Genomic DNA, 56,102 nt, shown 5'->3' on the forward strand with positions numbered 1-56,102 from the left:
GCTACCGGCGAAAACCAGTCGTCTTTACCATAGACCTTGAGTAAATGGGGTGAACACTGCAGCAATTCAACCAGTTGCGCCTGGCATTTTTCCGGCGCTGCCGATAGCTTAGTGCCATGCTCGGTCGCAAACACCACCCGGGCGGCACTGGAAATCAGCAAATGCACTTGCACCTGCTGCGCGAGCAGACACTGCAATAAGCGCCAACCATAAGGCGCCCCGCTGGCACCGGTAAAGGCCAGGGTAATTTGCTGTATGGGTTTATCCGACATGCTCTGCTTCCCTTAACTCGATGGCCTCTCGCAGCCGCTGATTCAAGCCGCCAAAGCCGCCATTGCTCATGATCAGCAGCTGATCGCCGCTGCTCAGCTCCGCCAGTACGGCCTGCTCTAACAAACCTAACTCATCAAACAGCCGGGCTTTTTCGCCCAAAGCAACCGCTACTTGCTGCATGCCATCTGCGGCGCCTTTGGCCTGAAAAATAAACACCTGATCAGCAGACGCCAGCGCTGTTGGCAACGCCTGTTGATGCACCCCACGTTTCATGGTGTTGGAGCGCGCTTCCAGTACGGCCAGAATACGGTTTTGGCCCACTTTAGCCCGCAATGCCTGCAAGGTCGTTTGAATGGCAGTGGGATGATGGGCAAAATCATCGTACAAGCGCACCCCACCTGCTTCGGTCAGCAGCTCCAGCCGGCGTTTGGGTGCCTGAAAACTGCACAGTGCCTCGATAGCAACGCTGACCGGCACACCAACATGGCGGGCAGCGGCCAGCGCCATCATGGCGTTATCGACATTGTGCTGGCCCAATAAGCCCCAATGCACTTCACCTTGCAGCTCACCTTGCAGCAACACTGAAAAAACCGAGCCATCAGCTTTCCGCAACCGGCTTTGCCACTGTGCTTCGGTCGCTGAACCCGCACTGACCTGAGCCGCATAGCTTTGCCGCTCACTCCAGCAGCCCTCGGCCAGCATGTGCTCAATGGCCGGCTCTGCCTGTGGTGTCAGGATCAGGCCACTGGCAGGCACGGTACGGATCAGATGGTGAAACTGGCGCTGAATAGCGGCTAAATCGGGGAAGATATCCGCATGATCGTACTCCAGGTTGTTGATCACCAAAGTACGGGGCCGGTAATGGACAAACTTGGAGCGCTTATCAAAAAACGCCGTGTCGTACTCATCGGCTTCAATCACAAAAAACGGACTCTCCCCAAGCCGGGCCGAGACCCCAAACTCAGGCGGCACCCCGCCAATCAAAAAGCCAGGCTTTAAGCCGGCCTGCTCTAAAATCCAGGCCAGCATGCTGCTGCCAGTGGTCTTGCCATGGGTGCCAGATACAGCCAGCACCCAGCGCTGCTGCAGCACCTGCTCCGACAACCACTGAGCACCGGAAGTATAGGGCAATTGCCGCTCCAGCACCGCTTCGACACAAGGGTTGCCGCGTGACAAGGCATTGCCAATAATCACCAGGTCCGGGGCCGGCTCGAGCTGAGCCGGTTCAAACCCACTGGTCAGTGTTATGTCAAGCGCCTCGAGCTGAGTGCTCATCGGTGGATACACATTGCTATCAGAGCCCGTCACCCGGTGCCCTAAGGCTTTGGCCAGGGCCGCGATGCCGCCCATAAAAGTGCCACAAATTCCCAGAATGTGAATATGCATGCTATCAACTCATAATGCAGGTGACGCCTATTGTAACAAAACTGCGGCTGGCTGCGATTGAAACTGCAATTTTGGCAAAAATTCTTTAAACTAGCGGGTAAAAATACCAGTACCTCACCTACACAGTAAAAAAGGAATTCCCATGCGCCGTATTTCTCCGGTCCTGCAGCAAGATGGTGTCGATAGCGACCTGATTGCCCTGATAAAAACTATTCTGGCAGCCTGCCGCGAAATATCCTTTCGGGTCAGTCAGGGCGAATTGGCTGGCGTACTGGGCTCGACCTTGTCAGAAAACGTGCAGGGTGAAACACAGAAAAAGCTGGATGTGATTGCCAATGAGTTGCTAAAAGAAGTGATTCTGGAAACCGGCGTGGTCAAAGCCATTAGCTCGGAAGAAGAAGACGATATCGTCGCCGGCAACCCCAGGGGCCGCTATCTGGTGACCTTTGATCCGCTGGATGGCTCTTCCAACACCGATATCAACAGCCTGATTGGCACCATTTTCTCCATTTTACCGGCACCAACTGATAAAGAAGCCGACGATGCCAGCATGTTCCTGCAGCCAGGCACCGCTCAGGTTGCGGCCGGTTATGTGCTCTATGGTCCGTCTACCATGCTGGCCCTGACCACCGGCAAGGGCACCCGCATGTATACGCTGGATAAAACCTACGGCGGCTTTTTGCTGACAGAAGATAAGGTCACCCTGCCAAAATACACCTCAGAGTTTGCCATCAATATGTCGAACCAGCGTTTTTGGCAGGCACCGATGCAAAACTACATTCAGGATCTGTTGCTGGGCAAAGAAGGCCCACGCGGCAAGAATTACAACATGCGCTGGATTGCTGCCATGGTGGGTGACGTGCATCGCATTTTGTGCCGCGGCGGCATTTTTGCCTACCCGGCTGATAACAAAGATGCCAACAAGCCTTATAAATTACGACTGATGTACGAAGCCAACCCGATGAGCCTGCTGATAGAACAAGCCGGAGGCCTCAGCATCACTGGTACCGAGCGTATTCTGGAAATCCAGCCGGCTGATATTCATCAGCGGGTGGCAGTCATTTTAGGCTCGCGCCATGAGGTGGAGACTTGTTTGGCCTACCATCAAAAGGCACTTTCGACCAATTGAGGATAGCCATTTCGATGGCTGTCGCTATAATAGCCGACATTTCATTCACTATAGGATACCACCATGAGCTTAAGCGATGTAGCAGCAGGCAAGAACCTGCCAGATGAAATCAATGTCATCATTGAAATTCCGGCCAATGCCGACCCGATCAAGTACGAAGTGGATAAAGACACCGGTACCGTCTGGGTAGACCGCTTCATGTCCACGCCTATGTTTTATCCGTGCAACTACGGCTTCGTAAACCAAACCTTGTCACTGGATGGCGATCCGGTTGATGTGCTGGTACCAACGCCGTACCCACTGGTACCAGGTGCTGTGATCAAATGCCGCCCGGTTGGCGTGCTGAATATGTCGGATGAGTCCGGTGAAGACGCCAAAGTCATCGCAGTCCCGGTGAGCAAGCTGACCAAGCTGTACGATCATATTCAGGACATCAACGATGTGCCTGAGCTGCTCAAGCAGCAAATTCAGCACTTTTTTGAGCGTTACAAAGAGCTGGAGCCTGGCAAGTGGGTAAAAGTAATTGGTTGGGCCAATGCCGCCGCGGCCAAAGCTGAGATCATGACCTCCTTTGAGCGTGCCAATAAGGCGTAATCGCCGGCACAACGAACAGCCAGCCGGAACGGGTGTTATACCGGTTCCGGCTGAAACTCGCTCTGAAAACAAAAAGCCGGTATGTATCTACCGGCTTTTTGTTTGCTTGACAGCAAGCACATTCATTTTTTCTGTTGCTTAATAAAGGTAACCAGCTCATCTTTGGCCATTGGCTTGGCATATAAAAAGCCTTGCACTTCGTCGCATCCCATGGCCAGTATCACCCGCTCTTGCGCGACCGTTTCTACCCCTTCGGCAATGGTATGAAGGCCTAAACGCTTGCCTAAATTGACAATGGTTTCTGCAATAGCAGCCCCATTGACTTTTTCAATATCATTGACAAAGACGCGGTCGATTTTAATCCGATCCAGCGGCAACTGCTGCAGATAACTAAGCGATGAGAAACCGATACCAAAATCATCAATCGCCACTTTAATGCCGAAACTTTGCAACTCCTTCAAAGCGGATATCACTACTTTCGGATCGTCCATCACCACGGACTCGGTAATTTCCAGCTCCAGCAGCTCCGGTTTAACCTGAAACTCTCCGACACAATTAATCACCGACTCGACAAAGTGCGGGCTGCGAAACTGTGGCATAGACACATTGACGGCAATGCGCAGATCTTTAAAGCCCTGTCGTTCCAACTCTTTTAATTGCAAACATGCCTGTTGCAGCACCCAGGCACCAATTTCAACAATCAGCCCGGAATACTCAGCCAGAGGAATAAACACCGCAGGGGAAACAAAACCGCCTCCCTGCTGAGGCCAGCGTAGCAAAGCTTCCATACCGATGACTTTACGGTTTTTCAGGCAAATTTGTGGTTGATACCACAGCTGCAGACGATCCAACGCAAAGTCCTGCCGCAACGTACGCAGCAAGGCCAGTCGCTCAGCAGTTTCATCCTCCATTTGCTGCTGATAATACTCATAGTTCCGGCTTATATTCTTTTTGGCCCGGTTCAGCGCAATGTAAACATGCTTTAAGATGGTCAGCCCTTGCTCGCTGCTGTCGGACAAGCGGCAAAAACCATAGGTGGCATCCACTTGCAAGCTGTGCTCAGAAGCCTGAAAAGGCTCAAGAAAAATAGCGTCCAATGCTTGCGGTGTTAAGACCTTTTCCGAGCCAATCATACCGAACACATCCGCGCCGATACGGCCGATCTGAGCATCATTGCCAAATTCCTGCACCAGGCGCTGGGTAATAGCAATCAACAGCTCGTTGCCGACTTCCTGCCCTAAACCGTCATTCACATCCGAAAAGTGGTTGATATCAATGAGCACGGCTACGCTATCTTTGGCACCCAGTTGTCTGGTATCGGCCAGTAAGCAGGTAAACTCATTGCGATTAGGCGTTTTGGTCAGGGGATCAATGTAGGCAGCATGCCGTAATTGCTGAAACAAGGTCACATTTTCGTAGCCCACGGAGATATTGCTCAAAAACACCTCAATCAACTGGCGATCAAAATCTTCAATGGGCCGGTTGGTCTCCAGATAAACTGCTGCGCAGTGATGTTCAGCTCCCAAGTACAGGGTAGTATCTTTTTCGGTAAAAATATTCTTTTTACTAAGCAAACATGCATTGATTTGATCAATGATGCGCTTGTTGTCTATGCGCTCAAGCCGGCACTTGATAAAAGGCGCATAATGACCTGCTGCCCCCAACACATAGATAGTATCGGTATTGCTGCCATCATCTTCGATTTGCGCACAAAGCACACCTTCGGCATCCAGACCAATCAAAGAAGCGATTTGAGTCACCACACCTTCCGAGAATTCATGCAGTGAGTGCTGCTCAAGCAGGTTGGCACCGGCATTGATAATTTTCTGCAAACCAATACGGTTCTGATTAATGGTGCGAATTTGTTGATAGGAGCGGATGGAGGCAATGATGGTGGTAACGAGTTTACTACGGGTCAGCTCAGTTTTGGTTTTGTAGTCGTTGATATCGTATTCTTTAATGACACTTTCTTCCGGCGCGTAACCTGGCTGACCGGTGCGAAGAATAATACGGGTATCTTCCAGTTTGAGGTCATCCCGGATTTGCTCCACCACTTTCAGACCTGCATCATCGGTTTCCATCACTACATCCAGCAGCACCAGCGCGATGTTGTCATGTTCACGTAAAAACTTTACCGCCTCTTTGCCGGAATAGGCATGGTGAAACACCAGTTTGCGGCCCTCCACCACGACATCGGAAAGCGCCAACTGAGTAACGGTATGAATCTCCTCATCGTCATCAACAATAAGTAATTGCCATTCACCAACCGTGTGGTCTGTTGCTTCCAATGCATCCGCATCGTCTGCCAGGAACAGAAAATCGTCAGGGTTTGCTTCAGGCGCCATGCACAATCCTTAGTTACCACTACAATAAGATAAGGGAGTCTCCACAGTAGGAAACTCCTTAATTAATATTATACAGAGTTCTGTCAATCGCAATGTATTCCCGATTTTATCGGTATAAATATCACCGAATTATCCAGCATACTGCACCCATATGTATCAACGGTATGGAAGAAGCCACCGGATAGGACAGGCTTGCACTTCAGCAGCACAACTGCCAGTATCAAGCAAAGAGCAACCCATGAGCTTTGATGATGAGCAAGCTGAGCATTCAAAAAACCAGTCATCAGCCGGTTGTCGCCACAACTCCGGTGCCATCTGGCAACAAACCCAGCAGCCAAAAAGTCACTGGGTCTGGCAACAAGGTGAAACGATCACAGCGTTTTTTTGCCAAATACCGTCGCCTGGCAGCTTATGCTGGTGTTCAGCTTAGTCAACAAACCGGGTTGGATCAGTTACCTTTACCACAGCGTTTACAACGTCGATTACGAATGCAGCAAGAGCGTCAGCAACTCAATCTGGAGCGGATTATTGCTCTGAGTGCCGACTACGCCCCCGAGCAGGTTGGGGATACAGAGGTCGATCCGGATTGGTTTCATCATTACTGCGAGCTGGCACTCAATATTGCCAACCCGAGTATGCAGCAGTTGTGGGCAAAAATCCTGGCCTGTGAGATTGCAGCGCCTGGCCAGTTCTCATTAAAAACCCTGTATATGCTCAAACAAATGAGCCACAAAGAGGCCCTGGCCTTGCAACAAGCAGCCAGCTTATGTTGCCGCAACAGCAGTGAGGGTTCTGGCCGCATCTATTTTGGCGTGTTTCGGCGGCCATCTTTATTCCAGCTACTGACTGGCCGCGGCAAAGCACTGCTCAACCTGAGCCAGTATAAGCTCAGTTATCCGGATATTCTGAGCCTGATGGATACCGGCTTACTGCATCATGCTGAAATTGAAAGTGGTGAGCTGGCAAAAGGCGACAGCATTGTACTCAGTATTCAACAGCAGCGCTTACAATGCACCGCCAGGCACAATGGACTGGTATTGCAATATTATAAGTTCAGCCCGCTTGGCGATGAACTCTTGCCTTTGCTGAACATACAACCGCAACCACATTATCTGGAAGCATTGCAGCAGCTGCTGAGTAATCACTTTGATGTTAGCCGCTACCGGGCAACGGAGGACGGCACCAGTTCATCAGATTAGCCAATTTATGCGCATCGAGCGGCTTAATCAGCACATCATCCATCCCTGCTTGTTTAAACGAGGCTACCTCATCCGGTAAAGCATGGGCAGTAAATGCCAGAATGGGCACTTGCTGATAGTTTTCTAATTGGCGGAGTTGTCGGGTGACTTCGACCCCGGAAATATCCGGTAACTGTATATCCATCAGAATCAAATCAAAGGCTTGTTGCTGGCACAAACTTAACGCTTGCTGCCCTGTAACTGCAGCTGTCAACTGAACGGGAAAGCTTGTTAGCATCGCCTGAATAAATGCCTGGTTGGTTTCATTGTCATCCACAACCAGTAATTGGATAAGAGCAGGCGAAGCCAGCTTGCGTTGCTTCAGTACCGCGCTTAATTCAGCTGCACTTTGCGGCAGCGGTAGCACCGGAGATGAAGCAAAGGATTGCCAGGCATCAAGGTAGGTGGCTTTGGCTAGCCCCTGGCAACCAGGCCTGGCTAACAGGCGTTGATAGTCACCTGCCTCAGGATGCTCCGGCTCAGGTAGCACCAGAATCAACGGCTCCGAGGCAGGGGGCTGGCTACGGTGCCACTCAGAAAGGTTTTGGTAATGCAACAGCTGATGGCAAGTGAGTTTGAAGCTCTGCAGCTGAGAGGCATGCAATAGCTGCGCTTCTGCCAGTAAATGAACTTTCGCCAACTGATAAGCAGGCGCCACAGCTTCATAGCGACAGGGAATACGCAACTCAACCGAACTACCTAATTCATCAAGGCATGAAACCGTGACAGCAGCAGACAATTGCTGACAACCAAGACGAAACAGATCAATATCACTCACCACAACGGTTGCAGACAGCCCGGTTGTCAATTCCAGTTGCTGACAGACATCGGCTGGCAACGACTCCCCTTTGACCAGCAGCCGGCAGTTCAGAGTTTGTTCTGCAACTGCCAGTTGCCATTGCATGCTCAGTTGACTGTGATGACTGTACCTTGCAGCCAAACGAAGCAAGGCTCGGCAACTGATAGCCAGACGATCAGCAGACAATTGCAGCTGATACTCGGTTGCGTGGCTATCCTCTTCTAGCTGTAATTCCTGCTCAGTCTGGAGCAACTGGCGCCACAGGGTTGCTTGTTGTGCGATCCAGTCCGGCAGATAGATCATCTGATCTGCATTCGATTCCTGCCGGATTAGCAATAGATCCTGCAGCAAAGCCGATTGCCAGGGCGGCGGCGTCTGCACCAGCTGACGTAACAGCTGCGTTGTCCCTTGCTCTGCCTGCGCTTGCTGCTGAGCCAATTGCTGCAAGGCCTGCTTCGCCTGCTGTTGTTCATGCAGCAAAGCAGCTCTCGACTGCTCCATCACTTCGGATTGACTGGTGAGTTCCTGCTGTTGTTGTGCGTAACGTTGTTCATTTTGAGCCATGCGGTGGGTGATTTGATGCAACAGACCTGCCATTGGGTGTTGCTGGGATAACGTCAGATCGGCTTCATCTTCCAGCCAGCAGATCATGGCCTGTTCTAATTCGCGTTGACTTTGCTCCAACTGCAACTTCTGCCGGTTTGAACGCAGCAAAAGCCATAACAGCAACAAACAAGGTAAACACAGCCAGATCAGCAATTGCCAAAGCCATAATCGCCATGGGAAATGAGGACTACCGGCTTCCAGCAACAGATAGCCCCGTACTTGTTGATCCAACAACAAAGGCTGACTGGAAAGAATACGCCCATGATGCAACCAGAGTATTTGATGCTGCTCAGCAAACCAGGCTTGCTCCGGTTGCTGCAGTAAGGTACTGAGCCCGGTAGAACTCAAGACCTCTTGATTGGCATCCAACAAGGTGATGGAAAGCACAGGGAAGCCAGCATGATGCTGAGCCGTGGAGTAGAATGCATTGATGTCCTGCTCTGCATCATCCAGCAGCAACAAAGTGGTCGCTTTTACCAGCAACTGGTTCATCATAGCCAGTTGTTGTTGAAAATCCTGTCGTACCTGATGGTGCACCTGATAAAACGTCAAAAAGGTGGTAAACAACAGCACCGACAGCATTCCAATACCCAGCACTCGACTCATCGCGGCATCTCCACCAGCAGCATCACAATGGCCGCTTCACTCAGAAGCTCAGTTCCAGTCCTACAAATACGCCAGAATAATCCATCCTGGTGGATAACCCTTGCAAATTGTCGAGTTCCAGTTTGCTGTCGCGATAACCAAGCCGAATCGCACCATCCATCATCATGGTATCAATCCACTGAAATGCAAGACCTGCCGATACATCGTGAGCCTGATGGCGGCCCGGGGTGACGCCACTGGCCTGTGCAAAGAATTGCCAGCTGGTTCCAACAAGATTCAGCCGGGTGGCAGCATACAGCATAGGAATATTGCCTTTGACACTTTGCTCACTGCCAAGTGAGGCTTGATTGCTTGCTGCAGCCTTGCCATTAATGCGCTTAACCATGGCCCCTAAATCCAGCTCAATCAAGTTGTTATCCAGCAACTCGTAATAAAGCACCAGATCCAGCTGGGACAGGTCGAGTGTTGAATTGATCTGTGAGCCAACAGCAAAGCTTTGCCCGGCCAGCGCGAAAGTTTGTGCCAGCTCAACCCGGCCCGTATGCTCCAACTGCTGATATCGAACCGCCAGGTTGGGCAACAATGGAATGGGGTGCTCCAGAGCCAGTCCAAGGCTCAATTGGTTTTTACTACGAAACTCCTGAGCCACGCTGGCACCAGTCTGACCAAAAGCACCATCGGCACTGGCTTGCCAGCTATCCAGCTGCACTTTGACCGCCAGAAAATCTGCCTGCGCCGGCGCGCTTAGCAGGAAAGGACATACGAAAAGAGCTGCAAATTTTATTTTCATAATAGGTTCTTTCAACGTCTTGGTGGCATCACTAAGCGTGCATCCAACTGCATGTGACTGCCGTCATCAAATTGCAAGTGCAACGGCACCGACTGATGCTCTTCCAACGCCTGTTGAGGTTCAAACAACATTAAGTGCAAACCACCCGGTTGAAGCGACACTTTGCCAGCCGCAGGAATATCAATGGCATCGACCTGCACCATCCGCATCATGCCATCAACATGGGTATGGGTATGCAGTTCAACCCGGGCAAAAGCGTCTGACTGCACCGCAATCAGTTGGCGCGCTTGCTCGCTGTGATTGTGCAACGTCAGATAGCCGGCGGTGACCGTTCGGCCAGGCATGGGGACACGCACAATGACTTCATCGGCTTCAATAGTCGCAGCTGGGACGGCAGCAGCAGGCTGCAAAAAAAATAACGCACTGCCAAGCAGGAGTAAGCTCAATGCTTTCATAGAACCCTCTTTATGATAAAATACAGAGAGCTACAGCATATCCTTTTTACTGCCGGGGTACTAGTCTTTGCCCTGGAGGAGTGAAGAAAAAGTCAAAAAAGCGAAAATGAAATAGCGGCTTAATGGCGGACAACTAAGTAGGAAAACAATCGGTTAAGCCCGAACTGCATAATTGGGCTTAACCTTCCATATTTGGCAGTAGCCAGGAGCATACTGCGACCAAAGGGATCATGCTCAGTACCGGTGTTAAAAAAAGCAGTAATAGTTGGTCGGCAAAAGGCATTATTCAGCTGCCTCTTGCTTGTTTGCCTCGGTCGGTAGCTCTGTTTTTTCAGCCACTTTTGGTGCCAGCTGCTCCATGATTTGCTGCATGCTTTGCTGTACAGAGTTGCGCAATTGCTCTTGCAATTCCACCGCCTGCTTTTGCAGTAAATCAGTCATTAGCTGGCTGACATTGACCTCATTGGCTTGTACCGGAGTAAAAGCAGTGGCACAAAATACAACAGCAGCAGTAATCATCATTTTGGTGTTCATGGTCGTTCTCCTAAATCGTTTGGTTGTTTGGTCTAAATGACAAACCAAGTATTTCAAGAGCCGTGCCATGTTTTTAAATTATTTTTTGCCCTTAAAAATCAATCACTTGAATATATAGATAACATTCAACATCTGTCAGGAGTAGATGGCAGATTCTTCAGTTAGTAAATTTGACCACAGAATTAGTCAAATTTACTACTGAATGGTGATTTGTTGGATAGTTAGCTTAACGACGTACCTGAGCCAAGGCGGATAACAGCAATTCAGGTCCTGATTCCGGCAAATGCCCGCGCTCCGATAAAGTGCGCCGCCACTGCCGGGCACCGGGTACGCCTTGAAACAGCCCCAGCATATGACGGGCAATTTGCCAGAAGCGTGCGCCCTGCTGCATTTGCTGCTCAATGTAAGGGATCATCTGCTCCACCACCTCATAGGGCGTTTTCGCAAATGGGGCTTCGCCATAGAGCTGTTCATCGACCTGACTGAGCAACCAGGGGTTGGTATAGACCTCACGGCCTACCATGACACCATCCAAATCGGTCAGTTGCTGCTGGCAGGCCTCGATGGTCTTCAGACCGCCGTTTAATGAGAAACTAAGGTGCGGGTAATCTCGTTTCAGCTGATGCACTCTGGGGTAATCGAGCGGTGGGATCTCGCGATTCTCTTTGGGGCTTAAGCCTTTTAACCAGGCTTTGCGGGCATGAATAATAAAATGCTCGCAACCGGCCGCTGCACACTGCTCAATCAACGTGGTCAGAAACTCGTAGCTGTCCTGCTCGTCGATGCCAATGCGGGTTTTTACCGTCACCGGGATATCGGCTTGTTGCCGCATCTCTGCCACACAGGCCGCCACCAGCTCAGGCCGCGCCATCAAACAAGCGCCAAACATGCCGTTTTGCACCCGATCCGATGGGCAGCCAACATTGATATTCACTTCATCGTAGCCACGCCCGGCCGCAATTTTGGCACAGTGCGCCATATCGGCCGGATCCGAGCCACCCAGCTGCAACACCAGCGGATGTTCTTGCTCGTTGTAGGCCAGGTAATCGCCTTTGCCGTGGATAATAGCGCCTGTGGTCACCATCTCGGTGTACAGCACCGCCCGCTGCGACAACAAGCGGTGAAAATAGCGGCAATGCCGGTCGGTCCAATCCAGCATTGGGGCAATGGAAAAGGTGTGGTCAATAGCAGTGGTCACGATGGTATCTCTGGCTACAGCAAATTCAGCTGGCTATTTTAGCATTGAACGACCAGGTGCTAAAGCAACTAAAATTGCCGGATGCAAGTTTAGAGCACTATGTTAAACTGAAGGGAGTGAAATACAGGAGCCTGCAATGTCTGTTGAAGTTCTGGTCGATAAAGCACGTTTAGTCTGCATGCAAAAAGGCAGTCGTTTTACCGCCATCCGCGAAAAGGTTTTCCGCCTGCTGGCAAAAACAGAGAGTGGTGTGGGTGCTTACGAACTGCTGGAAGAGCTAAAGCAAACCGAGCCGGGGGCCAAACCCGCCACCATCTACCGGGCGCTGGACTTCCTGACCGAGCAAGGCTTTATCCATAAAATCGAATCCAGCAATGCGTTTATGTTGTGCCAGCACTTTGATCATTCGCACCCTGCTCAGCTGCTGATTTGCGAGCAATGCGGCCATGTCACTGAACTGCACTCGCACAGCCTGGATCACGCCTTTACCGAACAAGCCGCTAAAGAAGGCTTCAGTATCAGCCGACAAACCATTGAAGCTCATGGCATTTGCAGTCGCTGTAAAGCAAACCATTAAGCGACTTTTGCCGTATCGGAATACTTGTGTATTGGCTAAACTCTATTACGCTTAATACAGTAACTTGTTGTGAATTATCACGATTAACCAGACAGGCCTAATTTCCATGAATGTTGAATTCGTTAATCCTTTTCTGTCGTCCCTGGTCAATGTGCTGGGCACCATGGCCAATACCAAGATTGTACCGGGCCAACCCCGGCTAAAAAAAGATGAAGTAGCGCGGGGCGATGTCTCCGGCCTGATTGGCATGGTCGGCAATGAAACCAAAGGCTCCTTTTCCATTACCTTTGAAGAGTCTCTTGCACTGGAAATTATGTTTCGGATGCTCGGTGAGCGACCGCCCAAAATCAACGAAGAAGTGACGGATATGGTGGGTGAAATTACCAATATGGTCACAGGGGGCGCCAAACGTATTTTAGGCGAAAAAGGCTATGAGTTCTCGATGGCGACCCCGCTGGTGGTGTCTGGTAAAGAGCACACCATTACACATAAATCGGATGGCCCTAAAATTCTGATGCCCTTTACCTCAGACTTTGGCAAGGTGCATATAGAGGTCAGCTTCGATAAGATGGGCGGCTAATCGCCGCCCTCGTAGACAAAATCCACCCGCGGGGTGATGTTGCACAGCAGCTCATAGGGTATAGTTCCAACCAAAGCCGCAATTTCTTCCACCGGCAACCCCTGCCCCCACAGCACGACCTGCTCACCCGGCTTAATGATGGCATCGCCGATATCAACGGTAAGCATATCCATCGAAACCCGGCCAACAATCGGAAAACGCCGGCCTTGCATCAGCACAGGAGTACCGTTCGGTACATTGCGCGGATAGCCATCGCCATAACCTATGGCCACCACAGCCAGCCGGGTGGCTTGCTGCGCCTGCCAGGCCGAGCCATAACCAACGGTTTCACCAGCCGCCACATCCCGCACTGCAATCACCCGGCTGCGCAAGGTCATCACCGGTTGCAAACCATGCTCATCGCCCTGCTTGCCAAGCAGAGGCGACACGCCGTACAGCATCAAACCAGGACGTACCCAGCTACCATGGCTTTGTGGCCAACCCAACACAGCGGCAGAGTTGGCTAAGGAAATTTCACCGCTCAGGCCCTGCGACCAGCGGCTAAAACGCTGCAGCTGCTCAGTGGTATCCGGGCACTCTAAATCGTCGGCGCAGGCAAAATGCGACATCAACCGGATACCGGGCACACAGTTCGGGCTTTGTGATAAAGCCTGATACGCCGCCTGGTAATGCTCTGGCGGCAAACCAAGCCGATGCATACCGGTATCCATTTTTAGCCAAACCCGGATTGGCGCATCCAGCTCGGCTGCCAGGATGGCATCGATTTGCTCTTGCTGATGCACCACTACCTGCAAATTGCTGGCAACGATCTGCGGCAACTCGTCGGCATCAAAAAAGCCTTCCAGCAACACAATAGGCTTCACAATACCACCTGCCCGCAGCGCCAGCGCCTCGTCCAGCCGGGCTACGCCAAAGGCGTCGGCCTGTTGCAGCTGCTCGGCAACTTTGAGCATGCCATGACCATAAGCATTGGCTTTTAGCACTGCCAATACCTTGCAGCCTGCGGCAACCTCCCGCACCCGTGCCAGGTTGTGCTTCAGCGCCAAGACATCAATCCGAGCGACCGGTTTACGCAGCATGCCTAATCCTCGTCGAAACGGTAGCTACCGGCATAGTTGTCAAAACGCGAGTACTGGCCATGGAAAGTCAGCCGCACCCGCCCTATCGGGCCATTCCGCTGCTTACCAATGATGATTTCAGCCGAACCTTTATCCGGGCTATCGTCGTTGTAGACTTCATCGCGGTAGATAAACATGATTAAGTCGGCATCCTGCTCAATGGAGCCAGACTCCCGCAAATCCGAGTTGACCGGCCGTTTATCGGCCCGTTGTTCCAAACTACGGTTCAGCTGCGACAGCGCCACTACCGGTACTTTCAGCTCTTTGGCCAGGGCTTTGAGTGAGCGGGAGATCTCCGCAATCTCTAAGGTACGGTTTTCACTCATACCGGGGACCGTCATCAACTGCAGATAATCGACCATGATCATGCTGAGGCCACCATGCTCGCGCGCCACCCGCCGCGCCCGTGAGCGCACTTCAGTCGGTGTCAGGCCAGACGCATCGTCGATGTACATCTTGCCTTTGGTATTCAGCAGCTCAATGGCCGAGGACAGCCGTGCCCAATCTTCGTCTTCCAGCTGACCGGTTCGAATCCGGGTTTGGTTTATACGGCCTACCGAGGCCAGCATCCGCATCATGATTTGTTCCGATGGCATCTCCAGACTGAAAATCAGTACCGGCTTATCGCTGGTGATGGCAGCATGCTCACACAGGTTCATGGCAAAGGTGGTTTTCCCCATCGATGGACGAGCAGCGACAATAATCAGATCGGAGGGTTGCAGGCCACTGGTCATTTTATCCAGATCGACATAACCGGTAGAGACACCGGTAACGCCATCGGATGGGTTGCTAAAGAGCTCATCGATTTTTTCAATGGTTTTGCTGAGGATGTCATGAATCGGCTCTGGCCCTTCATTGGCATTGGCCCGTTGCTCAGCAATTTTAAACACCCGGGTTTCGGCAAAATCCAGCAGCTCGGCGCTGGTGCGGCCCTGCGGATCATAACCGGCATCGGCAATATCGTGCGCCACGCCTATCATGTCACGGATCACCGCCCGCTCACGCACAATGTCGGCATAAGCCAGGATATTAGCGGCACTGGGGGTGTTTTTAGCGATTTCGCCCAGATAAGCAAAGCCGCCAACATCGTCCAGTTGCTGATTTTGCTCCAGCGCCTGCGATACCGTAATCAAATCCATCGGCTGGTTTTGTTCGGCCAATTTGGTCAGGGCATTAAAAATCAGCCGGTGTGCCCGCAGGTAAAAGTCCTGCTCCACCACTTTTTCCGCCACCCGATCCCAGGCTTCGTTATCCAGCATCAAACCACCCAGCACCGACTGCTCGGCTTCGATGGAATGGGGCGGCATTTTTACCGCAGCAACCTGCTTATCTTTTTGCTTTTGCATAATTCCAAAATACGATGAAGTGACCCTGCCATCCTACCCCGAGGTGCAGCGAATAAAAAGCGAGGCAGGAAAAATTAGCCATAAAAAAAGGCAGCCCCGAAGAGACTGCCCTTTTTTTAAACCAGACGGCTTAAGCTTCAGCAACCACAACCAGTTTCACGGTAGCAGTCACTTCAGCGTGCAGCTGCAGGTCGATGTCGAACTCGCCAGTCTCGCGCAGCGTGCCGTGTGGCAGCTTCACTTCAGACTTAGCAACCGCTACACCAGCTTCGGTGATAGCGTCGGCGATATCACGGGTACCGATAGAGCCGAACAGCTTGCCTTCGTCACCGGCTTTCGAAGCGATGGTCACTTCTTCCAGCGCAGCGATTTGCTCAGCACGCTTTTGCGCAGCAGCCAGACCTTCAGCCAGTTTGGCTTCCAGCTCAGCACGACGCTGTTCGAATTTTTCGATGTTAGCTTTGTTTGCAGGAACAGCTTTACCCTGTGGGAACAGGTAGTTACGAGCGTAACCGGCTTTCACTGCGACCTGGTCACCCAGACTACCCAGGTTAGCGACCTTGTCTAATAGAATAATGTTCATTGGGATACCTCTTCAGTATTCGGTTAAACCAGGCGATCAGCTGTGTGAATCGCTGTAAGGCAGCAAAGACAGGTAGCGAGCGCGCTTAATCGCACGAGCCAGCTGACGTTGATACTTCGCACTGGTACCCGTAATACGGCTGGGTACAATTTTGCCACTTTCAGTGACGTAGTTTTTCAGAGTAGCGATATCTTTGTAATCGATCTCTTTAACGCCTTCTGCAGAAAAACGGCAGAATTTACGGCGACGAAAATAACGTGACATAACACGATCTCCTAACGAATTTGTTCAATGTGTTGGGCGTGCAACACCAGTTTGCTCTGGCCGTTGCGCTGCTGATGCCGGTTTAAAAAGCCCTGCACCCGCACCATGTCTCCCAACAATAAATGCTGAGTTTGTTGTACCAAATCCCCACTGCAGACCACCTGAAGGCGTACATAACACTGACGATTCAATCCGGCTTCCTGTTGTTGGCTGCGGTGCTCTAGCACCAGGCTCAACTGCGGGATACCGGCCGGACTTTCACTGCGCGCAGGCTGACGGCAAATTTGCCCAGCACACACCAGCAAATTGTCCATGACCCCTTACTCTTCTGACGCTGCAGCCTGATGCTCAGAATCACGAGGAGCACGCTCACGGCGCTCTTCACGAACCTTAGCCATTGGTGACGGCTCAACCACGGCACCATTGGTACGCATGATCATGTTACGCAGCACAGCATCGTTGAAACGGAACGTTGTTTCCAGATCGTCGATCACGTTCTGTGGAGCTTCCACATTCATCAGCACGTAATGCGCTTTGTGCAGTTTTTCGATTGGGTAAGCCAGTTGACGGCGGCCCCAGTCTTCCAAACGGTGAACAGTACCACCAGCTTCAGTGATAGAGCCAGTGTAACGCTCGATCATGCCAGGGACTTGCTCGCTTTGATCCGGGTGGACCATAAAAATAATTTCGTAATGACGCATTGCAGCTCCTTACGGTTAATTAGCCTCGGTCAGGCTCGGCCGGACCTGCATGGAGGCAAGGAACATAGGTGTTGGCCGAAGGACGCGAATTATACTTAGGAACCGGGCAAATCACAAGCACTCTGTACACCCCCCACACTGTCATGCTTTTGTCATATTGGCGCGTTAGGCTAGCCGCTTTTCGCGTCAAGGAGAGCTTTTATCGTGATCTGCTTGCAAGGCTTACGGCAAAAAGCACGCTGGGGATTGTTGTGGCTGCTCCTTTGCCTCCCTTCACTGCAGGCAACAGAAACCGAACCGGCCGACCCTTTTCCTACTCAACCGATCCGTATAGTGGTGTACACCAGCCCAGGTGGCCTGATTGATTTAACGGCGCGCCGCTTTGCCGACATTGCCAGACGCTACAGCGAGGTACCGCTGGTAGTTATTAACCGGCCCGGAGGCGGTGGTATCGTTGCTTTTGAAGAAGCGTTGCAGCGCCCGGCTGATGGCTACACCCTGCTGGCAGTCACCCGCTCCAATATTTCCAAGATGGTAGCAACTGGCCGTGAGGATTTGATTGAACAGCTGGACTGGCACTCCTACATTATGCACAACCCTCATGTGCTTATTACCAACAGCACCAGCGGGCTCGATAGCTGGCCAGCCTTGTATCAGGATGCCTTACAAAAAGGTGATCGTCAGCTGTGGCTGGGGGCTGATATTGGCGGCGTAAAGCATGTCTCCGGCGTCAAAATGGCAAAGCAAGCGGGCATTCAGATGCGCTGGATCCCCTACAGCAGTGGCGGTCAAGCCATCGCCGCCTTGCTCGGAAATATGGGCGATGCTTACCTCGGCAATCCTCGTGATGCCCTGGCCTCCGATGATTTAACGCTGGTGGCCGTGGCGGCCACAGAGCGGCTGACTGATTTCCCCGAAGCCCCTACCTTTGCAGAGCTTGGGATCCCTGGCCTTGAACAGGAGCTGATCTGGCGTGGTTTTGCGCTACGCCAGGGTGTACCGGAGCAGCGACGGCAGTGGTTTCGTCAGTTGATTTATCAGGTAAGCCAGGATCCGGACTGGCAAGCAAGTTGGGCCAATGACGGTGTCACCCTGGTATACCAAGACAGTGCAGCTTTTCAAGCCCTGGTTGCCAGAGATACCCGGGAGTTTCAGTACTATCTGACAGAGATTGGCTTGCTACGCGAGCCTGGCAAGCGCAGCAGCTTGCTGGCGGGCATTGGTGAGCAGCAGGCCCGGCAGTTCTTTACGGCCAGCCTGCTGCTGATTAATGCGGTGCTGGCGCTGGTGCTGTTTCGCTCATCCTGGCGTGCCCATGCTGCTGAGTTAATGATCTTATCCGGCATTGCATCGCTGGCATTGTTGTTTTATCTGATGACCGTGAGCCTGCCTCCGCCATCAACTGCAGACATAGTCGGAGCTCAGGGTGTACCGAGATTATGGATTTACTTGCTGCTGCCGCTGGCACTCTATCAGGTGGCGCTGATTCTGCGTCACCCGAAAAAGAACCGGCTGCGAAAGCGGCCCCGACTGCTGTTTCGTTTTCTCAGCGCCATGCTGTGCTATGTGCTGCTGATCCCCATTCTGGGTTACTGGCTGGCTTCCCTGTTGTACCTGCCGGCAGGTCTTTATTTGCTGAAATACCGTCACCCCCGCGCCATGCTGCTACTCACTGCCGGCTGGCTGCTGTTTTCGTATTGGGTGTTTCAGCGCTTGCTCTATGTCGATTTACCCAGTGGACTGCTGCTGTAACGCGCCACTGTCAGCCTGTTTGGAGAAGGAGCGGTTGTGATTGAATATTTACTGACCGGCAGTTTAGCTGTGCTGTCCTGGTGGCCACTGGCTGCCATTTTGGCAGGATTGGTGATTGGCATCGTGGTCGGTGCCATTCCCGGCCTGTCTCCTTCCATGGGCGTTGCCCTGCTGGTGCCTTTTACTTACGGCATGTCGCCGATGCTGGCACTGATTCTGTTGCTGGCAATTTACATCGGCGCCAGCTATGGCGGATCCATTACCGCCATTACCATCAATGCACCGGGCACTGCGTCCGCTGTGGTAACCGCCATCGATGGCCATGCCATGACCCGGCAAGGCCGGCCTGCCCGGGCCCTTGGTATTTCCATTGTTACCTCAGCCGTGGCTGGCATGCTGGGTACCCTGGTGTTGATGCTGTTCTCGCAACCGCTGGCAGCCATCGCCGTTACCTTTCACCCAGCCGAATACTTTGCGTTAGCGTTGTTTGGCCTGGCCACCATTTCCTCACTGGCGGGTGCCAACTGGTTGAAAGCTTTTATTGCCGCCATCATCGGTTTGTTGATCAACACCATAGGCACCGATCCCATCTCCGGCGCCGACCGCTTTACCTTTAATTACACGCCCTTGTCCGATGGCTTTTTGCTGATCCCGGCCCTGATTGGTCTCTTTGCCTTAAGCGAAGTGTTTAGCCGGATAGAGCAGCGCGATTTTCGCAAAGAACGCCTTAATGAAGTGCAGGACCGTTGGCCCGGTTTTGTTACTTACTGGCGGTTAAAATGGGTCACGCTGCGTTCGGCCTTCATTGGTACCCTGATTGGGGTCTTCCCTGGTGCTGGCGCCACTATCGCCTCCTTTATCAGCTACGACATCGCTAAAAAACAAAGTCAGACGCCAGAGCAATTTGGTCAGGGCAGTGATGAAGGGGTTGCGGCAGCCGAAGCAGCCAACTCAGGCTCGGTTGGTGGTGCCATGGTGCCCCTGCTCACTCTGGGGATCCCCGGCAGTGCCACCACAGCCGTGCTGGTGGGTGCCATGATGATCCACAAGCTTAATCCAGGTCCCCAATTGTTTTTAAGTAGCCCGGAACTGATGTATAGCCTGTTTGCCGCTATGTTGCTGGCTAACCTGGCCCTGCTGCTGGTGGGGCTGGCAGGTAGCCGGCTTTGGATCCGGGTGACCGAGGTTCCCAAGCCGGTGCTCTTTGTGCTGATCAGCCTGATGGCGGTGATTGGTGCTTACTCGGTGCGAAACTCCATGTTTGATGTGTTTTGCTGCCTGAGCTTTGGCATTTTAGGCTGGATCTTAAAACGCAAGGACTACCCGCTAGCTCCGGTGATCCTGGGGATGGTACTCGGATCCATTGCCGAAACCAATTTCCGCCGCGCCGTGATGATGGATGGCTACGACGTCTTCCTGACCCGTCCTATCAGTGCTGTTTTGCTTGGACTGGCCCTGCTTTCGTTTGTGCTGCCATTGCTTCGGAACCGAAAGCGCATATCCTAACCCAACACCATGACCACTGACAAACGTCATGAAGTCGTCATATAAGCTTCATAGTCCTGCCATATCGCTGCAATCATCCAAATTCAGAATGCCGGCTTCATTAACAATTAGCCATAGTGCATATAGGAAAAACGATAAAATGAAGCTGAGGCATTCTTTATTGACCCTGGCCGTTACTGCGGCCCTGTTTGGGGGCTCCCCCATGGTACTGGCAAATGACCTGGTACAACCGGACGGTAGCAACCGAAGCCAACAACTTGGCAGTATCAGCGGGCGCGTACTGAATGACAGTACCGGGGCGGTGTTACCCTCCTCAGTAGTGCGCATTAGCGAGCTCAACCGCGACCTTCGTGCCAGCCGGGATGGCAGCTTCTACTTTAACGGGGTTCCGGCCGGTAGTTATACTCTGGTCATTAATTACGATGGTCTTGATGAACAGCGTGTGCCTGTCACCGTAGTTGCTGGTAGTAGTCAGCGTTTGGATATTCGGCTATCCAGTACACTTTTTAGCGGTGAGCGTATGATGGTGTTGGGGCGGGCAGAAGGTTATGCTTCGAGCATTAACTTACAGCGTCATGCCCAAAGCGTGCGCACCGTCGTCTCGGCCGATGCACTGGGTCAAATTCGTGAAGGCAATATCGGCGATGCGCTGGTGCGTTTGCCAGGGATGTCGGTAGAAACCAGGGCAGGCGTTCAGCGCACTGCCACCATCCGCGGCCTGTCGCCACAGTACAACACCGTGACGGTGGATGGTATCCGTATGACCAACGTCGATGGCAACCGCGATATCGCGTTGGACAGTTTCCCAGCCAATATGCTGGCCCGGGTGGATGTAGTCAAATCGGCTACCGCCGATATGTCGGCCGATGCCATTGGCGGCACCGTTGATTTAATTACCCGCTCGGCATTTGATCAGGACGATCGCATTTTAGAAGCCCAGCTTGGTACCACCTTCAACGACAACCGCGACAGCTGGAACAAGCAGCTTGGTTTGACCTATGGCGATACCTTTGGTGACAACAACCAATTTGGCGTACTGGGTTCAGTCTATTACTTTCGGGATGCGCGTGGTTACGATGTGGTCGATGCCGCCTATACCGTCAGTGCCAACGATGAGTATTTTATTAACCGGGCACTGTACTATGATCGTGATGAGAAAAAAGACAAAATTGGTGCCGGCTTGATTTTTGATTACCGGCCAAATGCCAATACCTCAGCTTTTTTTCGGGCCCTGTACCACTACGACTACCGCTGGTTATGGCGCCGTGGTACCGATTACCGGCCGAACCCGGACACCCGCTTTAATCAAACTGCCGATGCAGCCTCTTCATTAGATGGTCGCATCGACAGTATTGTGTTTTATCGCGAACCAAAAAATGTGTTCCAGATGTACAGCACAGGCTTTCAACACCGTGCCGACGATTGGGTTCTGGATGGGCGCGTGGTTTATTCACGGGCCAAAAAAGATTACCCGGTCACTTTGCAGGTGCTGAACTCGATCAACGGCGTGGATTTAAGCTACGAACGCTCAGATCGTACTTTTCCAGTATTCACGGTCGATAATAACATTGACCTGAATGATCCCTCGCAGCTGAGCTTTCGCCAGTACCAAACCAACCAGGTACCCCGGGTGGAAAATGAATGGACCTTCGACACCAATTTGCAGCGTGACTTCTATCATGGCGACCTGTTCTACAACCTCAAAGCCGGGGTTCGGGTCAGTTTAAAAGATGCGTCCCAGGCCCAGCCGGATACTATCCGTTATACCGGATTGACCGGTGTTTCTGCTGAAAGCCTGCTGGAGTCTTACCAGAACTCGCGATTCATGTCCGCTTCCAATGGTCGTGCAGAACTGCTCCCTTACTTCCCGGATTGGCGTCGTTACCTGGCACTGCATGAACAAAACAGAGGCAATCTGACGCAGAATGCTGCCGCCCGTTTTTACACCGACTCCACCATTGCCAATGCCGACTTTTCCATTGAAGAAGATATTTATGCGACTTACCTCATGAGCGAAATGGATTTTGATCGCCTGCATCTGGTTCTGGGCGCCAGATACGAAAGCACCCGCATTGCCAGCGAAGCCAATGAGGTACTGTTTGAAGGCAATGACATTACGGCGATCAATCGTGTCAACGGCAAAAGCAGTTACAACAACTTCTTGCCCAGCATTCATGCCCGTTATTACCTGCTAGACAACCAACTTGTACTGAGAGGATCGGTAGCCAAAGCCATTTCCAGGCCACCGCCAGGCGATTTGATCCCATCGCGGCAGGAAAACTCCCAGCTAAACCTACGGATTATCGGCAACCCGGATCTGCGCCCGGCCGAAGCCATCAATTATGACCTGAGTGCCGAGTACTTTCTGCCACCGCTTGGTGTCCTTTCCGCTGGCGTGTTCTACAAAGACATCGACAACTTTGTCTTCAGTACCAGCCGGATGGCCAGCGATGGCGTCGAGGAGAGGACCCGAGTCAATGGCGAGGGCGGTAAGGTACGTGGTGCGGAGTTTGTCTGGTCTCAGCAGTTTAGCTTTTTGCCAGGTCTTTGGCGGGGCCTGGGTGTAGAGACCAATTACACCCGCTTAAGTACCGAAGGCAGCTACCCGAACCGCAGCGGTGAAAGCCTGGAACTGGCGAGTTCGCCTCGCTACATTTTCAATGGCATTCTCTCCTATGCCTATGGCCCAGCCAGCGTTCGTCTATCCATGAACAAACTGCCGGATCGCTTGCTGGCAGTAGGTGGCCGTGCAGCGCTGGATCGCTACGATCAAGGCAATACTGTCTGGGACTTGGCGATGAAATACCAATTCCTGGGTGATCACTATGTGTTCTTTAATGTGAAAAATCTGACCAACGAACCTAGTGTGCAGTTCCAGGGCTCACGCGATAACCCAACCAGCACTGTCTATTTTGGTACTCAGTACAATCTGGGCGTGCACTTCACCTTCTGATACGCAGTAGAACTCCCTAGGCACGATGGCGCCCTTCACCGGGCGTCATCGGACTGTCATTTTACTGAAACCAAGCCGTCATCTCTGGCTGTTAACATTTACTGGTCCCGGGCAGCCGCGTTGTTTGGAGGTGCGACTGACACGACTATTAATTGCTATCGGTGCTGACAAAGCTTCGTTCTGGCTGGGGTATCACATCACCCAACAACCATAACAGGAGCTTAAAGCATGAAGCGTACTTTCACCCTTAGCCTGATTTACTTCGCTCTTTTCAGCGCGTCTATGGCCACAACTGCAGCCAGCAATCCAGTCACCGAGGTGCACTCCGAGCTGGACTATGAACCCACATCCAGTGTTTTGGGCGATGAGGTACGTACCCGCGTCAATAAGTTCACGGTGGAAACCGCCGATGGCAAACACCGTTTTGGTGTACGCGGCCGCATAATGTTCGATGCTGCCTACCTCGATGACAACTACATGACCACCGATGACGACCGGTTAGATCGGGGCGATCTTGCTAAGTATGGCACCATCATTCGTCGCGCTCGCTTGGGCATGCTGGGCGTGATGTACGATCGCTGGGAATGGCAGGTGGAAATCGATTTTCGTGACCCGGTGACTTACGACATTGAAGAAGGCGATGACATCGAGGGCATTCGCTTTGCCAATACCTACGTGGCCTACCTGTTTGATCACGGACGTCTGGCCGTCGGACACTTTAAAGAACCCTTTAGCATGGAGAGCTCGACCAGCTCGCGCCGGATCTCCTTTATTGAACGCGCTACGCCGGTCGACGCTTACCGTCCAGATCGCGAGCTGGGTATCATGTACGAAACCCTGAATCCACATTACTATGCAGCACTTGGTCTGTTTGGCGGCGATGGTGTCAGCCGCAACCGCACCAACACAGAAGGCTTCTCAGTTGCAGGCCGGGCTTCCTTCTCGCCAATTTATGATGCATCCAATCGCATCTGGTCTCATCTTGGGTTGTCGGTCAACTACCGCAGCAATGGCTACGAATACGAGCGCAGCCGGGGCCGGGGGAAAGAGTACAACGATATCCGCTTGCGCAGTCGACTGGGCACCCGCGCCATCGATGGCCGGGTTATTGGCCGGCGCGACTTCAGCGATGTGAAAGACATGACCCGCTACGCCATTGAAGCCGCGTATGGTGTAGGTTCATTCTCCGTACAAGGCGAGTACGTGGGCGTAAAATTAAACCGGGATGAAAATGCACACGGCTTTAGCAACCCAGATATCGTCAGCATCAGCAATGGTGGTTACTACGTGCAAACCAGCTTCTTTACCACTGGTGAGCAGCGCAACTACCGTCGTTTTAGCGGCGACTTTGGTCGAACTCAGGTGCAAAACCCGGTCGGCTCAGGTGGCTATGGCGCGGTTGAGCTATTGGCCCGCTATGCTTATGCCGATCACACCGACCATCACGATGAACGTGGCGCACAGGAATTGAAGCATTACACCTTGGGCCTGAACTGGTATCCGGTTGATGACATTGTGCTGAAGTTCAACGCCATGTATGTGGATGCCAAAACCTCCAGCCGCAACCTGGCAGCTGGCGAGTTTAAAACCTGGGACAGCATGGTGTATGCCCTGCGCTTCCAGTTCGAGTTTTGATGTTTCCCTGCATGTAAACGAAACAAGGCTGCCATCGCAGCCTTGTTTGTTATGAGTGACAGCCCGTCAAAGTTGCCGCTGCCGCACGGCTTCAAACAAGCAAATGCCAGCTGCCACAGAAACATTGAGGCTGGAAACACTACCATGCATTGGAATTTTCACCAGCGCGTCGCAGGTTTCACGGGTGAGCCGACGCAATCCATCACCTTCAGCACCCAACACAATGGCCAGCGGGCCGGTCAGTTCGGTTTGATACAGGGTTTGCTCGGTTTCACCGGCAGTACCTATCACCCAGACACCGGCTTCCTGCAGTTGGCGCAGCGCTCTGGCCAGATTGGTCACCGCAATAAAGGGCACGGTTTCGGCGGCTCCGCAGGCCACTTTGCGAACCACAGAGGTGAGCTTGACCGAGCGATCTTTGGGTACCACCACGGCATGCACCCCGGCGGCATCAGCACTGCGCAGAATAGCGCCTAAATTATGTGGATCCGTCACACCGTCGAGCACCAGCAACAAAGGCGCTGCTTGTTGCTGCACGATGTTCATCAAATCAGCATCGCTGCCAGCCTGCGCTAACCGCACTTTGGCCACAATACCCTGATGCTGCCCCTGCACCAGGTTATCCAGCGTTTTGCGGTGACAAAACTGCACCGCTATGCCCTGCTGACGCAGCTGCTGCACCAGCGGGTGCATCCGTTTGTCATCACGCTCTTTGCTGACAAAAACTTCCAGCACATCCTGCGGTGAGCGCTCTACGATGGCCTGCACCGCGTGCAACCCAAAAACAAAATCATTGCTCATCGGTGCCATCCTCAACGGTTAATTCCATCCCCAAGTTGCTGACGCCTTGCTCGGCCACCCAAAGCCGGAGCTTTTTCACCTGCTGCCAGTCAAACTGCGGGATTTCAGCCACCAGCTCTATCAGCTCGGCCAGACAGTCCATTTCATATTGCATCAGGGGGTGCTTGCGCACATGCTGTTTTAACTCAGCTTCGCTGGTAATATCCAGTTCGGCTGACTCGTGCTCAATCAAACGGGCGACCGAGGCCTGAGAAATCTTCGCTACATTAATCAGCTCCACAGCATCACGCTGCTCAATGCCATTGATCAGAGCATCCAGGGCTGTCGCCGTATCCACGGCAGGGTACACCCCAAAGCAATCAAAATGATTGATTTCAGGCGTGATCTCGGCCAATTCATCGCCTAGCCTGGCGAAGTTGATTTTGGCTTTTTTAACCGCCAGGAACTCCCAAATCAGATCCAGTGTATGACGCAGCACAGAGGCATCGCCATAGTCCATCACCTCACTGAACAGCTGATAATTGGGTAGCATCCGCTCCATCAGGGTTGCCGCTACTGCCACCTGCTGGTAAAAACCTAACTCACGCAGGCGTTGGAAATTAGTCGCTTTCATCTTTATCCCTACCACAAGCCCAACACAGTTCGAACTCGGGCGCATTGGTTTCGCCGCAAGCACAACGCCACTCAGTGCCTGCCTGCTGTTTTGTATTTTGAATGATTGCCAGGGCCTGAGTAGCCTGGTGTGGTTTCACCCAGATAGCAACCTCAATATCGGTAGGAGGTAACTCGCCAATGGCGCCCAGCAACAACTGGCCCTGATAGCGGGCCTCAATGCACTGATTCTGCAATAGCCCGGTCAATAAAGCCGCCTCAAACTCGGAGGCGGCATGATACACCAGTTGCCACTGCAGCTCACTCATGGCTTACCCTTTTTTTATGCGTGTTGTTGCAGCTGTTTTTGGGCGTACTCGAATTTTAATTTGTATTCAATCAATTGCTCTTCCAGCTCGCTAAGTTTCTCTTGCTGGCTTTGTTGCAGTGCTTGCAACTCTTCACGCAGCTCCTTGATGGTCTCGCGGGAGGCATCGGATTGTTGCAGTTGCCGTTGTTCGTGGGCTTCCAACCGCTTCTGCGCATGCAGTAATTGCTCTTTGTGTTTGTCCAGCCGCTGTTGCAGCTCCTGCTGCTCCTGCGTATGCTGTTGCATTTTTTGCTCCAGCTCGCTGTTTAACTGCTCCGCGGCTTGCCATTTTTCCCGGATGTTTTGGAACTCCGGCTGAATCGCCGATAACTGCTCTTTCAACTGCTTTTTCTCTGCAGCCAGTTGTTCAGCCTCTGTAGATACAGCTTGTTGCTGTTGCTGCAGCTGCTCATGATCAGCTTTCAGATCCTGCAACTCTTGCTGCACTTTTGCCAGTGCCTGCAACTTTTCTCTTTGCGCTTCGGCCTGAGCTTCCTGGCGGGACTGCAGCTCAGCATGCTCCTTCTGCAGCCGTTCAAGCTGCTGCCTGGAATCTTTTAACTCCAACTCGGTGGGTGCTTGCTTCTTTTGCAAACGCTCCAACTCCTGCTGCACCTGAAACAAGGCTTTTGCATGCTGCTGCTCGCTGGACTGTTGAATTTTTTGTTGTTCGGCCAGGCTTTTCTCCGCCTGCTGGCGCAGTTTTTTTTCTTCTGCCAGCTGTTGACGCAAGCTTTTTACATCCTCTTTGCTATGCTGCAATTGAGCCTGCTCAGAAACCTGCTGATGTTTCAGCTCATCTAATTGCCGCTGCAGCTGTTGCAACTGCTGCTTTAACTGCTGCTCCTGATCACTGAGCTGTTGTCCTTGCGTTTGCTGCAGCGCTTCAAGCTGCTCTGTCAGCTTTTGTTTTTCCTGTTGTAATTGCTGATTGGCCACTGTCTGCTGCTGTTGCTCGGCAGCAAATGCTTGCTGCAGCGTCTTGAACTCCTGTTCCAGTTGCTTTTTCTGTTGAATGGCCTGGTCCAATTGCTGCTGGGATTTTTTCAGCGTTTCCAGTTGCGCCGGATCTTCAGGGATCGCCATATCCAGCTGCTGCTTGGCTTGCTGCCAGTCTTTAAACAGCTTCTGATAGGCCTGCTCTTGTTCAATTAACCGCTGCTGCCACTGCTGCTGACTGCTGTGCAGCAATTGTTGCCTGAGCTGCTGCAATTGGGTTTGCTGCTGGGTTTGTAATTGTTGCGAAAACTGGCTAAGCAAATCGCTAAGCTCACTGCTCATGGTGTCGAGCAGAGTATCGAGCTTTGCTTCAGGCTGCACTGCAGGTTGTTGTTGTTTTTGTTTTATGACCATATCAAACCACGACGCCTTTTTATCTCATCACAATACACACTTTAAGCCAGAATGAAGCTAAGAGCTACAGGGTGGACTGCTCATTATAAATTCGACTAAGTGTAATCCTTTCAGGCAGAATATGCGAATCCACTCCCGCAAAGGCACTACGATGACTCTCACTACACCGGCGCTGTTATTCCCAGCCATTTCATTGCTGTTATTGGCCTATACCAACCGCTTTTTGGTGTTGGCACAGTTAATTAGAGAATTGAATGAACGGGAGGGCGTGCAGGTTCGCCAATTAGTGGTGCGCCAGATTGCTAACCTGAAAAAGCGCATCGTACTAATCCGCTCGATGCAGGCCTATGGCGTACTGAGTTTTTTGCTCTGTACCTTGTCGATGTTTTTCTTATTTATGCAGTGGGAGCTGGCCGGTCAGCTAAGCTTTGCGGCCAGTTTAATTGCGTTGTTAGTAAGCCTGGCATTGTCGCTGTATGAAATTCAAATATCCTGCGATGCCATTCATATTGAGCTCGAGTCGATGAAAGACAGAACTGAGCCCTAAACAGCACCAGCTTCTGCAGCCAATTGCAGCAACTGCTGACGCAGAGCACTGCAATCGGCCCCTGCATCCACCTGCTGCAATGACAAGGTCAATTCCGCCACCTTCAGGCCAAACTTATGCAAACTGGTGCGATTGATGATCTGTTGTGGGGTAACCAGATACATCCAGTCTTTCACCCGCACATCCATGGTGTCCTCCTGGTAAGGGATACGCAAGGTATACTCCCAATACAAGCTATTGCCAGCCAGCTGTCCACTGGCTTCCCCGATGACATCGTGCGCGGTACCACTGACCCGGCCATCGGCATGCAGCTGCAGTTGCCAGTGGCGGTAATCCACCCGGCCATCACTGAAATAAAACACCTCGTACAGATCGCCACGGTTTTGTTGCCAAACCCCACAAAGATCTGCGTGAAAACGCAAGGTCTGCCGGCCGCGCCAATCCTGCAACACGCCATAAGCACGACCACTGCCCTGAAAAAAATGTTCCAGCCGAAGCTCCGGCTGCTCGGCCTGATAATCCAACACCGACCGGCTGCAACCAAGCAGTACACCAACCAACATCACGACCCACCAGTTTCGCATCGTATTTCTCCTTATCACTGCTTTCCATTACGTGGTGCAGGGCGCTTTGGCTCAATCAGCAAACTTTTTTATCTTCAAGACAAATTTTCTTTGTTAGACAGCTTATCAGCTGAGCAGTATAAGGACGCTTTCAACCTGAGGAGACTGCCATGCACGCTGTCGACGCCCTGTTGCAACCGCAACCAAGCCTGCCCGAGCAGCCAGCAACCTGGTTGCCCAGCTTTGAGCGCGATGGCCTGGTGGTACTGCCCAACTACCTGGCAACCGACTTATGCCTGACCCTATTGCAGGAAGTGCAGCAGCAGGTTGAATTGACACCAGCAGCCATTGGCCGTGGCCAGCAGCGACAGCATGCCAGCGATATCCGGCGGGATAAAACCTGTTGGCTGGATGGCAGCACCGTAGCGCAACAACGTTACATGCTGGAGCTGAATGCCATTCAAAGCCTGCTGAACCGGCACTTTTTCCTGGGCCTGACCGGTTACGAGTGCCATTTTGCGCACTACCAGCCAGGTGATTTCTATCAAACCCATCTGGATGCGTTTAACCAACAAGCCAGCCGACAAGTCACCAGCGTTTGCTATCTGAATGATGTACAGGATGGCGGTGAGCTGGTGGTTTACAATGAACACCATACCGAGTTAATGCGACTACCGCCCAGAGCCGGTAGCCTTATTTTGTTTGAAAGTAGCCGGTTTCCGCATCAGGTGCTGCCAACCCGGCAGGACCGCTATAGCATTGCCGGTTGGTTTCGCCGCGATGAGGCGCTGCTTTAGCTCTTTGAAGCCGTTTTGTTGCACGCGGCCCTACCGCAGCCACAAATCCAGTGCAATGCCGGCGAAAACCACCAACCCAACATAATGATTGTGCAAAAAGGCCTGAAAACACAGAGCCCTGCTTTGGCGCGCCAACCTGAACTGGTACGAAAATAATGGCAGACAAAGCAACAGTGACAGCAGGTACCACCAGCCGAGCTCAGCAAGCTGCCCCACCCAATACAACAGCACCAGAGTCATAGCCTGCAACAGCACGATAGCGGGCAGTGCATAGCGACCAAACAAGATTGCTGTTGATTTGATGCCTACCTGCTCATCATCCGGCTGATCCACCATCGCATAGTAGGTATCGTAGGCCACTGTCCAGCATAAGTTAGCCAGGTAAAGCCACCAGACCACAGCCGGCAACTGCAATTGAATGGCCATAAATGCCATCGGCATGCCCCAGCTAAAGGCCGCTCCCAGCACCAGCTGCGGCAGATGGGTGTAACGCTTCATAAAAGGATATAAGGATGCCAGCGCTAGCGCGCCCAGGGACAACAGCGCCGTTTGCCAGTTTAAAAACAGCAGCAAACTTGCTGCCAGCAGCAACAAGAGTACAAAGAGCTGCAAAGCTTCAGCCGCCGTTACCTTGCCAGCGGCCAACGGCCGCAGCCGTGTGCGGGCCACAGCGCCATCGAAGTTTCGATCGGCGTAATCATTGATGACACAACCAGCCGAGCGCATCAGCACCACCCCCAGGGTAAATACCAGCCACAGCGACCAGGGCGGTACCCCCTCTGCAGCCAGCCATAAAGCCCACCAGGTTGGCCACAACAGCAAATAAATACCGATGGGCTTATCCAGCCGCATCAGCTGTCGGTAATAGGGCCAGTGCGCCCGGCGCAATTGCCAGCTCATAATTGGTATACCTCTGGCATAAACACCTCCACCACCTGCAAGGGGTGTTTGGCCAACCAAAATACCGAGCGCCGGGCCCACACGGCTTGCTCTGCCAAGGGTGCGGCTAACTTCAGCGCTGTAGCATCAAGCACGGCGACTTCAATAGGCCCGCGCTGCAATTCCGGATGACGAAAAATAAACTCTCCCAGTGGTTGGTCACCCAGCCTGGCCAATGGCTCTATTGCCGCTAAGGTCGATACTGGCAACCAACTCTGCGCATAAATCATCACCTGCGCATCGCAATGCAACATGACTTCGCGTAACAAGGCACTCTCAGCACCGGCTAACTGGGCCTGCAAACGCTCAGGCAGCGGGTAGTACTGCTCAGATAGCATCTGTACACGAAAGTGCCGGCAACGACTTTTCAACCGGGCCGTCAGTGAGTCGGTTTCCAGCAACCAGGAGCTTTGCACTGGCTGCAAACGCAGGTCTGAAGGCGTTTGCCAATGAGCTTGCAGTAAATAGTGGGCAGTGGTGATGGACATGGCACTCATATCATTGCAAAAACCGCCGCATCATAGCAATTTCAGGGATGGATTTCAGTAATTCTGTAGCAGGCCGATAGAACAAATGACAGAAACTGCTATGATCTGACCAGCAGCGCTCTGCACAACGGCCACCAGCACCAGCCAGACACAGGAACCACACCATTTATGAAGTATGCCAGCATTTTACTGACACTCCTGATACTGCTTTGCAGCCTATACACGCCCGGCGCACAGGCTCAGCGAAGTGAGCAAGACATTGTTTATTATGGCTTTGATCCGGACATTGTGACCAATTATGTGACCTCAGGACGCCGCTCGCTGGGCTATATCCGGGTCACCGTCGAGCTGATGGTTGCCGATCGCAGTTATCTTGCCGATATCGAGCATCACGAACCGCTGATCCTGAATACCATTATTCGGATCTTCAATCAGCAGCCTGAAGACAAAATCAAATCCCTGACCGGCCGGGAAGAAATTCGCCAAACCATCCTGCAGGAACTGCAAGCGGTGCTAAAACGCGAAACCGGCAAAGATATGATCCGCGACTTACTCTTTACCAAGTACCTGTATCAATAGCCGATGGCAAGATACCGGCCTGAGTTAATCGGGCCGGCCCGGTTTATGCCGTAGCAACCAGGCCCAGCCACAGCCGGCCAGCAAGCCACCCAGATGCGCCCAGTTGGCCATCGACACCCAGAGGACATCCAGGAAACCGAGCACCATCCAGATCAACATAAAAGCCACTAGCCCTTTATCCAGCTGCAAACCCTGGGCAGGATTCAGTCGCCCAGCCCACCAGAAGTAACCAAACAGTGCGTATACTACCCCAGATAAGCCACCAAAGTAGGGCCCTACCAGCACATACTGCGCCACATTGGCGATCAACGCACTGCTCAAAGCCACTGACAGCAGCTGGCCGCTGCCCAAACGCCGCTCAAACTGGCCAGCCAGCAGCAGCCACCACATCAGATTAAACACCAGATGGGTGAGCGAAAAGTGCAACAGCGCCGGGCTAAACCAGCGCCAGCTTTCTGCCAGATGGATGGCCCCCGGTTGCAGAAAAATGCCCAATGCAGCAGAAGCCTGTTGAGGAGCGATTTGCTGCCAGCCGTATACCAGCAACGCCAACAACAACACCAGCAAGGTCACGGGTCCACTGAAGGCTTTGAACTGCAAGCCAGACCACAATGAAGCCGACCCCGCTGCCAACTCGCTGCGCTGCCAGGCTGCAGCATGGTAGCGCGGGTGAGCCGGGTTTTGTAAAAACGCTTCCAACGCCTGACTCACCTGGTGCAGCTGCTGCTCATCCACATAAAGCGCAGCTCGCTCAGTCACTTCCGCCTCCTCAACCACAGCTTGCACAGACCAGCCTTGAGTCACGCAGTAATCGGCAAACAGCCGGGCCGCATTGACCGAGTTCAGCTCTCCCAATTTAATCATTGGCAGTGGTCACCGGGTGCTGCTGTTGCCACAGGGCCATGCCACCATCCATGCTGTAGACCTCATCAAAACCTTGCTGTGCCAGGTACTGAGCCGCTCCCTGACTGGAGTTGCCGTGATAGCAAACCACCACCACGGGCGTGGCAAAATCATGCTGCTGCATAAAGGCTGGCAAACTGGCTGAGGTCAGGTGCCAGGCTCCTGCAATATGCCCGGCGGCATAGCTTTGTTCATCGCGGATATCGGCGATCACTGCAGTTCGCTGCTGCAGGCGACTGGCGGTGTCAGCCACCGAGATGTGTTTAAATTCAAACATAGAAGGCTCCTGTTTTCACTGCCGGCCATTATAGCATGACAAACACCGTCATCACGCTGTAAACAGACCCGCTAAAACGTAAAATATCGTTTTTTTATCACTTTGTAACAGGTAAGACTGGACAAATGATTAAAGGAAAGTTAACACTATAGCGAGCAAATCATTTGCAGTGCTGCCTACGAGGACATCCATGACAACCTTGATTATCTTTGCCGTTATTCTGATCCTGTTATTTTTCGTGATCAGCATTTTTAATAGTCTGGTGAAACTGAAAAACCGCTATCAAAATGCCTTCGCTCAAATTGAAGTACAATTAAAACGCCGCTACGATTTGATCCCCAACCTGGTGGAAACCGCCAAAGCCTACATGGCGCATGAGCGTGATACGCTGGAGGCCGTGATCAATGCCCGTAACGCCGCCGCTGCCGGTTTGAAGGTTGCAGCCAATAATCCAGGCGATGCTGCGGCTATGGGCCAATTGGCCGGTGCCGAGTCCATGCTGCAAGGGGCGATGAGCCGGCTGAATGTGGTGATGGAAGCCTACCCGGATTTAAAAGCCAATCAAAACATGATACAGCTGTCAGAAGAGCTGACCAGCACCGAAAACCGGGTGGCTTTTGCCCGCCAGGCTTTTAACGATGCCGTCACCGCTTACAACAGCTACAAGCAAAGCTTTCCACAAGTGGTGCTGGCCCCAAGTTTTGGTCATGGTGCCGATGCCAAATTGCTGGAGTTTGAAGACAGCCAAGCCATTCAGGCTGCACCAAAAGTAAGTTTCTAACAGCGCATGGCCAGTAACTTTTTCAGCCAGCAGGATCTGGCCAGACGCAACACCCGCATTTTAGTGGTGTTGTTTGCCCTGGCGGTGTTGTTGTTACTGACACTGACCAATCTGTTGGTCGCAATAGTGTTTGGCTTTGCCGATAGCGAAGCCATTCAATCTGGCCTGCAGCGCGGCATGTTTCAACCGGAGCTGCTGCTGTGGACCAGCCTGATTGTCCTTGGCGCCATTGGCATTGCCATGTTGGTAAAATGGCAGCAATTACGCAAAGGGGGACGGGTGGTTGCTGAGGCGCTGGGAGGCCAGCGTGTGTCACCCGATACCACAGATGCCAGACACCGGCAGCTGCTGAATGTGGTGGAAGAAATGGCATTGGCGGCCAACTTACCGGTACCTGCGGTGTATGTGTTGCCTGAACGTGGCATCAATGCTTTTGCTGCCGGTTACAGCCCGGCCGATGCCGTGATTGGTGTCACCCAGGGCTGCCTGGAACAATTAAGCCGCGATGAACTGCAGGGGGTCATCGCCCATGAGTTCAGCCATATTCTCAATGGCGATATGCGGATGAACATTAAGATGATTGCCGTGCTTAATGGCATTTTGTTTGTTGGTCATGTCGGCTATCTGCTGCTGCGCGGCAGTCGTGGTGCACACATTGCAGCACGCAGCAGCCGCAACAACAAAGGCGGTGGTGGAGCCGCCGCCATCTTGCTGCTGGGCCTGGGTTTCACTGTGCTTGGTTACCTGGGCGCATTTTTTGGGAATCTGATCAAATCGGCAGTCAGTCGCCAGCGCGAATACCTGGCCGATGCCTCTGCGGTGCAATTTACCCGTAATCCTGCTGGCATTGCCGGGGCACTGAAACAAATTGCTGCCAGTTCACGTGGCACCAAAATCAGCAACCAGAATGCCGATGAAAACAGTCATTTGTTCTTTGGTGAAGCCATCAGCCGCTGGGCCAGTATTTTTGCTACCCACCCGCCGCTGACCGATCGGATCAAACGGCTGGAACCACGCTGGAATGGGAAGCTACCTGCTGCGCGCAGTGCAGAAGCCAACCAGGTTGCCGCAGCATCTGCCGCCAGTGACACAGCAGATGCGCCTAAACAAGACACACCAGGTCAACGCTTGCTGGCAGCACTACCCGTCCTTTTGCTGCAGACGGCCCATCAGCCCCTGCAGGCAGAGCCTTTATTGCTTGCTTTGCTGATCAGCAACGATGAAGCCAGCCGGCAAAAACAACTGCAGCTTATCCGCGATCAGGGCTCCATTGCACTGCTGCAGGATGTTGACCGCTTGCTCAGCCAGATTGAACCTCTACCAGAGCGGCAGAAACTGATGCTGGCCCAACTGTGTATTCCAAGCCTGAAATCCCTGACAGCAGTGCGCTTCGAACGTTTTGAACAACTGCTGCGGCAGGTGATTGATGCCGATGGTGAGCTGCATCTGCTGGAGTGGGCGATTGCGCAGCTGGTGGATCATACTGTCGCCAGCCAGTTTCGCAGTAGCGAGATCCTCCGCAGTACCTCGGTTAGTAAATTTGCTGATATTCAGGCCGAAGCCTTGCTGTTACTTAGCCTGATAGCCAATGCGACCAGTGATGATAAGGAAAGCTGCATGCAAAGCTGGCAAGCCGGCCTTACCCGCTGGCAACTGGTGGCAGATACCGCTCAGCCCGTCGCAAGTTATCAGGCAGTGCAACCAATGCTAGCCAAACTGATGGCTGCCAGCCCTAAGGTAAAAGAACAGCTGTGGCAGGGTATGCTGGTGGCTGCACAATCCGATGGTAAACTGTCGGAGCAGCAGGAAGTCCAGTTAAGAGCCCTGTCGTTGCTGCTGGAAATCCCCTACTCCGACGAAGCGATTGCTAATTAGCACTTTAGCTTGGGGGTTTCATTCGGTACAATAGCGTTTTATTTTTGCACAGGGGCTTTGATGTCTGAGCGTCGCTTTTTTCTGATTTACGATCCATCCTTTGACGACATGGATGCTGAGGGCTGCCCGGCCTATGGCTATGTCATGTTTTTTGACGAGCAGGATGCGGCCAGTTATCAGAGTGGCGAAAACCCGGACTCGCCCGCGGTTTCCATGCTGTTTACCGATCACAAAGATGGCCAGATTAGTGCCGATTTACTGGGGTGGTCACAGCTGGATGCGGACATTTTCCAGCAATTACCACTGGGCCATTTTCTTGGCTTGATGGAGCAAGCGGCTCAGGTTGCCATTCATGCTGGTCGCCAGGTTGGCCAGGTGCCCGAGCGGCTGGTCAGCAGCCAGGACAACAGTGATGAGTACCTGCAGTTTGAAGTGCATTTCAGTGGCGATGAGCAGGCCGATCCGGATGCCGAGTGGCAACTGGCGCGCAGCCTGATCAGTGGCCGGCCTTACCTCGACTCTTAAAGTAACCTAGCCATAGGCTGTATTGGCAAAGTCACCGGACTTTGCTTTAATAACAGCCAGCAACCCCTTTTATGTTTGGAGACTTCCGGATGGTTCAGCCATTGGATATGAACGCCATTGATCAGGCGCTGCAAGGCTTTACCATCCCACCTCAGCCGGATGTACTGCTGCACATTCAGCAACTGGTGCAGCAGCCAGAGCCCAATATGCAGCGGCTGGCTACCCTGATCAATATGGATATTGGCCTGGCTGGCTTTACCTTAAAAGTAGTGAACTCGGCTTACTTTGGCCTGCGCAACAAAATCACTTCCATTGAACATGCCTGCAAGTTCCTTGGCGTGAACCGGGTGGTCAAACTGGTACGCAGCGTCTTGCTGCGCTTTACCCTGGAGCAAGGCCAGCAGAAAGATCCTTTCTCCCAAAAGCTCTGGAGCAACGCCCTGCTCGTCGCCAATAGCGCTGCCAGCCTGGCAAGGCACCTGCAATGGCCGCAGGAGCTCTGCGATGATTGCTACACCCTGGGTTTATTTCGTAACGCCGGTATTGCCCTGATCACCGCCCAGGCACCGAATTACGCTGATTTGGTGAAACTAGGCGTATTGGCTGGCCAGGGCTACAGTGAAGCGGAAGAGCATCGCTTTCACACCTGTCACGAAATTCTGGGCTACCTGATTGCTCAATCCTGGGGCTTACCGGCCGAGCTCTGCAATGTCATTGCCTATCACCACAGCCCGGCCTTGATTCTGGAAGCAGACAGTGAGCTGGAACAGCGGCTGTTTGCCATGCTAAAACTGGCCGAACACATGAGCGGTGAAAGCCGGGTGCTGTTTGATATCACACTGGATCCAGAATGGGAGCAATTTGCCCCGCAAATACTGGATGTGTTAGCGCTTGAATTGTTCCAATTGCCTGAGCTGGCTGAAGTACTGCGGCAAAACGAGCTAAGCACCATCTATAGCGGTTAAGCGTCATGGCTCATAAGAAGCTGTTTTTGCCTGAAAAAATCTGCCCGGTCTGTCAGCGTCCATTTCGCTGGCGTAAGAAATGGCAACACTGCTGGGATGCAGTAAAATACTGCTCGGAGCGCTGCCGTCGACAAAGCCCCTCTGCGAAGGAGAAAAACCATGGCTAAAGCTTGTGCCCTGCATATTTTGGTGAAAACCAAAGCGGAAGCCGAAAAGCTGAAACAACAACTGGCCAAAGGCGCTGATTTTGGTGCCCTTGCTAAAAAACACTCACTGTGCCCCTCTGGGAAGAAAGGCGGTGATTTAGGGGAGTTTCGCCCCGGCCAGATGGTTCGGGCTTTCGATGAAGTGGTGTTTAAAAACGCCGTGCTGGAAGTGCACGGCCCGATAAAAACTCAGTTTGGCTTTCATCTGATCAAAACTCTGTACCGAAGCTAGTCGTTGCTTTCAAAGAACCTGCTAGCCGATTGCACACAGGCAGGGTTGCCTTCCTCCAGCAGCGACCTGGCAAAAAACCATTCTTTAAACACCTGCCATTCCTCCGTAATCGGGCTTTGACAGCGGCCATTCGCCTGTTCAGCAAATACATCTTTCGAACAAAGCGGGGTATCGGCTAAGTGCCCACGGTAGGCGTAAGCGTACACCACCTGACACTGCGGGCTGACATAGGTATCAAACACCACCAGCCAGCCCTGCTGATAACGCACCAGACTAAAGCTCGGGATCCGCTGTGCAACAGCAGTGGCAATGATCTCCGGCACTTCCACCTGCTCCAGCAACAACAACGCTTGCTCCTGTCGCTGCCGGACTTGCAACCGCTCCCCGCGGCGCCAGGCAAAACCATCGTACGGCGTCGCTTGCGCTGCATCGGTTAAAGCATTCAGCCCGCGCAGATCGCGGCGTACTTCCTGCCGAATGGTACGTTCTACCTGCTCAGCTTCTGTCAGCGATTGCATGCTATCGCAGCCAGTGAGCAGCGTTACCAGCAGCATCAAGCCAGTTATAAACCCTGTTCTCATTGTTCTCCTTACCCTGAATGCCATTCATGGCGCTGCCCTTTGCCAGCACCCAGCCGTTCTAAGTGCCATTTTACTGTATTCCTGCCAGTGCTTTCACTATAATCTGCCGCCCAATCCCCGAACAGAGCTGTTATGCAGATTGTCCTGGCACCGATGGAAGGCGTTGTTGATCACCTGATGCGCGATATGCTGACCCGCATCGGTGGCTTTGATCTGTGCATCACCGAATTTGTCCGGGTGGTCGATCAGCGACTGCCAGCCCGGGTATTCCGGCGGCTATGCCCTGAGCTCGAGTATGGCGGTAAAACACCGGCCGGTGTGCCGGTGCGGGTGCAGTTACTGGGGCAAGAACCGAACTGGCTGGCGGAAAATGCCGCCAAAGCGGTGCAGCTGGGTTCACCCGGTATTGATTTGAACTTTGGCTGCCCGGCCAAAACGGTCAATAAAAGCCGCGGCGGTGCCGTGCTATTAAAAGAAACCGAGCAGCTGTATCACATCGTCAAGGCGGTGCGCCAGGCGGTTCCCGCTGAGTACCCGGTCAGTGCCAAAATCCGGCTGGGTTACGACGACACCGCCCTGACACTGGATAATGCCAGCGCCATCGAAGCCGCCGGCGCTTCGGTGCTGACCGTGCACGCCCGCACCAAAGCCGATGGCTACAAGCCACCTGCCTACTGGCCCTGGATCGCCCACATCCGGCAGCGCATCGCCATACCGGTCATTGCCAATGGTGAAATCTGGACACCGGCTCAGGCCAGACAATGCCAACAGGAAGCCACTACGCAGGATATTATGCTGGGTCGCGGCGCTCTGGCCCTGCCCAATCTGGCGCAATCCATCCGCAGCGGCCAGCCCGCCATGCCCTGGCCGGAGGTACTGCAGCTGCTGATGCAATACTCTGAATTTGAAGTGGTCGGCGATAAAGGCAAATACTACAGCAACCGCATCAAACAATGGTTCAGCTACTTAAAGCTGCAGTATCCGGAGGCAGCAGAGTTATTTAGTCAACTGCGGCTGCTCAAGCGTAATGAGGATATACTGCGACTGCTTCAGCAACAGCTGAGTAACTGCTATCACAACTAATCTCTCTACCTCAGTTAATTTTCATGGTGCTTTGGCATCCCGCAGTCAGCACCAGTATACGTGGCTGTGGCTGGCCCAGCACATTGAAGGCAATAAAGTTAACAAGTTAACTTTATTGCCTTCAATTCAACTTTAATTGTTGATTTATTGTTCATATCAGCATAGATTTTACCGCAGAATAAAAAAGCTTACTAAAACAGGGAGCGTCATGAAACACCTTTTCTTCACCAGCAAGCACTGCTTGCTGGTGTTAACTCTGTTGCTGTTAGTCGCATGTGGTGGCGGTTCAGGTTCAGAGCCAAATCCACCACCGGTCACCAATACGCAGCCGAATGCATTCAGCTTTACCGCTCAGTCGGATGTGGAGCCTGGGGCCACCGTCACTTCAAACAGTATCACTGTGTCTGGTATCAATGCTGCGGCTACTATCAGTATTCAGAACGGTGAGTACTCAGTAAACAATGGTGACTTTGCTGCGGGCTCGGCGACCGTCAATAATGCTGCACAAATCCGGGTGCGGCATCAGGCATCCAGCCAATTTGCGACCAGCCAGACCACTACGTTAACCATTGGTGGTGTCAGTGCCAACTTTGTTAGTACTACCCGCGACCAACCACCAGCAACAGGTACAGGCACACCGCCGCAAGCAAGTGTGGTTTTCCCATGGTCGCAGTCCAAAACATCCGCGGGTACTCTCACTGTTCGCGGTACGGCTACCAGTCGTAATGGTATTAGCGCACTCAGTGTGAACGGTGTACCAGCCAATATTCATAGTCAGAGTGTTGCGGCACAGCGTGTATCGGCACAGAGCTTTCATGCCCAAGGCAGTAACGGTGAGGATGAGGAGGAAGAGTTTGAGTGGACTGCCGATGTTGAGATCGAGTCCGATAGTGATACTGAATTGACCGTAGCTGTCAGCGACGCCGATGGCAATGAGAATATAGACGCTGCCTCTGTCAGAGTAAATACTCTGCGAGCACCCGCTTACCTTGTTTATGACGACTTGCAGCAGCGACTCATAGGTGTGCTGGACAATCAGGATATCGTTGCAATCGATCACACAGATCTGACTTATCAGTTGCTGACATCCGTTGACTACATTAGCGAGTTAAATTTCGATGCAGCGAACAACCGTCTCATCTATTCATACCATCATGAAGATACCGTGTCATTGTATGAAGTAGATTTGGAGCAAGGTCAGCAAAAACTCCTGACAAATTTTGCACCTGAGATAGCACCCGATGTTCAGTTGATTGGTGTCCAATCCGTATTTGATCCAATCAACCAACACGCTTTTGTGTTACTGAAACTTTTGGAAGCCAATAGCATCTACGCTACCGATCATCTTTATCAATTCAATCTAGCAGATGAGACAAGTCGCTTGTTGTCTTACACCAATCTTACCGACTCGCCATGGCTTACCATCAAGCAAATGACCATGCTTGGAGACAGGTTATTCGCTACCGCTGGCCATTTTCTGTTGGTTGAGGTCAATACGCAAACCGGCGAGCGAAGCATTGTCATGGACTTACCTGACTTTAGCCCTATGGCATTAACTTCAGGCTCCAATAGTGACCAACTGTTTATAGCTGGTATGGAAGGTATTGTTAAAGTTGAACTCGCTTTTCCTCTGTCCTATATGTTGTCTGCTGAGAGCAGTACCACTTTGTATCCGACCTCACAAATTCAGGATATCCTGCTGCTTGATGAGCACACTTTGTTGGTCGCCGACTCTGGTTATAACACAGTGTTAAAAGTGGACTCCCGAACCGGTGAACGCTCCGCCTTCGTAAGTTCAGGTATTGGCTCTGGTCGCGGTTTGATGATGCCAAATTACCTGACCTTTGGCGCAGATAGCAACACACTATACGTCTTAGATAATGGTAGCAATGCTGCTGAATCGCTGTTTTCGATTGATTTATCGAGTGGTGATCGCACCATGCTGGCTGACATCAACCAAGCGGGTGTGAACTATCACAGCGGCCTGTTTTTTTACGAAGCGAATAATGCGCTCCTGATTGGATTGGATGATGCCATTTTATCGGTTGCCCTGCCTGATGGAACAGTTTCGGTCGTCAGCGGGATGGGGGTTGGCGAAGGGCCCAGCTCAGGAGGGATGACAGGTGGTGATTTTCATGCAGAGACAGCAACGCTTTATATGGCACAACCCAATCTTGCCAATTCAGTTTTGCAGATAGATGTCTCTACGGGTCAACGCAGTTTGCATGAATTTGATGGCAGCGCTGGTACTGCTGGTATCATCGAAGGCGTGAACGATGTGGCTGTGGATACGCAAAACAATCAGCTCTATCTAGCCAGTCAATTACAAAATTTGATTTACCGGCTGGATTTAGAAACAGGTGAAACAGAGCTGATTGTGGACCGTTGTCTGAACTTCAATAACCAGAACATCCTTGATATTGGTGTAAATGGCATACAGAAGATAAGCTTTGATGAAGAACGTCAGCAACTTCGGATCCTGGCAGGTCAGCTGGCAATCTATGATCTAGCTTCGCAAAGCTGCACGGTGAAAAACCTGAACAGGACGTTTCTCAATGCCTTACCGCTGGATGATGGCACCTACTTAATGACCAGTCAAAATGCACTCGAGCATTTTGATCCAAAAAGTTTAGCTACCGTGATCATCTCAAAATAGTCCAGCTAAGGGCTGGTTTAACCAACCAGCCCTTGATTTCATCTCCATCAGACAATAGCTTTAAAAACCAAAACCCCTTTACTTTAACGGCCAAGTCGCTACAATAGCCGCCGCACTTTTGTGTATGTTTTAACCGCTCTTTATCCAATAAGGTAATCGCTATGCATCCGATGTTGAACATCGCCATCCGTGCTGCCCGCAGTGCAGGAACACTTATTGCCCGCTCGTGCGAGCAACTGGATATCGTTAAATCGACGGAGAAATCCAGCAACGACTTTGTCACCAACATCGACCGTGAAGCCGAGCAACTGATTGTGCAAACCTTGCGTAAATCCTTCCCTGGCCACAGTGTGGTTGGCGAAGAACTGGGCATGCAAGGACCGGCAGAAAGCGATCACCAATGGATCATCGACCCACTCGATGGTACCTCCAATTTTATCCGCGGTATCCCGCATGTTGCCATTTCCATTGCTTTAAAAGTCCAGGGCAAGCTCGAGCAAGCTGTGATCTACGATCCGCTGCGCGATGAGCTGTTCACTGCTTCCCGTGGCCGTGGCGCCCAGCTCAATGGCCGCCGTATTCGTGTTGGCAACCGGCCTGAGCTGACTGGTGCGCTGCTTGGCACTGGCTTTCCGTTCAAGCAAAAGCAATTGCTGCCGGTATACAGCAGTGTGTTTAACAGCCTGTTCCCGCTGGTCGCTGATATGCGCCGTGCTGGCTCGGCTGCTTTGGATTTGGCCTACGTCGCTGCAGGCCGTTTGGATGGTTTCTGGGAAATTGGTTTAAAACCATGGGATATTGCAGCCGGTGAGCTGATTGTGCGCGAAGCCGGTGGTATGGTCACCGACTTTGCCGGTGGCAACAACCAGCTGAAAAGTGGCAATGTGGTCGCCGCCAGTCCGAAAGTGCTGCAGGGCATGCTAAAAACCATGCGGCCGCACCTGACCGAAGATTTGATGCGTTAAGCATCTGCCTTACTACCAAACCCAGCCATTGCTGGGTTTTTTATTGGCTGCGTTTTTATGGTCGCTCTATGGGCAAGCCCTGCTCTTGCCAGGCGCGATAGCCGCCTGCCAGGCTAAACACCTGCTGATAGCCCATTTGCTGCAGTGCCTGGGCCGCCAGCGCCGAGCGGTAGCCACCACCGCAATACAAGATAATCGCCTGGTGCTTATCTTGCACTGTCTGTTCAATATCCCGCTCGATGATGCCTTTGCCAAGATGCATGGCCCCGGGTAAGTGCCCTTGCTGCCACTCATTATCCTCACGGGTATCTATCAGTACATAAGGTGTGCTTCGCTGCTGCAAGCTCGCGATATCCATTTCCTTGATAACGGCTTTGGCGGCGTTGACTAAGGCCAGAAATGCCGGTGAGTGCTGCATAACAAGCTCCAAAAAAATGCCAGTCGGGAGACTGGCATTTTGTCGGTTAAGCGCGCTTATAGCAAGGGCTCGGTATTCTCGCCTTCTTTTTCCACCGGCGGTGGCATCAGATCTTCGCGGCTTATGCCCAGCAACAAGGACATGGAGCTGGCAATATAGACCGACGAATAGGTACCAATCACCACACCAAACAACAGCGCAGTAGCAAAACCATGGATCAACTCGCCGCCTTTAAAGAACAGTACCAGCAGCACCAGAATGGTCGTTAACGAGGTGATGATGGTGCGGCTCATGGTACCGGTCAGCGATTCATTGACCACCTCAACCGGCTCGCTCTCACGAATACGGCGAAAGCCTTCGCGGATCCGATCACAGACTACAATGGTATCGTTCAGCGAGTAACCGATCACCGCCAGCACAGCAGCCAGTACGGTCAGGTCAAACTCCAGCCCAAGCAAGGAAAACAAACCCAGCGTGATAATGACATCGTGCGCCAATGCCGCGACTGCGCCAAGTGCAAAGCGCCACTCGAAACGAAACGCCACGTAAATTAAAATACAGATCAAGGCCGCCAAAGTTGCCAGGCCACCCTGCTCTTTAAGCTCGGCACCCACACTGGGGCCGACGTATTCAATACGACGCATATCGACCGTGCCAGGATCCGCCTCACCGAGCAGGCGCAACACTTGCTCACCTAATGTGACCTGCTCGATATCATCGCGCGGGCCAATCCGGATAAGCACTTCCCGGCTGGAGCCAAAGTACTGCACCACGGCATCCGGGAAACCGGCATCGGCCAGTACAGAGCGCACCGCCGATAAATCGGCATCGCGCTGATAGCCGACTTCAATCACGGTGCCACCGGTAAAGTCCAGGCCCCAGTTCATGCCTTTGGTCGCCATTAAACCAAGCGAGGCAATCACCAAAATACCGGACAGGATCAAAGCCGGTACTTTCAGGCGCATAAAATTGATGGTGTTATTAAAATTAATTGCGATCATCATGGCCCCCTTAAATTGGCAACTTCTGCAGGCGACGACCGCCCCAGATCATGTTGACCAGCACACGCGTACCGACAATGGCGGTAAACATCGAGGTGACAATACCAATCATCAGCGTCACGGCAAAGCCTTTGATAGGCCCGGTACCGACACCAAACAAGATAAGCGCCGCAATTAAGGTAGTGACGTTGGCATCGGCAATGGTAGAGAATGCCCGGTCGTAGCCATGGTGAATGGCTTGCTGCACACTACGTCCATCGCGCAGCTCCTCACGGATCCGCTCAAAAATCAGCACATTGGCATCGACCGCCATACCCACCGTAAGCACGATACCCGCCATACCCGGTAAGGTCAGGGTAGCACCAGGGATCATCGACATCACCCCAACAATCAGCACCAGGTTAGCCACCAGCGCAGCATTGGCAACCAGGCCAAAGGCTTTGTAGTACAGCACCATAAACACCAGTACGGTGGCCAGACCCAACATAATGGCCGTTTGGCCCAGCTCGATGTTTTCCTGACCCAGGCTTGGCCCTATCGTGCGCTCTTCAATGATTTGGATCGGAGCTAACAAGGCACCTGCCCGCAACTGCAGCGCTAAATTGTGCGCTTCACCAGGGTTATTAATACCGGTAATACGGAAGCTGCGACCTAACCGTGCCTGAATGGTAGCCACGTTGATGACTTCCTCTATCTTTTCCAGCACAGGGTCGCCATCCGGGCCAATCTGATCGGTCGGTTTGTATTCGATGAACACGGTTGCCATGCCGCGGCCAATGGCATCACGGGTGGCCTGAGAGAACATATTGCCCCCCTGCGCATCCAGTGAAATATTGACCTGGGGCCGGCCATATTCATCAAAGCTGGAGCTGGCACCGGTAATGCGATCACCGGTCAGCATGATACGACGTTGCAGCACCACAGGGCGGCCATCACGATCATAGTAAAGCTGCGCACTGGGTGGCACCCTGCCGGCCAGCGCATCATTCAGATCCACACTATCATCCACCAGCCGGAACTCCAGCGTGGCGGTGGCGCCTAAAATCTCTTTGGCGCGGGCGGTGTCCTGCACACCCGGCAGTTGCACAATAATGCGCTCGCCCTGACGTTGCACCAGCGGCTCTGCTACCCCGATTTCATTCACCCGGTTGCGGATGATGGTGATGTTTTGTTGCAGTGCATAATCACGGATTTCGGCAATTTTGGCATCGCTCATCCGCACTTGCAGGCTGAACTCGACCGGGCCATTGCTGACATCCAAATCACGGTCCTGGCTGATCAAGCGACGGGCTGCCGCTAAATCATCGGCATTACGCAGTTGCACCAGCACAGTCCCTGTATCAGTATCCGACTGAATATTGCCAAAACGAATCCGGGCTTCACGCAGGTCGGTGCGGAAGATCTGCGCCAGATCGTCCAGTTGCTTATCAATCGCCGCCTGCATATCAATGGCCATTAAGAAATGCACACCGCCACGTAAGTCCAGACCCAGATTCATCGGGCTTGCGCCAATCGCCATCAGCCAGCCGGGCGTGGTCGGTGCCATATTCAAAGCGGTCACATAATTGTTGCCAAGCGTACGGCTAACCAAATCACGGGCTCGCAGCTGATCTTCAGTATTAAAAAAGCGGGCCAGTAATTGACCGTCCTGCAACGTGATGTCTTTTAGCGCAATATTATCTTCTTCAAAACGTTGTTGCAGCAAGACCAAACTATCCTGCTGCACCTCGCCACCACGGGTGGCACTTACTTGAATGGCGGGATCTTCCGGGTATAAGTTCGGCAAGGCATACAAGGTGCCGACCAGCAGCACCAGGATGACCAACAGATAACGCCATGCTGGGTTATGATTTAACACTCAACAGTCCTTTTGCATCAATGGCAATTCAGATTACAGCGACTTCAGGGTGCCTTTTGGCAGCACAGCTGAGACAGACGCCTTTTGCACCGTCACTTCGGTGCTGTCGTTCAGCGCCAGCACGATAAAGTCTTTTTCGTCGGAAATTTTGCTGATCCGCCCCACCAGGCCGCCTTGGGTCAGCACTTCGTCACCTTTCCCAAGCGCGCCCATCAGGTTTTTATGCTCTTTGACACGCTTTGCTTGTGGCCGGTAGATCAGAAAATAAAAAATCAGACCAAAAGCCAACAGCATAATGATCAGATCCCAGCCACCACCTGACTGAGCACCACCACCAGTAGCATGTGCATTTGCAATAAACAGACTCATAACGTTCCCCTTAATAAAAACAGCAATTAATTGAGCGCTGGTACATCCATACCACGAGCGGCATAGAAGTCAGCAACAAATTGGTTCAAAGTACCAGCGGCAATGGCTTCACGCAATCCCTGCATCAAATTCTGATAAAAATGCAGATTATGGATGGTGTTCAGACGAGCGCCCTGAATTTCATTGCAACGATCCAGATGATGTAGATAGGCTCTGGAATAATTTTTACAAGTGTAGCAATCACAATTTTTATCCAAAGGCGCCGTATCGGCCTTGTGTTTGGCATTGCGAATTTTTACCACGCCATCACTGACGAACAGATGACCATTTCGGGCATTGCGGGTTGGCATCACGCAATCAAACATATCGATGCCGCGGCGCACCGCTTCGACAATATCTTCCGGCTTGCCCACGCCCATCAGATAACGCGGCTTGTGTGCCGGCATTTGGTCGGTGGTGTGGTTTAGAATGTTGATCATGTCTTCTTTCGGCTCGCCAACGGATAAACCACCGATGGCGTAGCCATCAAAGCCGATGTCTTCCAGCCCTTGCAAGGATACATCACGCAGCCCCGGATACATGCCGCCCTGGATAATACCGAACAAGGCAGAGGGGTTATCGCCATGGGCTGCTTTGCTGCGCGCTGCCCAGCGAAGGGATAACTCCATCGATTTTTTCGCTTGCTGCTCAGTCGCAGGATAAGGCGTGCACTCATCGAAAATCATCACAATGTCCGAGCCCAGTGCCTGTTGCACTTCCATCGAGCGCTCCGGCGTCAGCATAATTTTTTCGCCATTCAGCGGTGAGCGAAACAACACCCCTTCTTCGGTAATTTTACGCAGTTCGCCTAAGCTAAACACCTGGAAACCACCGGAGTCGGTTAAAATGGGTTTGTGCCAGTGCATAAAGTCATGCAAGTCACCATGCAGCTTGATGATATCCGTGCCCGGGCGCAGCATTAAGTGAAAGGTATTGCCAAGGCAGATTTGCGCCCCGGTCTGCTCCAGCTCTTCGGGTGTCATGCCTTTGACCGTGCCATAGGTGCCCACCGGCATAAAGGCAGGGGTATCGACTACGCCCCGCTCAAACATCATTTGACCACGACGGGCTTTGCCGTCGGTCGCTAACAGTTCAAATTTCACAATTTACCTCGTACACCGGAGAAACAGTCCGGCTTCGCGGGCGCTATCATACCCTGTCCGGCGGTAAAATGCGATGCAAGGCATCCCGTGATAGCGGTGCTTTAGCTGATAAACATGGCATCGCCGTATGAATAAAAACGATATTGCTGCTGCACTGCCGTCTGGTAGGCATGCATCACATATTCGCGTGAGCTAAACGCCGATACCAGCATAATAAGAGTTGATTCGGGTAAATGGAAATTGGTGATCAGCGCATCCACCAGCTGAAACTGGTAACCAGGGTAAATAAAGATCTGAGTATCGCCCTGAAATGGCGCCAAGGGTTGCTGCTGGCTCAGCGCATGTTGTGCTGTGCTCTCCAATGCCCGCACCGACGTAGTGCCCACGGCGATCACTTTATTGCCCCGCGCTTTGCAGGCATTCACCGCATCGATCACTGTTTGATCGACTTCGATGTACTCCGCATGCATCTGATGGGTGGTGACATCCTCTACCCGCACTGGCTGAAAAGTCCCAGCCCCGACATGCAAGGTAATAAACGCAAACTGCACGCCTTTTTCTTTCAGAGTATCCAGCAAAGGCTGGTCAAAATGCAAACCGGCCGTCGGCGCCGCAACAGCGCCGGGTTTCTGATGATAGACGGTCTGATAGCGGGCCTTGTCTTCCTCGCTGTCCGGCCGGTCGATGTATGGCGGCAATGGCATATGCCCCAATCGCTCCAGCATGCTGAACACGCTTTCATCGCCTTGCAGCTCCAGTTCGAACAACTCGCCTTTGCGGCCGAGCATCGCGACTCTGGCGTCGTTTTCTAACAACAACTCAGAGCCTGGCTTAGGTGATTTACTGGCACGGACATGCGCTAAAAAACGCTGCTCATCCAGAATCCGCTCCACCAGCACTTCCACTTTGCCGCCAGAAGCTTTTTGACCAAACAAACGGGCCGGGATCACTTTGGTGTTATTGAAAACCAACAGATCGCCCGGCTTGAGCTGTTCGGCAAGTTCCCGGAACACCCGGTGTCTTAAAGCCCCACTTTGACGATCCATGCACAGCAAGCGGCTGGCAGAGCGCTCTGCCTGCGGATAACGGGCAATCAGCGCATCCGGTAGTTCAAAATGAAAATCAGCAAGCTGCATAAAACCACACCTCTGGGAAACCAAGGCCGCTAGTCTAATAACAGCAGGGGCTTTGAACAAGTGAAATCCACCCATACCTCGCCTGAAAAGGTCTACACTTATTAGCAGGGAGGTGGCCATGGGTACTGTCACGACGTTACCAAGCATGCTGTGCTGCTTTTTGCTAGTTGTCAGTAGCAATAGCGCGCTTTTGGCTGCAACCAAACCCGATCCAGAACCGATGATTCCAGCCAAAGTGGTTCATGTTGCCACTGATCTCTGGCCAGGTTTTACCGAGCCGGATGGTGAGGGGGCTTACCTGCACTTGCTAAGAGTTATTTTTCCAGCTGATACCAGGCTGGAGCTGCACTTCACCAGCTTCAGTCGATCTATTTTAATGGCCGAACAGCAACACGCTGACATGGTGATTGGTATCGCGGCAACCGACAGCCAGCAGCTGTTGTATTCCAACTATCCCTTCGATGTCGACGAAATCGCCGTTTTGTATCTTGCGGGCCAGCCAGTACTTGATACCGCCAGCTCGTTAGCCACACTCAGATTAGCCACGCAACGAGGTTACAACTACGAACTGGTACTGAATATCGATAACACCAGTTACGAAGTAGACAGCATCCGCACCGGGGTTGAGATGGTACGTAATCAACGGGTTGATGCTTTTCTGGTAGAAAAAACTGAGCTTAGGAGCAAACTTACCGGGGAAGACCTGACAGGGCTGGAGCTTCGGTTTTTAAAAGGCGAGCCTATCTTTATGGGCTTTAGCAACAGTGCCTCAGGCCTGGCACTTAAACAGTGGTGGGATGATCACTACAGCAAGCTGTACCACAATGGCCAATTGGAATTATTGTACCAACAATACCCAAACTTCATCCTACCCGAGCTTGCCCCTACAAAATCGACACCCGCATCAGCTACACAGTAACTTTCTTTAGTAAGACCTGGCGAATCAGCTCGGCCAGTAAGCGGTAACTATGCAACTTGCTGGAGGTAGGACGCCAGGCCACGCCAATATCCCGGCTGGCTTGCCCAGAGGCAGGTCGCTGACATACCAGCTCGGTACCCTGCAATAAACCCGCATTGATCGCCAGTTGTGGCATAAAAGTCACACCCAGTTTGTTGTTGACCATCTGGGTCAGCGTATGCAGGCTGGTAGCAAAAAACGGATTGACCTTACGGTTGTCTTCCAGCTCACAGGCTTTAACAGCATGACCTGTCAGGCAATGTTCACGCTCCAGCAGGAAAATACTTTCATCCGGCCATTGGGTGATATCATGCTCAAACCCCTGCCCTAACCAATCCCGATGCAACACCAATTGGAAAGGATCTGCCGCCAGCACCTCGGTATGAAAGGCACCGGTTTCATAGGGCAAAGCCAACAGCACCATATCCAGCCGGCCTTCAGCCAAAGCATGCAAGGAATTATCGGTGGTATCTTCACGCAGCAACAGCTGCAACTCTGGGAACTGCTGGCGGCACTCTGCCATGATGTCACTGAGTACAAAGGGGGCTATGGTGGGGATACAACCGAGGCGAAAGGGACCTGACATCGGCTTGCCCTGACACTGAGCAAACAGACTTAGCTCTTCACATTGTTCAATAATATACCGGGCCTGACGAACAATATCCTCGCCAAGCGGGGTAAAAATAAAGGTTTTATGATCCCGCTCCAACAACTGAGCATTGAGCGTTTCTTCCATATTGGCAATGGCGGCACTCAAGGTAGATTGCCCGATAAAACATGCTTCGGCCGCCCGGCCAAAGTGCTGGTGTTCATGCAATGCTAACAGATACTGCATTTGCTTAATGCTGGGTAAACGCTTCATATTGCCCCCATGGAGTTGTTCGTTATTATATCAGCATGATCTTGGTAGGCACAGCATTTAGGCCCGAAAATCAGTTAACAAAATTACCTGGAAAAGGAACGATAAATTCATTATTCGAACCCACAAAACGGTATTAAATCATGATAAATAACAGCTATTTATAAAACATTAAATTACAGCTGTAAATTATTGATTGAATCTGATTCTTCAATGTTATAAGTTAACTAAGCAACAATGTTTAAGGTTAATGAGCCATAGAGCCTGACCTACATTGACTCAGGGTCGCCACTGTTTTTTTGAGTCTGTCCTGCTGTCTGCTTCTCAGATAAGTGCGCTACTACCATAACCATAATAATCACCTCGGGAGGGTGAACCCATGTCCAAATCTTTTGCTACTCTGGCGGGAGCCAAGAGCAGTTTAGTCGCAGTGGCCATTTCTGCTGCTTTAGCTGCCCCAATCGCAGCTCATGCTTCAGAAAGTGCCGAGCCAAGCTCCAATCGTTTCATCATTCATTACAAAGCCGACCACCTGGCTCAACAAAGCATTTCATTGCGGCCGGGAGAGTCCCACGAGCAAGCAGCACTGCAGGCCTCTGCTCGTGCGCTAGAGCGTATGGGTGCGAAAACCAAGCTGATCCTTGGACCTCAACGCGCCATCGCTGCTGAATTGCCAGAAGCCGCCTTGAAGCGCTTGCAAGCAGATCCAAGCATCGAACTGATTGAACCGGATCTGGTTCGCTACCCAATGGCGCAGGAAGTTCCGTATGGCTTTACCATGGTACAAGCCGATCAGGTCTCCGATCAATTTGCCAGCAACCAGACCGTTTGTGTCATCGACTCTGGCCTGGATCTGCCGCATGAGGATTTCCTGAGCAGCAACATCACTGGCACCAATGATCCAGGCACTGGCAACTGGTTTGAAGCCGGTGGCCCACACGGTACTCATGTTGCTGGTACCATTGCTGCTTTGAATAATGATGTCGGTATTGTTGGCGTGCTGCCAAATGGCGAAGTCAAACTGCATATTGTGAAAGTCTTTAATGCCGCTGGCTGGGGTTACTCATCCTCATTAGTCAATGCCATTAACGTCTGTGCTCAAAATGGCTCAACCGTAGTCAATATGAGCTTAGGTGGCGCAGGCTCGAGCGTGGCTGAGCGCAATGCCATGCAAAGTATTTACGACTCCGGCGTGCTGTTGGTGGCTGCGGCTGGAAACGGTGGTAATACCGCCCTGTCTTACCCTGCCTCCTACGACTCAGTCATTTCAGTCGCTGCAGTGGATAGCAGCAAAACACTGGCCGGCTTCTCACAACGTAATGCGCAGGTCGAATTGGCAGCTCCTGGGGTTGACGTACGTTCAACCTATCCGGAAGGGACAGGTGTTGAGTCGCTGCTGTCAGTCAATGGCGTTGCCTTTAATCCAAACCCTATCTCTGGCGCTGGCTCAGGCAGCATGACGGCAGAAATTGCCAGCTGTGGTCTGGGCTTAACCACCTGTGATGATATGGTGGGTAAAATTTGCTTGATGGAGCGTGGACAGGTGTCTTTCGCCCAAAAAGTTGAGTCCTGTCAGGATGGTGGCGGTGTAGCAGCCATTATCTACAACAACGAGCCAGGTAATTTCAGTGGCACTGTCGGTGACAACCCAACCACCACCATTCCAGCAGTAAGTTTGTCGCAAGAAGAAGGCAACGTATTGATGGGGCAACTGGGTGATGTAGCTAACTTTACCTCAGGTGCCAGCAATTATGGCCTGATGAGCGGTACCTCAATGGCATCACCGCACGTTGCAGGTGTTGCCGCTCTGGTATGGAGCCACTTCCCACAATGTACCAATGCCGAAATTCGTGCTGCGCTGGCTGCTTCTGCGGAAGATTTGGGAGCACCAGGCCGTGATACCTCTTATGGCTGGGGTTTGGTACAGGCAAAAGACGCGGTGGATTATTTGACCGCTAATGGCTGTGAAGGTGCTGATTTACCGGATGACCCGGTAGACCCGGATCCAGAGCCAGGCACCGAGCTGCAAAATGGTGTCCCGGTAACCGGCCTGTCTGGCGGCACCGGTGAACAATTATCCTTCACCATGCAGCTGCCTGCTGATGCCAGCGATTTGGCCTTTGTGATGTCTGGCGGCACCGGTGATGCAGACTTGTATGTGAAGTTTGGCTCAGCGCCAACCCTCAGCGATTACGATTGCCGGCCATTCCGCTTTGGCAACGAAGAGCGTTGTGATTTTGCCACGCCGCAAGAAGGTACCTGGCATGTGATGATCAATGGCTATACTGCTTTTAGTGGTGTTAGCCTGGTAGGAAGCTTCACTGCACCGGAAGAGCCGGACGAGCCGGATGTACCAGATGCTGGCGGTTATGTTGTAAACAACATCAGCATTGATCGTCGTGCCTGGGATTACTACAGTGTGGATGTGCCAGCCGGTGCAACCAGCCTGGTGGTTGAAATCTCTGGTGGCCGCGGTGATGCCGATTTGCATGTCCGTCACGGTGCTGTGCCAACAGCAACGCAGTTCGACTGCAAACCTGGCACCAACGGCAACAACGAAACCTGTACCTTTACTAACCCAACAGCTGGAACCTGGCACATTGGTCTGCATGCCTTCCGTGCAGTCAGTGGCATGAAGCTGGAAGTACGGTACGAGTAAACCCTGTCATTTCTCCCTGAAATACAAAGCGCCGCTCATTGAGCGGCGCTTTTTTACTGGCACATCATCTATCCGATCCTACCCGCCTGTCAGGCCAGATAATCACTGATGAAACCTACTGCTTGCGTGCCTGTGCCTGACCATCGATCCGCATCGCTTTCAAACGACGGCCCGATGCGGACTCATTCACATTCAGCACGTGATCACCAATACGCTCCAATCGATTGAGCATATCGATAAAGATCACACCAGCACGCGGCGCGTACTCACCTCGTTCCAACCGATTGTAATGGTTGTTGCGGTATTCGTCGCGCAGCTTGTCGATTTTATCTTCCAGTACAATGGCGTCTTTCAGGTTAACCGCTGCAGGCTCTTTCGCCACATTGTTTTTCATCGCGACAATGGCGTGCTGCAAAGCCGTCATCATCACAGCCATTTCCTTGCTGGCATCTTCTGGCCAGGTCGACTCAGTCTCGATCATCCGCTCCGACAATTTAGACACCTGATAGTAGATATCAGCAATTCGCTCCATATCGTTGATCATGGTCTGCATAAAGCGAATGCGTTCCGTCATCCAGTGTTCCAGATTGGTGTGCTCACTGACCCGTACCAGATAATCAGAGATTTCCACTTCCAACTGATCGGTCGCATCCTCGTATTTTTGGATTTTTTCCATCAGTTTCTCGCGGTTATTCCCTGGCTCAAACAGCAACTCAGTAACCGACTCATGCATTTTTTCCACTACACCGGCGAACTGCTGAATTTCTTTCTGTGCCTGGGCGACCGATAACCCTGGCGAGGTCATCACGCCGGCACTGATGTAACGCAGGTGAAATTCTTCATCCTCGCCGCCACGATCCGGCTGAATAAATTCAACAAAACGAATCAGATAGGGCACAAAGGCAAACAACAGCACCACGTTTAATACGTTAAAGGTGGTATGGAACAAAGAGAGCGCCAGGGTAGCATTCGCGCGGGCTTCTTGTGTACTGTCCATCACCGAGACCGGGTTGCCGGTAAAATATTGCACTGCCGTGTCCATCAGGCTGAGCATCGGGAAGATGATCGCCATCATCCAGATCACCCCAACGATATTAAAGAAGAAATGGAAGCGGGCCGCCCGTTTAGCATGCACGTTGCCCACCAGGGCCGCAATATTGGCCGTTACGGTGGTACCAATGTTCTCCCCCAGGATCATCGCTGCCGCAATCGGGAAAGATATCCAGCCTTCAAACAGCATCACCAGCGTGATAGCAGTCGCTGCCGAGGAGGATTGGGTCAGTAAGGTTAACACCGTGCCCGCAAAGACAAACAACAGCAGCGATAAATAACCGTACTCGGTAAAGGCATCCAGAAAGGCAAACATCTCCGGATTGGCACGGATATCCGGCACAGCCCCTTTGATAAACTCCAAACCAATAAACAGGATACCAAAACCAACCATGGCTTCAGCAATATTGCGCAGCCGGCTGTTGTTGGAGAACAAAAAGGCAAAAAATACCCCGATGACGGCAACCGCGATCGGGGTGATCTGAAACTTAAAGCCAAACAACGCCACCATCCAGGCGGTAATGGTGGTACCGATATTGGCCCCCATAATCACGCCGGTCGATTGCACAAAGGTCAGCAAGCCAGCATTCACGAAGCTGACCGCCATCACAGTGGTAGTGGTGGATGATTGGGTAATGGCGGTGGTGCCAAAGCCGGTCAGAACACCGGTTAAACGATTGCGGGTCATGCCGCTTAAGATGCCTTTCAGCCGGTTGCCTGCAATTTTTTGCAAGCCTTCACTGAAAATCTTCATGCCAAAAATAAAAATCCCCAGTGAGCCTACCAACTGGAGAAAATCAAACAATGAATAACTCATGCGTTTTGCCCTGAATAGGCCGCTTCGATTGGTGAAATACCAGGCCGTTGCGGTCATATTTTATGCATTAGTGCAATTAAGGCGGCATTATAGCGCCTGCATTCGGTAATAAAAATGAAATATTAGCTGATGAAGCAGAAAAAAGCCCAGTCGAGGTAACCAGGCTTAGAGAGATTTGACGCTAACTAGGCAACTAGTAAGGATTTATTCGCCAGCAGCTTCCATTTCACTGCTGTCGGTGACTGCTTTGCCTTTGACAAAAAAGGCAATGTATTCAGCAATGTTTTTGCAGCGATCGCCTATCCGCTCCAGCGAGCGGACCGACCAAAGTACATTCATGATTTTTGGAATGGAACGTGGATCTTCCATCATGTAGGTCATTAACTGACGGGTAATGGCTTCGTACTCACGATCGACTTTTTTGTCCTCGCGGTACACGGTGTAAGCAGACTCCAGATCCATCCTGGCAAAAGCATCCAGCACATCATGCAGCATGCCACCAACATGACGGCCCATATTTTCCAGATTGACCAGCAAATCCTGCTGATGTGCGTTGAACGACTCCAGCGCTACTTTGGCAATCCGCCGTACTTCATCCCCCATCCGCTCCAGATCAGTGATGGTTTTCAGCACCGCCATAATCAGCCGTAAGTCACTGGCTGCAGGTTGACGCTTGGCAATGATGCGATTGCACTCTTCGTCGATTTTGATTTCCCAGTTGTTCAGCTTGATATCGGTATCGATCACTTGCTGCGCTAACTCGGCATCGTTGTGGCTGATAGCACTCAGC

General features: G+C 52.3%; 56 protein-coding genes (2 of these 56 running past the window's edge). 23 read left to right on the forward strand and 33 right to left on the reverse strand.

Annotated features, from left to right (window positions below; genetic code table 11):
• Together QWY20_RS06620 and mpl are read right to left on the reverse strand one after the other, a co-directional pair.
• On the reverse strand, positions 1 to 272 hold the 5' end (the start) of the coding sequence (locus QWY20_RS06620; protein ID WP_330128242.1) for a flavin prenyltransferase UbiX. 358 nt of this gene lie to the left of the window's left edge; only the first 272 of its 630 coding nucleotides appear in the window; its start codon is at positions 270 to 272; its stop codon lies off the left edge, out of view.
• Positions 262 to 1,659: a UDP-N-acetylmuramate:L-alanyl-gamma-D-glutamyl-meso-diaminopimelate ligase gene (gene mpl / locus QWY20_RS06625; RefSeq protein ID WP_330128243.1), complete on the reverse strand. Its 1,398-nt coding sequence runs from the start codon at positions 1,657 to 1,659 to the stop codon at positions 262 to 264. Before mpl ends, QWY20_RS06620 begins: the two co-directional genes overlap by 11 nt.
• Before the next feature lie 142 nt (positions 1,660 to 1,801).
• On the opposite strand from mpl, the gene QWY20_RS06630 reads away from it, so the two are divergent.
• Together QWY20_RS06630 and ppa are read left to right on the forward strand one after the other, a co-directional pair.
• The gene (locus QWY20_RS06630; protein WP_330128244.1) at positions 1,802 to 2,788 is read left to right on the forward strand and encodes a class 1 fructose-bisphosphatase; all 987 of its coding nucleotides are present in this window, start codon (positions 1,802 to 1,804) and stop codon (positions 2,786 to 2,788) included.
• 63 nt (positions 2,789 to 2,851) lie between these two features.
• Positions 2,852 to 3,382, forward strand: coding sequence for an inorganic diphosphatase (gene ppa, locus QWY20_RS06635; protein WP_330128245.1), 531 nt, complete (start codon positions 2,852 to 2,854; stop codon positions 3,380 to 3,382).
• A 122-nt stretch (positions 3,383 to 3,504) separates the two neighbouring features.
• On the opposite strand, the gene QWY20_RS06640 is transcribed toward ppa, so the two are convergent.
• Positions 3,505 to 5,727 (reverse strand): bifunctional diguanylate cyclase/phosphodiesterase, encoded by a 2,223-nt coding sequence (locus QWY20_RS06640; RefSeq protein ID WP_330128246.1) that lies wholly within the window; start codon positions 5,725 to 5,727, stop codon positions 3,505 to 3,507.
• Between the two features lie 248 nt (positions 5,728 to 5,975).
• Here QWY20_RS06640 and QWY20_RS06645 point away from each other — a divergent pair, with 248 nt between their 5' ends.
• A complete protein-coding gene (locus QWY20_RS06645) occupies positions 5,976 to 6,926 on the forward strand; it encodes a TIGR03899 family protein (protein WP_330128247.1) in 951 nt (316 codons plus the stop codon).
• Here the strand turns inward: QWY20_RS06645 and QWY20_RS06650 are convergent.
• The 5 genes from QWY20_RS06650 to dusA form a co-directional block, all read right to left on the reverse strand.
• Complete coding sequence (locus QWY20_RS06650) at positions 6,880 to 8,976, reverse strand: response regulator (RefSeq protein WP_330128248.1); 2,097 nt, start codon at positions 8,974 to 8,976, stop codon at positions 6,880 to 6,882. The genes QWY20_RS06645 and QWY20_RS06650 overlap by 47 nt on opposite strands.
• A gap of 40 nt (positions 8,977 to 9,016) precedes the next feature.
• Positions 9,017 to 9,766, reverse strand: coding sequence for a TIGR04219 family outer membrane beta-barrel protein (locus QWY20_RS06655; protein WP_330128249.1), 750 nt, complete (start codon positions 9,764 to 9,766; stop codon positions 9,017 to 9,019).
• Positions 9,767 to 9,777: 11 nt separating this feature from the next.
• Positions 9,778 to 10,221: a copper chaperone PCu(A)C gene (locus tag QWY20_RS06660; RefSeq protein WP_330128250.1), complete on the reverse strand. Its 444-nt coding sequence runs from the start codon at positions 10,219 to 10,221 to the stop codon at positions 9,778 to 9,780.
• Between the two features lie 282 nt (positions 10,222 to 10,503).
• Entirely contained in the window at positions 10,504 to 10,755 is a 252-nt protein-coding gene (locus QWY20_RS06665) for a hypothetical protein (RefSeq protein ID WP_330128251.1), read from the reverse strand.
• A 226-nt stretch (positions 10,756 to 10,981) separates the two neighbouring features.
• Positions 10,982 to 11,956 carry a tRNA dihydrouridine(20/20a) synthase DusA gene (gene dusA, locus QWY20_RS06670; RefSeq protein ID WP_407935409.1) on the reverse strand — a complete coding sequence of 325 codons (975 nt, stop codon included), beginning with the start codon at positions 11,954 to 11,956 and terminating at the stop codon, positions 10,982 to 10,984.
• A 133-nt stretch (positions 11,957 to 12,089) separates the two neighbouring features.
• Here dusA and QWY20_RS06675 point away from each other — a divergent pair, with 133 nt between their 5' ends.
• Both QWY20_RS06675 and QWY20_RS06680 read left to right on the forward strand, forming a co-directional pair.
• Positions 12,090 to 12,530, forward strand: coding sequence for a transcriptional repressor (locus tag QWY20_RS06675; RefSeq protein WP_330128253.1), 441 nt, complete (start codon positions 12,090 to 12,092; stop codon positions 12,528 to 12,530).
• Positions 12,531 to 12,636: 106 nt separating this feature from the next.
• Positions 12,637 to 13,110 carry a chemotaxis protein CheX gene (locus QWY20_RS06680; protein ID WP_330128254.1) on the forward strand — a complete coding sequence of 158 codons (474 nt, stop codon included), beginning with the start codon at positions 12,637 to 12,639 and terminating at the stop codon, positions 13,108 to 13,110.
• On the opposite strand, the gene alr is transcribed toward QWY20_RS06680, so the two are convergent.
• From alr to rpsF, 6 genes are all read right to left on the reverse strand, one after another.
• Positions 13,107 to 14,189 (reverse strand): alanine racemase, encoded by a 1,083-nt coding sequence (alr, locus tag QWY20_RS06685; RefSeq protein ID WP_330128255.1) that lies wholly within the window; start codon positions 14,187 to 14,189, stop codon positions 13,107 to 13,109. The genes QWY20_RS06680 and alr overlap by 4 nt on opposite strands.
• A gap of 2 nt (positions 14,190 to 14,191) precedes the next feature.
• Positions 14,192 to 15,574 (reverse strand): replicative DNA helicase, encoded by a 1,383-nt coding sequence (gene dnaB / locus QWY20_RS06690; protein WP_330128256.1) that lies wholly within the window; start codon positions 15,572 to 15,574, stop codon positions 14,192 to 14,194.
• A 130-nt stretch (positions 15,575 to 15,704) separates the two neighbouring features.
• Positions 15,705 to 16,157 carry a 50S ribosomal protein L9 gene (gene rplI / locus QWY20_RS06695; RefSeq protein WP_091343324.1) on the reverse strand — a complete coding sequence of 151 codons (453 nt, stop codon included), beginning with the start codon at positions 16,155 to 16,157 and terminating at the stop codon, positions 15,705 to 15,707.
• Between the two features lie 36 nt (positions 16,158 to 16,193).
• Complete coding sequence (gene rpsR / locus QWY20_RS06700) at positions 16,194 to 16,421, reverse strand: 30S ribosomal protein S18 (protein ID WP_091343326.1); 228 nt, start codon at positions 16,419 to 16,421, stop codon at positions 16,194 to 16,196.
• Between the two features lie 11 nt (positions 16,422 to 16,432).
• Positions 16,433 to 16,735 (reverse strand): primosomal replication protein N, encoded by a 303-nt coding sequence (gene priB, locus QWY20_RS06705; RefSeq protein ID WP_228614179.1) that lies wholly within the window; start codon positions 16,733 to 16,735, stop codon positions 16,433 to 16,435.
• A 6-nt stretch (positions 16,736 to 16,741) separates the two neighbouring features.
• Entirely contained in the window at positions 16,742 to 17,122 is a 381-nt protein-coding gene (gene rpsF / locus QWY20_RS06710; RefSeq protein WP_091343369.1) for a 30S ribosomal protein S6, read from the reverse strand.
• A 204-nt stretch (positions 17,123 to 17,326) separates the two neighbouring features.
• Here rpsF and QWY20_RS06715 point away from each other — a divergent pair, with 204 nt between their 5' ends.
• From QWY20_RS06715 to QWY20_RS06730, 4 genes are all read left to right on the forward strand, one after another.
• A complete protein-coding gene (locus QWY20_RS06715) occupies positions 17,327 to 18,874 on the forward strand; it encodes a tripartite tricarboxylate transporter substrate-binding protein (protein WP_330128257.1) in 1,548 nt (515 codons plus the stop codon).
• 36 nt (positions 18,875 to 18,910) lie between these two features.
• On the forward strand, positions 18,911 to 20,380 hold the full coding sequence (locus QWY20_RS06720; protein ID WP_330128258.1) for a tripartite tricarboxylate transporter permease: 1,470 nt from the start codon (positions 18,911 to 18,913) through the stop codon (positions 20,378 to 20,380).
• 139 nt (positions 20,381 to 20,519) lie between these two features.
• A complete protein-coding gene (locus tag QWY20_RS06725; protein ID WP_330128259.1) occupies positions 20,520 to 23,333 on the forward strand; it encodes a TonB-dependent receptor in 2,814 nt (937 codons plus the stop codon).
• A 228-nt stretch (positions 23,334 to 23,561) separates the two neighbouring features.
• Positions 23,562 to 24,968, forward strand: a complete 1,407-nt coding sequence (locus tag QWY20_RS06730) for an OprO/OprP family phosphate-selective porin (RefSeq protein WP_330128260.1) — start codon at positions 23,562 to 23,564, stop codon at positions 24,966 to 24,968.
• A 66-nt stretch (positions 24,969 to 25,034) separates the two neighbouring features.
• Here the strand turns inward: QWY20_RS06730 and rlmB are convergent, their stop codons facing one another.
• From rlmB to QWY20_RS06750, 4 genes are read right to left on the reverse strand one after another with little or no spacing between them, the layout of a single operon-like run.
• Positions 25,035 to 25,769 (reverse strand): 23S rRNA (guanosine(2251)-2'-O)-methyltransferase RlmB, encoded by a 735-nt coding sequence (gene rlmB, locus QWY20_RS06735; protein WP_330128261.1) that lies wholly within the window; start codon positions 25,767 to 25,769, stop codon positions 25,035 to 25,037.
• On the reverse strand, positions 25,759 to 26,382 hold the full coding sequence (locus tag QWY20_RS06740; protein ID WP_330128262.1) for a YjaG family protein: 624 nt from the start codon (positions 26,380 to 26,382) through the stop codon (positions 25,759 to 25,761). The genes rlmB and QWY20_RS06740 overlap by 11 nt, the downstream gene beginning before the upstream one ends.
• Positions 26,369 to 26,689, reverse strand: coding sequence for a putative signal transducing protein (locus tag QWY20_RS06745; RefSeq protein ID WP_330128263.1), 321 nt, complete (start codon positions 26,687 to 26,689; stop codon positions 26,369 to 26,371). The genes QWY20_RS06740 and QWY20_RS06745 overlap by 14 nt, the downstream gene beginning before the upstream one ends.
• A 14-nt stretch (positions 26,690 to 26,703) precedes the next feature.
• A complete protein-coding gene (locus QWY20_RS06750; protein ID WP_330128264.1) occupies positions 26,704 to 28,083 on the reverse strand; it encodes a coiled-coil domain-containing protein in 1,380 nt (459 codons plus the stop codon).
• A 151-nt stretch (positions 28,084 to 28,234) separates the two neighbouring features.
• On the opposite strand from QWY20_RS06750, the gene QWY20_RS06755 reads away from it, so the two are divergent.
• Positions 28,235 to 28,630 (forward strand): DUF2721 domain-containing protein, encoded by a 396-nt coding sequence (locus QWY20_RS06755; RefSeq protein WP_330128265.1) that lies wholly within the window; start codon positions 28,235 to 28,237, stop codon positions 28,628 to 28,630.
• Here the strand turns inward: QWY20_RS06755 and QWY20_RS06760 are convergent.
• Positions 28,627 to 29,214, reverse strand: coding sequence for a DUF3833 family protein (locus tag QWY20_RS06760; protein WP_330128266.1), 588 nt, complete (start codon positions 29,212 to 29,214; stop codon positions 28,627 to 28,629). The genes QWY20_RS06755 and QWY20_RS06760 overlap by 4 nt on opposite strands.
• Positions 29,215 to 29,363: 149 nt before the next feature.
• On the opposite strand from QWY20_RS06760, the gene QWY20_RS06765 reads away from it, so the two are divergent.
• A complete protein-coding gene (locus QWY20_RS06765) occupies positions 29,364 to 29,990 on the forward strand; it encodes a 2OG-Fe(II) oxygenase (protein ID WP_330128267.1) in 627 nt (208 codons plus the stop codon).
• A gap of 30 nt (positions 29,991 to 30,020) precedes the next feature.
• On the opposite strand, the gene ubiA is transcribed toward QWY20_RS06765, so the two are convergent.
• Both ubiA and QWY20_RS06775 read right to left on the reverse strand, forming a co-directional pair.
• Positions 30,021 to 30,890: a 4-hydroxybenzoate octaprenyltransferase gene (ubiA, locus tag QWY20_RS06770; protein ID WP_330128268.1), complete on the reverse strand. Its 870-nt coding sequence runs from the start codon at positions 30,888 to 30,890 to the stop codon at positions 30,021 to 30,023.
• Positions 30,887 to 31,417, reverse strand: a complete 531-nt coding sequence (locus QWY20_RS06775; RefSeq protein WP_330128269.1) for a chorismate--pyruvate lyase family protein — start codon at positions 31,415 to 31,417, stop codon at positions 30,887 to 30,889. Before QWY20_RS06775 ends, ubiA begins: the two co-directional genes overlap by 4 nt.
• A 168-nt stretch (positions 31,418 to 31,585) precedes the next feature.
• Between QWY20_RS06775 and QWY20_RS06780 the strand changes: the two genes are divergently transcribed.
• Positions 31,586 to 31,996, forward strand: coding sequence for a flagellar basal body-associated protein FliL (locus tag QWY20_RS06780; RefSeq protein ID WP_330128270.1), 411 nt, complete (start codon positions 31,586 to 31,588; stop codon positions 31,994 to 31,996).
• A 24-nt stretch (positions 31,997 to 32,020) separates the two neighbouring features.
• Here QWY20_RS06780 and glpG read toward each other — a convergent pair whose 3' ends face one another.
• Both glpG and glpE read right to left on the reverse strand, forming a co-directional pair.
• Positions 32,021 to 32,860: a rhomboid family intramembrane serine protease GlpG gene (gene glpG / locus QWY20_RS06785; RefSeq protein WP_330128271.1), complete on the reverse strand. Its 840-nt coding sequence runs from the start codon at positions 32,858 to 32,860 to the stop codon at positions 32,021 to 32,023.
• Positions 32,853 to 33,176: a thiosulfate sulfurtransferase GlpE gene (gene glpE / locus QWY20_RS06790; protein ID WP_330128272.1), complete on the reverse strand. Its 324-nt coding sequence runs from the start codon at positions 33,174 to 33,176 to the stop codon at positions 32,853 to 32,855. Before glpE ends, glpG begins: the two co-directional genes overlap by 8 nt.
• 190 nt (positions 33,177 to 33,366) lie before the next feature.
• Between glpE and QWY20_RS06795 the strand changes: the two genes are divergently transcribed.
• The 6 genes from QWY20_RS06795 to ppiC all read left to right on the forward strand — a co-directional run bounded on the left by QWY20_RS06795 (position 33,367) and on the right by ppiC (position 37,760).
• Positions 33,367 to 33,957: a LemA family protein gene (locus QWY20_RS06795; protein ID WP_330128273.1), complete on the forward strand. Its 591-nt coding sequence runs from the start codon at positions 33,367 to 33,369 to the stop codon at positions 33,955 to 33,957.
• Between the two features lie 6 nt (positions 33,958 to 33,963).
• Complete coding sequence (locus QWY20_RS06800) at positions 33,964 to 35,832, forward strand: M48 family metallopeptidase (protein ID WP_330128274.1); 1,869 nt, start codon at positions 33,964 to 33,966, stop codon at positions 35,830 to 35,832.
• A 60-nt stretch (positions 35,833 to 35,892) separates the two neighbouring features.
• On the forward strand, positions 35,893 to 36,357 hold the full coding sequence (locus tag QWY20_RS06805; RefSeq protein ID WP_330128275.1) for a hypothetical protein: 465 nt from the start codon (positions 35,893 to 35,895) through the stop codon (positions 36,355 to 36,357).
• A gap of 89 nt (positions 36,358 to 36,446) precedes the next feature.
• Positions 36,447 to 37,322, forward strand: a complete 876-nt coding sequence (locus QWY20_RS06810; RefSeq protein ID WP_330128276.1) for an HDOD domain-containing protein — start codon at positions 36,447 to 36,449, stop codon at positions 37,320 to 37,322.
• Between the two features lie 5 nt (positions 37,323 to 37,327).
• Complete coding sequence (locus QWY20_RS06815; RefSeq protein WP_330128277.1) at positions 37,328 to 37,489, forward strand: DUF2256 domain-containing protein; 162 nt, start codon at positions 37,328 to 37,330, stop codon at positions 37,487 to 37,489.
• Positions 37,482 to 37,760 carry a peptidylprolyl isomerase PpiC gene (gene ppiC / locus QWY20_RS06820; RefSeq protein ID WP_330128278.1) on the forward strand — a complete coding sequence of 93 codons (279 nt, stop codon included), beginning with the start codon at positions 37,482 to 37,484 and terminating at the stop codon, positions 37,758 to 37,760. The genes QWY20_RS06815 and ppiC overlap by 8 nt, the downstream gene beginning before the upstream one ends.
• Here ppiC and QWY20_RS06825 read toward each other — a convergent pair.
• Complete coding sequence (locus QWY20_RS06825; protein ID WP_330128279.1) at positions 37,757 to 38,341, reverse strand: hypothetical protein; 585 nt, start codon at positions 38,339 to 38,341, stop codon at positions 37,757 to 37,759. The genes ppiC and QWY20_RS06825 overlap by 4 nt on opposite strands.
• A 132-nt stretch (positions 38,342 to 38,473) precedes the next feature.
• Here QWY20_RS06825 and dusC point away from each other — a divergent pair, with 132 nt between their 5' ends.
• From dusC to suhB, 3 genes are all read left to right on the forward strand, one after another.
• Positions 38,474 to 39,424: a tRNA dihydrouridine(16) synthase DusC gene (gene dusC, locus QWY20_RS06830; RefSeq protein WP_330128280.1), complete on the forward strand. Its 951-nt coding sequence runs from the start codon at positions 38,474 to 38,476 to the stop codon at positions 39,422 to 39,424.
• A gap of 136 nt (positions 39,425 to 39,560) precedes the next feature.
• Positions 39,561 to 42,080: an NHL repeat-containing protein gene (locus QWY20_RS06835; protein ID WP_330128281.1), complete on the forward strand. Its 2,520-nt coding sequence runs from the start codon at positions 39,561 to 39,563 to the stop codon at positions 42,078 to 42,080.
• A gap of 161 nt (positions 42,081 to 42,241) precedes the next feature.
• The gene (gene suhB, locus QWY20_RS06840; RefSeq protein ID WP_330128282.1) at positions 42,242 to 43,045 is read left to right on the forward strand and encodes an inositol-1-monophosphatase; all 804 of its coding nucleotides are present in this window, start codon (positions 42,242 to 42,244) and stop codon (positions 43,043 to 43,045) included.
• A 55-nt stretch (positions 43,046 to 43,100) separates the two neighbouring features.
• Here suhB and QWY20_RS06845 read toward each other — a convergent pair whose 3' ends face one another.
• The 6 genes from QWY20_RS06845 to queA all read right to left on the reverse strand — a co-directional run bounded on the left by QWY20_RS06845 (position 43,101) and on the right by queA (position 48,969).
• A complete protein-coding gene (locus QWY20_RS06845; protein ID WP_330128283.1) occupies positions 43,101 to 43,463 on the reverse strand; it encodes a rhodanese-like domain-containing protein in 363 nt (120 codons plus the stop codon).
• A 56-nt stretch (positions 43,464 to 43,519) separates the two neighbouring features.
• The gene (gene secF / locus QWY20_RS06850) at positions 43,520 to 44,464 is read right to left on the reverse strand and encodes a protein translocase subunit SecF (protein WP_330128284.1); all 945 of its coding nucleotides are present in this window, start codon (positions 44,462 to 44,464) and stop codon (positions 43,520 to 43,522) included.
• Positions 44,465 to 44,474: 10 nt separating this feature from the next.
• The gene (gene secD, locus QWY20_RS06855; protein ID WP_330128285.1) at positions 44,475 to 46,322 is read right to left on the reverse strand and encodes a protein translocase subunit SecD; all 1,848 of its coding nucleotides are present in this window, start codon (positions 46,320 to 46,322) and stop codon (positions 44,475 to 44,477) included.
• 33 nt (positions 46,323 to 46,355) lie between these two features.
• Positions 46,356 to 46,691 (reverse strand): preprotein translocase subunit YajC, encoded by a 336-nt coding sequence (yajC, locus tag QWY20_RS06860; RefSeq protein WP_228614053.1) that lies wholly within the window; start codon positions 46,689 to 46,691, stop codon positions 46,356 to 46,358.
• Between the two features lie 26 nt (positions 46,692 to 46,717).
• On the reverse strand, positions 46,718 to 47,833 hold the full coding sequence (tgt, locus tag QWY20_RS06865; RefSeq protein WP_330128286.1) for a tRNA guanosine(34) transglycosylase Tgt: 1,116 nt from the start codon (positions 47,831 to 47,833) through the stop codon (positions 46,718 to 46,720).
• A gap of 101 nt (positions 47,834 to 47,934) precedes the next feature.
• A complete protein-coding gene (gene queA / locus QWY20_RS06870; RefSeq protein WP_330128287.1) occupies positions 47,935 to 48,969 on the reverse strand; it encodes a tRNA preQ1(34) S-adenosylmethionine ribosyltransferase-isomerase QueA in 1,035 nt (344 codons plus the stop codon).
• Between the two features lie 118 nt (positions 48,970 to 49,087).
• Between queA and QWY20_RS06875 the strand changes: the two genes are divergently transcribed.
• Positions 49,088 to 49,888, forward strand: a complete 801-nt coding sequence (locus QWY20_RS06875; RefSeq protein WP_330128288.1) for a substrate-binding periplasmic protein — start codon at positions 49,088 to 49,090, stop codon at positions 49,886 to 49,888.
• Here the strand turns inward: QWY20_RS06875 and QWY20_RS06880 are convergent.
• Positions 49,878 to 50,789, reverse strand: coding sequence for a hydrogen peroxide-inducible genes activator (locus tag QWY20_RS06880; RefSeq protein WP_330128289.1), 912 nt, complete (start codon positions 50,787 to 50,789; stop codon positions 49,878 to 49,880). The genes QWY20_RS06875 and QWY20_RS06880 overlap by 11 nt on opposite strands.
• A gap of 376 nt (positions 50,790 to 51,165) precedes the next feature.
• Here QWY20_RS06880 and QWY20_RS06885 point away from each other — a divergent pair, with 376 nt between their 5' ends.
• The gene (locus tag QWY20_RS06885; protein WP_330128290.1) at positions 51,166 to 53,445 is read left to right on the forward strand and encodes a S8 family serine peptidase; all 2,280 of its coding nucleotides are present in this window, start codon (positions 51,166 to 51,168) and stop codon (positions 53,443 to 53,445) included.
• A 115-nt stretch (positions 53,446 to 53,560) separates the two neighbouring features.
• On the opposite strand, the gene QWY20_RS06890 is transcribed toward QWY20_RS06885, so the two are convergent.
• Positions 53,561 to 55,312 carry a Na/Pi cotransporter family protein gene (locus QWY20_RS06890; protein ID WP_330128291.1) on the reverse strand — a complete coding sequence of 584 codons (1,752 nt, stop codon included), beginning with the start codon at positions 55,310 to 55,312 and terminating at the stop codon, positions 53,561 to 53,563.
• Positions 55,313 to 55,516: 204 nt separating this feature from the next.
• Positions 55,517 to 56,102: the 3' portion of a phosphate signaling complex protein PhoU gene (phoU, locus tag QWY20_RS06895; RefSeq protein ID WP_330128292.1), read on the reverse strand. It continues 116 nt past the right edge of the window; only the last 586 of its 702 coding nucleotides appear in the window; its start codon lies off the right edge, out of view; the stop codon is at positions 55,517 to 55,519.

It is taken from the genome of Alkalimonas cellulosilytica (genome assembly GCF_036325985.1).
Taxonomy (GTDB): domain Bacteria; phylum Pseudomonadota; class Gammaproteobacteria; order Enterobacterales; family Alteromonadaceae; genus Alkalimonas; species Alkalimonas cellulosilytica.

What these genes read in the sequence shown, in the direction of transcription:
- mpl (WP_330128243.1), bottom strand. Translation starts at nt 1,659, where the DNA reads ATGCATATTCACATTCTGGGAATTTGTGGCACTTTTATGGGCGGCATC.
- QWY20_RS06630 (WP_330128244.1), top strand. Translation starts at nt 1,802, where the DNA reads ATGCGCCGTATTTCTCCGGTCCTGCAGCAAGATGGTGTCGATAGCGAC.
- ppa (WP_330128245.1), top strand. Translation starts at nt 2,852, where the DNA reads ATGAGCTTAAGCGATGTAGCAGCAGGCAAGAACCTGCCAGATGAAATC.
- QWY20_RS06640 (WP_330128246.1), bottom strand. Translation starts at nt 5,727, where the DNA reads ATGGCGCCTGAAGCAAACCCTGACGATTTTCTGTTCCTGGCAGACGAT.
- QWY20_RS06645 (WP_330128247.1), top strand. Translation starts at nt 5,976, where the DNA reads ATGATGAGCAAGCTGAGCATTCAAAAAACCAGTCATCAGCCGGTTGTC.
- QWY20_RS06650 (WP_330128248.1), bottom strand. Translation starts at nt 8,976, where the DNA reads ATGAGTCGAGTGCTGGGTATTGGAATGCTGTCGGTGCTGTTGTTTACC.
- QWY20_RS06655 (WP_330128249.1), bottom strand. Translation starts at nt 9,766, where the DNA reads ATGAAAATAAAATTTGCAGCTCTTTTCGTATGTCCTTTCCTGCTAAGC.
- QWY20_RS06660 (WP_330128250.1), bottom strand. Translation starts at nt 10,221, where the DNA reads ATGAAAGCATTGAGCTTACTCCTGCTTGGCAGTGCGTTATTTTTTTTG.
- QWY20_RS06665 (WP_330128251.1), bottom strand. Translation starts at nt 10,755, where the DNA reads ATGAACACCAAAATGATGATTACTGCTGCTGTTGTATTTTGTGCCACT.
- QWY20_RS06675 (WP_330128253.1), top strand. Translation starts at nt 12,090, where the DNA reads ATGTCTGTTGAAGTTCTGGTCGATAAAGCACGTTTAGTCTGCATGCAA.
- QWY20_RS06680 (WP_330128254.1), top strand. Translation starts at nt 12,637, where the DNA reads ATGAATGTTGAATTCGTTAATCCTTTTCTGTCGTCCCTGGTCAATGTG.
- alr (WP_330128255.1), bottom strand. Translation starts at nt 14,189, where the DNA reads ATGCTGCGTAAACCGGTCGCTCGGATTGATGTCTTGGCGCTGAAGCAC.
- dnaB (WP_330128256.1), bottom strand. Translation starts at nt 15,574, where the DNA reads ATGCAAAAGCAAAAAGATAAGCAGGTTGCTGCGGTAAAAATGCCGCCC.
- rplI (WP_091343324.1), bottom strand. Translation starts at nt 16,157, where the DNA reads ATGAACATTATTCTATTAGACAAGGTCGCTAACCTGGGTAGTCTGGGT.
- rpsR (WP_091343326.1), bottom strand. Translation starts at nt 16,421, where the DNA reads ATGTCACGTTATTTTCGTCGCCGTAAATTCTGCCGTTTTTCTGCAGAA.
- priB (WP_228614179.1), bottom strand. Translation starts at nt 16,735, where the DNA reads ATGGACAATTTGCTGGTGTGTGCTGGGCAAATTTGCCGTCAGCCTGCG.
- rpsF (WP_091343369.1), bottom strand. Translation starts at nt 17,122, where the DNA reads ATGCGTCATTACGAAATTATTTTTATGGTCCACCCGGATCAAAGCGAG.
- QWY20_RS06725 (WP_330128259.1), top strand. Translation starts at nt 20,520, where the DNA reads ATGAAGCTGAGGCATTCTTTATTGACCCTGGCCGTTACTGCGGCCCTG.
- QWY20_RS06730 (WP_330128260.1), top strand. Translation starts at nt 23,562, where the DNA reads ATGAAGCGTACTTTCACCCTTAGCCTGATTTACTTCGCTCTTTTCAGC.
- rlmB (WP_330128261.1), bottom strand. Translation starts at nt 25,769, where the DNA reads ATGAGCAATGATTTTGTTTTTGGGTTGCACGCGGTGCAGGCCATCGTA.
- QWY20_RS06740 (WP_330128262.1), bottom strand. Translation starts at nt 26,382, where the DNA reads ATGAAAGCGACTAATTTCCAACGCCTGCGTGAGTTAGGTTTTTACCAG.
- QWY20_RS06745 (WP_330128263.1), bottom strand. Translation starts at nt 26,689, where the DNA reads ATGAGTGAGCTGCAGTGGCAACTGGTGTATCATGCCGCCTCCGAGTTT.
- QWY20_RS06750 (WP_330128264.1), bottom strand. Translation starts at nt 28,083, where the DNA reads ATGGTCATAAAACAAAAACAACAACAACCTGCAGTGCAGCCTGAAGCA.
- QWY20_RS06755 (WP_330128265.1), top strand. Translation starts at nt 28,235, where the DNA reads ATGACTCTCACTACACCGGCGCTGTTATTCCCAGCCATTTCATTGCTG.
- QWY20_RS06760 (WP_330128266.1), bottom strand. Translation starts at nt 29,214, where the DNA reads ATGCGAAACTGGTGGGTCGTGATGTTGGTTGGTGTACTGCTTGGTTGC.
- QWY20_RS06765 (WP_330128267.1), top strand. Translation starts at nt 29,364, where the DNA reads ATGCACGCTGTCGACGCCCTGTTGCAACCGCAACCAAGCCTGCCCGAG.
- ubiA (WP_330128268.1), bottom strand. Translation starts at nt 30,890, where the DNA reads ATGAGCTGGCAATTGCGCCGGGCGCACTGGCCCTATTACCGACAGCTG.
- QWY20_RS06775 (WP_330128269.1), bottom strand. Translation starts at nt 31,417, where the DNA reads ATGTCCATCACCACTGCCCACTATTTACTGCAAGCTCATTGGCAAACG.
- QWY20_RS06780 (WP_330128270.1), top strand. Translation starts at nt 31,586, where the DNA reads ATGAAGTATGCCAGCATTTTACTGACACTCCTGATACTGCTTTGCAGC.
- glpG (WP_330128271.1), bottom strand. Translation starts at nt 32,860, where the DNA reads ATGATTAAATTGGGAGAGCTGAACTCGGTCAATGCGGCCCGGCTGTTT.
- glpE (WP_330128272.1), bottom strand. Translation starts at nt 33,176, where the DNA reads ATGTTTGAATTTAAACACATCTCGGTGGCTGACACCGCCAGTCGCCTG.
- QWY20_RS06795 (WP_330128273.1), top strand. Translation starts at nt 33,367, where the DNA reads ATGACAACCTTGATTATCTTTGCCGTTATTCTGATCCTGTTATTTTTC.
- QWY20_RS06800 (WP_330128274.1), top strand. Translation starts at nt 33,964, where the DNA reads ATGGCCAGTAACTTTTTCAGCCAGCAGGATCTGGCCAGACGCAACACC.
- QWY20_RS06805 (WP_330128275.1), top strand. Translation starts at nt 35,893, where the DNA reads ATGTCTGAGCGTCGCTTTTTTCTGATTTACGATCCATCCTTTGACGAC.
- QWY20_RS06810 (WP_330128276.1), top strand. Translation starts at nt 36,447, where the DNA reads ATGGTTCAGCCATTGGATATGAACGCCATTGATCAGGCGCTGCAAGGC.
- QWY20_RS06815 (WP_330128277.1), top strand. Translation starts at nt 37,328, where the DNA reads ATGGCTCATAAGAAGCTGTTTTTGCCTGAAAAAATCTGCCCGGTCTGT.
- ppiC (WP_330128278.1), top strand. Translation starts at nt 37,482, where the DNA reads ATGGCTAAAGCTTGTGCCCTGCATATTTTGGTGAAAACCAAAGCGGAA.
- QWY20_RS06825 (WP_330128279.1), bottom strand. Translation starts at nt 38,341, where the DNA reads ATGAGAACAGGGTTTATAACTGGCTTGATGCTGCTGGTAACGCTGCTC.
- dusC (WP_330128280.1), top strand. Translation starts at nt 38,474, where the DNA reads ATGCAGATTGTCCTGGCACCGATGGAAGGCGTTGTTGATCACCTGATG.
- suhB (WP_330128282.1), top strand. Translation starts at nt 42,242, where the DNA reads ATGCATCCGATGTTGAACATCGCCATCCGTGCTGCCCGCAGTGCAGGA.
- QWY20_RS06845 (WP_330128283.1), bottom strand. Translation starts at nt 43,463, where the DNA reads ATGCAGCACTCACCGGCATTTCTGGCCTTAGTCAACGCCGCCAAAGCC.
- secF (WP_330128284.1), bottom strand. Translation starts at nt 44,464, where the DNA reads ATGATCGCAATTAATTTTAATAACACCATCAATTTTATGCGCCTGAAA.
- yajC (WP_228614053.1), bottom strand. Translation starts at nt 46,691, where the DNA reads ATGAGTCTGTTTATTGCAAATGCACATGCTACTGGTGGTGGTGCTCAG.
- queA (WP_330128287.1), bottom strand. Translation starts at nt 48,969, where the DNA reads ATGCAGCTTGCTGATTTTCATTTTGAACTACCGGATGCGCTGATTGCC.
- QWY20_RS06875 (WP_330128288.1), top strand. Translation starts at nt 49,088, where the DNA reads ATGGGTACTGTCACGACGTTACCAAGCATGCTGTGCTGCTTTTTGCTA.
- QWY20_RS06880 (WP_330128289.1), bottom strand. Translation starts at nt 50,789, where the DNA reads ATGAAGCGTTTACCCAGCATTAAGCAAATGCAGTATCTGTTAGCATTG.
- QWY20_RS06885 (WP_330128290.1), top strand. Translation starts at nt 51,166, where the DNA reads ATGTCCAAATCTTTTGCTACTCTGGCGGGAGCCAAGAGCAGTTTAGTC.
- QWY20_RS06890 (WP_330128291.1), bottom strand. Translation starts at nt 55,312, where the DNA reads ATGAGTTATTCATTGTTTGATTTTCTCCAGTTGGTAGGCTCACTGGGG.